The organism is Pseudomonas sp. FW305-25 (assembly GCF_017351415.1).
Classification (GTDB): Bacteria; Pseudomonadota; Gammaproteobacteria; order Pseudomonadales; family Pseudomonadaceae; genus Aquipseudomonas; species Aquipseudomonas chlororaphis.
The window spans coordinates 1-55,166 of sequence record NZ_JACNDE010000041.1 but is presented as its reverse complement, the minus strand read 5'-3'; the positions used below and the strand labels follow the sequence as shown (position 1 = coordinate 55,166).

At 62.8% G+C, this 55,166-nt stretch carries 51 protein-coding genes, 1 other RNA gene and 1 pseudogene; 31 read left to right on the top strand and 22 right to left on the bottom strand.

Translation table 11 applies throughout. From position 1 onward, the window contains the following. Positions 1-69 precede the first annotated feature (69 nt). The 6 genes from J4E58_RS27330 to J4E58_RS27305 all read left to right on the top strand — a co-directional run bounded on the left by J4E58_RS27330 (position 70) and on the right by J4E58_RS27305 (position 6,166). A complete protein-coding gene (locus tag J4E58_RS27330) occupies positions 70-768 on the top strand; it encodes a FadR/GntR family transcriptional regulator (RefSeq protein WP_087092511.1) in 699 nt (232 codons plus the stop codon). A 126-nt stretch (positions 769-894) separates the two neighbouring features. Further along, complete coding sequence (trxA, locus tag J4E58_RS27325; protein WP_003206727.1) at positions 895-1,224, top strand: thioredoxin TrxA; 330 nt, start codon at positions 895-897, stop codon at positions 1,222-1,224. 247 nt (positions 1,225-1,471) lie between these two features. Beyond that, on the top strand, positions 1,472-2,731 hold the full coding sequence (gene rho / locus J4E58_RS27320; RefSeq protein ID WP_007926725.1) for a transcription termination factor Rho: 1,260 nt from the start codon (positions 1,472-1,474) through the stop codon (positions 2,729-2,731). A 140-nt stretch (positions 2,732-2,871) separates the two neighbouring features. Beyond that, positions 2,872-4,338 (top strand): 4-hydroxy-3-polyprenylbenzoate decarboxylase, encoded by a 1,467-nt coding sequence (gene ubiD, locus J4E58_RS27315; RefSeq protein WP_087092510.1) that lies wholly within the window; start codon positions 2,872-2,874, stop codon positions 4,336-4,338. Continuing rightward, complete coding sequence (locus J4E58_RS27310; RefSeq protein ID WP_053263059.1) at positions 4,338-5,306, top strand: CDP-6-deoxy-delta-3,4-glucoseen reductase; 969 nt, start codon at positions 4,338-4,340, stop codon at positions 5,304-5,306. The genes ubiD and J4E58_RS27310 overlap by 1 nt, the downstream gene beginning before the upstream one ends. A gap of 212 nt (positions 5,307-5,518) precedes the next feature. Then, entirely contained in the window at positions 5,519-6,166 is a 648-nt protein-coding gene (locus J4E58_RS27305) for a gamma-glutamylcyclotransferase (protein ID WP_007926730.1), read from the top strand. Here the strand turns inward: J4E58_RS27305 and glpT are convergent. Both glpT and J4E58_RS27295 read right to left on the bottom strand, forming a co-directional pair. Beyond that, a complete protein-coding gene (glpT, locus tag J4E58_RS27300; RefSeq protein ID WP_007926732.1) occupies positions 6,163-7,512 on the bottom strand; it encodes a glycerol-3-phosphate transporter in 1,350 nt (449 codons plus the stop codon). The genes J4E58_RS27305 and glpT overlap by 4 nt on opposite strands. 273 nt (positions 7,513-7,785) lie before the next feature. After that, positions 7,786-8,763 carry an NADPH:quinone oxidoreductase family protein gene (locus J4E58_RS27295; protein ID WP_087092509.1) on the bottom strand — a complete coding sequence of 326 codons (978 nt, stop codon included), beginning with the start codon at positions 8,761-8,763 and terminating at the stop codon, positions 7,786-7,788. Positions 8,764-8,921: 158 nt separating this feature from the next. On the opposite strand from J4E58_RS27295, the gene J4E58_RS27290 reads away from it, so the two are divergent. Then, positions 8,922-9,329 carry a flagellar basal body-associated protein FliL gene (locus J4E58_RS27290; RefSeq protein WP_007926735.1) on the top strand — a complete coding sequence of 136 codons (408 nt, stop codon included), beginning with the start codon at positions 8,922-8,924 and terminating at the stop codon, positions 9,327-9,329. 119 nt (positions 9,330-9,448) lie between these two features. Here J4E58_RS27290 and J4E58_RS27285 read toward each other — a convergent pair whose 3' ends face one another. The 4 genes from J4E58_RS27285 to J4E58_RS27270 form a co-directional block, all read right to left on the bottom strand. Continuing rightward, on the bottom strand, positions 9,449-10,564 hold the full coding sequence (locus J4E58_RS27285) for an ABC transporter permease (RefSeq protein ID WP_087092508.1): 1,116 nt from the start codon (positions 10,562-10,564) through the stop codon (positions 9,449-9,451). Then, on the bottom strand, positions 10,564-13,284 hold the full coding sequence (rbbA, locus tag J4E58_RS27280; protein ID WP_087092507.1) for a ribosome-associated ATPase/putative transporter RbbA: 2,721 nt from the start codon (positions 13,282-13,284) through the stop codon (positions 10,564-10,566). The genes J4E58_RS27285 and rbbA overlap by 1 nt, the downstream gene beginning before the upstream one ends. Next, positions 13,281-14,246 (bottom strand): HlyD family secretion protein, encoded by a 966-nt coding sequence (locus J4E58_RS27275; protein WP_053263056.1) that lies wholly within the window; start codon positions 14,244-14,246, stop codon positions 13,281-13,283. The genes rbbA and J4E58_RS27275 overlap by 4 nt, the downstream gene beginning before the upstream one ends. A gap of 136 nt (positions 14,247-14,382) precedes the next feature. Further along, positions 14,383-14,832, bottom strand: a complete 450-nt coding sequence (locus tag J4E58_RS27270) for an EVE domain-containing protein (RefSeq protein WP_087092506.1) — start codon at positions 14,830-14,832, stop codon at positions 14,383-14,385. Positions 14,833-15,027: 195 nt separating this feature from the next. Here J4E58_RS27270 and J4E58_RS27265 point away from each other — a divergent pair, with 195 nt between their 5' ends. Continuing rightward, complete coding sequence (locus tag J4E58_RS27265; protein WP_007926740.1) at positions 15,028-15,174, top strand: hypothetical protein; 147 nt, start codon at positions 15,028-15,030, stop codon at positions 15,172-15,174. A gap of 34 nt (positions 15,175-15,208) precedes the next feature. On the opposite strand, the gene J4E58_RS27260 is transcribed toward J4E58_RS27265, so the two are convergent. The 4 genes from J4E58_RS27260 to J4E58_RS27245 all read right to left on the bottom strand — a co-directional run bounded on the left by J4E58_RS27260 (position 15,209) and on the right by J4E58_RS27245 (position 16,682). Next, the gene (locus J4E58_RS27260; protein WP_087092505.1) at positions 15,209-15,814 is read right to left on the bottom strand and encodes a 5-formyltetrahydrofolate cyclo-ligase; all 606 of its coding nucleotides are present in this window, start codon (positions 15,812-15,814) and stop codon (positions 15,209-15,211) included. 135 nt (positions 15,815-15,949) lie between these two features. Continuing rightward, positions 15,950-16,128, bottom strand: a non-coding RNA gene (ssrS, locus tag J4E58_RS27255) — 6S RNA. 24 nt (positions 16,129-16,152) lie between these two features. Beyond that, the gene (locus J4E58_RS27250; protein WP_007926742.1) at positions 16,153-16,476 is read right to left on the bottom strand and encodes a cell division protein ZapA; all 324 of its coding nucleotides are present in this window, start codon (positions 16,474-16,476) and stop codon (positions 16,153-16,155) included. Then, positions 16,473-16,682: a TIGR02449 family protein gene (locus J4E58_RS27245; protein ID WP_007911197.1), complete on the bottom strand. Its 210-nt coding sequence runs from the start codon at positions 16,680-16,682 to the stop codon at positions 16,473-16,475. Before J4E58_RS27245 ends, J4E58_RS27250 begins: the two co-directional genes overlap by 4 nt. Positions 16,683-16,822: 140 nt before the next feature. On the opposite strand from J4E58_RS27245, the gene J4E58_RS27240 reads away from it, so the two are divergent. From J4E58_RS27240 to gcvH, 8 genes are all read left to right on the top strand, one after another. Beyond that, positions 16,823-17,380 (top strand): YecA family protein, encoded by a 558-nt coding sequence (locus J4E58_RS27240; protein ID WP_007926743.1) that lies wholly within the window; start codon positions 16,823-16,825, stop codon positions 17,378-17,380. Positions 17,381-17,407: 27 nt separating this feature from the next. Continuing rightward, a complete protein-coding gene (gene pepP, locus J4E58_RS27235) occupies positions 17,408-18,742 on the top strand; it encodes a Xaa-Pro aminopeptidase (RefSeq protein WP_087092504.1) in 1,335 nt (444 codons plus the stop codon). Then, the gene (gene ubiH, locus J4E58_RS27230) at positions 18,739-19,926 is read left to right on the top strand and encodes a 2-octaprenyl-6-methoxyphenyl hydroxylase (protein WP_007926748.1); all 1,188 of its coding nucleotides are present in this window, start codon (positions 18,739-18,741) and stop codon (positions 19,924-19,926) included. The genes pepP and ubiH overlap by 4 nt, the downstream gene beginning before the upstream one ends. Before the next feature lie 121 nt (positions 19,927-20,047). After that, positions 20,048-21,265, top strand: coding sequence for a 2-octaprenyl-3-methyl-6-methoxy-1,4-benzoquinol hydroxylase (locus J4E58_RS27225; RefSeq protein ID WP_172963058.1), 1,218 nt, complete (start codon positions 20,048-20,050; stop codon positions 21,263-21,265). Positions 21,266-21,465: 200 nt separating this feature from the next. Next, entirely contained in the window at positions 21,466-22,467 is a 1,002-nt protein-coding gene (locus J4E58_RS27220) for an extracellular solute-binding protein (RefSeq protein ID WP_053263050.1), read from the top strand. A gap of 94 nt (positions 22,468-22,561) precedes the next feature. Then, complete coding sequence (locus J4E58_RS27215) at positions 22,562-24,178, top strand: iron ABC transporter permease (protein WP_007926754.1); 1,617 nt, start codon at positions 22,562-22,564, stop codon at positions 24,176-24,178. Between the two features lie 156 nt (positions 24,179-24,334). After that, a complete protein-coding gene (gene gcvT / locus J4E58_RS27210; protein ID WP_087092502.1) occupies positions 24,335-25,417 on the top strand; it encodes a glycine cleavage system aminomethyltransferase GcvT in 1,083 nt (360 codons plus the stop codon). A 51-nt stretch (positions 25,418-25,468) separates the two neighbouring features. Then, positions 25,469-25,852, top strand: coding sequence for a glycine cleavage system protein GcvH (gene gcvH, locus J4E58_RS27205; protein ID WP_009046109.1), 384 nt, complete (start codon positions 25,469-25,471; stop codon positions 25,850-25,852). Positions 25,853-25,950: 98 nt separating this feature from the next. Here the strand turns inward: gcvH and J4E58_RS27200 are convergent, their stop codons facing one another. The 3 genes from J4E58_RS27200 to J4E58_RS27190 form a co-directional block, all read right to left on the bottom strand. After that, positions 25,951-26,658 (bottom strand): hypothetical protein, encoded by a 708-nt coding sequence (locus J4E58_RS27200; RefSeq protein WP_007928247.1) that lies wholly within the window; start codon positions 26,656-26,658, stop codon positions 25,951-25,953. A 210-nt stretch (positions 26,659-26,868) separates the two neighbouring features. Further along, positions 26,869-27,552, bottom strand: a complete 684-nt coding sequence (locus tag J4E58_RS27195; protein WP_007928255.1) for a hypothetical protein — start codon at positions 27,550-27,552, stop codon at positions 26,869-26,871. Positions 27,553-27,936: 384 nt separating this feature from the next. Continuing rightward, the gene (locus J4E58_RS27190; RefSeq protein ID WP_087092501.1) at positions 27,937-29,079 is read right to left on the bottom strand and encodes a DegT/DnrJ/EryC1/StrS aminotransferase family protein; all 1,143 of its coding nucleotides are present in this window, start codon (positions 29,077-29,079) and stop codon (positions 27,937-27,939) included. Positions 29,080-29,253: 174 nt separating this feature from the next. Between J4E58_RS27190 and gcvP the strand changes: the two genes are divergently transcribed. Then, positions 29,254-32,127: an aminomethyl-transferring glycine dehydrogenase gene (gene gcvP, locus J4E58_RS27185; RefSeq protein WP_087092500.1), complete on the top strand. Its 2,874-nt coding sequence runs from the start codon at positions 29,254-29,256 to the stop codon at positions 32,125-32,127. Between the two features lie 77 nt (positions 32,128-32,204). Here gcvP and J4E58_RS27180 read toward each other — a convergent pair whose 3' ends face one another. Continuing rightward, complete coding sequence (locus tag J4E58_RS27180) at positions 32,205-32,519, bottom strand: DUF2388 domain-containing protein (RefSeq protein ID WP_007928261.1); 315 nt, start codon at positions 32,517-32,519, stop codon at positions 32,205-32,207. Between the two features lie 157 nt (positions 32,520-32,676). Continuing rightward, positions 32,677-33,048, bottom strand: coding sequence for a hypothetical protein (locus J4E58_RS32065; RefSeq protein ID WP_256584099.1), 372 nt, complete (start codon positions 33,046-33,048; stop codon positions 32,677-32,679). Between the two features lie 54 nt (positions 33,049-33,102). On the opposite strand from J4E58_RS32065, the gene J4E58_RS32060 reads away from it, so the two are divergent. Continuing rightward, entirely contained in the window at positions 33,103-33,687 is a 585-nt protein-coding gene (locus J4E58_RS32060; protein WP_256584100.1) for a hypothetical protein, read from the top strand. Positions 33,688-33,743: 56 nt separating this feature from the next. Here J4E58_RS32060 and J4E58_RS32365 read toward each other — a convergent pair whose 3' ends face one another. The 4 genes and pseudogenes from J4E58_RS32365 to J4E58_RS27160 all read right to left on the bottom strand — a co-directional run bounded on the left by J4E58_RS32365 (position 33,744) and on the right by J4E58_RS27160 (position 37,649). Beyond that, positions 33,744-34,457, bottom strand: a complete 714-nt coding sequence (locus J4E58_RS32365) for a methyl-accepting chemotaxis protein (RefSeq protein ID WP_370686844.1) — start codon at positions 34,455-34,457, stop codon at positions 33,744-33,746. Between the two features lie 141 nt (positions 34,458-34,598). After that, a pseudogene (locus tag J4E58_RS32360) lies at positions 34,599-34,925 on the bottom strand (HAMP domain-containing protein); the annotation flags it as partial. 498 nt (positions 34,926-35,423) lie between these two features. Further along, a complete protein-coding gene (locus tag J4E58_RS27165) occupies positions 35,424-37,202 on the bottom strand; it encodes a GspE/PulE family protein (protein ID WP_087092497.1) in 1,779 nt (592 codons plus the stop codon). 126 nt (positions 37,203-37,328) lie between these two features. Then, positions 37,329-37,649 carry a hypothetical protein gene (locus J4E58_RS27160; protein WP_009046101.1) on the bottom strand — a complete coding sequence of 107 codons (321 nt, stop codon included), beginning with the start codon at positions 37,647-37,649 and terminating at the stop codon, positions 37,329-37,331. 124 nt (positions 37,650-37,773) lie between these two features. Between J4E58_RS27160 and J4E58_RS27155 the strand changes: the two genes are divergently transcribed. Beyond that, positions 37,774-38,244 (top strand): Lrp/AsnC family transcriptional regulator, encoded by a 471-nt coding sequence (locus J4E58_RS27155; protein ID WP_007928270.1) that lies wholly within the window; start codon positions 37,774-37,776, stop codon positions 38,242-38,244. A gap of 85 nt (positions 38,245-38,329) precedes the next feature. Here J4E58_RS27155 and J4E58_RS27150 read toward each other — a convergent pair whose 3' ends face one another. Next, on the bottom strand, positions 38,330-39,697 hold the full coding sequence (locus J4E58_RS27150) for an inorganic triphosphatase (RefSeq protein ID WP_087092496.1): 1,368 nt from the start codon (positions 39,695-39,697) through the stop codon (positions 38,330-38,332). Positions 39,698-39,856: 159 nt separating this feature from the next. Between J4E58_RS27150 and argE the strand changes: the two genes are divergently transcribed. The 10 genes from argE to J4E58_RS27100 all read left to right on the top strand — a co-directional run bounded on the left by argE (position 39,857) and on the right by J4E58_RS27100 (position 50,307). Then, on the top strand, positions 39,857-41,005 hold the full coding sequence (gene argE, locus J4E58_RS27145) for an acetylornithine deacetylase (protein ID WP_037035237.1): 1,149 nt from the start codon (positions 39,857-39,859) through the stop codon (positions 41,003-41,005). 145 nt (positions 41,006-41,150) lie between these two features. Continuing rightward, positions 41,151-42,449, top strand: a complete 1,299-nt coding sequence (gene argA, locus J4E58_RS27140) for an amino-acid N-acetyltransferase (protein WP_087092495.1) — start codon at positions 41,151-41,153, stop codon at positions 42,447-42,449. A 507-nt stretch (positions 42,450-42,956) separates the two neighbouring features. After that, entirely contained in the window at positions 42,957-44,330 is a 1,374-nt protein-coding gene (locus J4E58_RS27135; RefSeq protein ID WP_087092494.1) for an OprD family porin, read from the top strand. A gap of 272 nt (positions 44,331-44,602) precedes the next feature. Then, positions 44,603-45,241, top strand: a complete 639-nt coding sequence (locus tag J4E58_RS27130; protein ID WP_007928285.1) for a peroxiredoxin — start codon at positions 44,603-44,605, stop codon at positions 45,239-45,241. A 316-nt stretch (positions 45,242-45,557) separates the two neighbouring features. Continuing rightward, the gene (gene ssuE, locus J4E58_RS27125; RefSeq protein WP_007928287.1) at positions 45,558-46,151 is read left to right on the top strand and encodes an NADPH-dependent FMN reductase; all 594 of its coding nucleotides are present in this window, start codon (positions 45,558-45,560) and stop codon (positions 46,149-46,151) included. Between the two features lie 89 nt (positions 46,152-46,240). Next, entirely contained in the window at positions 46,241-47,209 is a 969-nt protein-coding gene (locus tag J4E58_RS27120) for a sulfonate ABC transporter substrate-binding protein (protein WP_087092493.1), read from the top strand. Positions 47,210-47,234: 25 nt separating this feature from the next. Next, entirely contained in the window at positions 47,235-48,383 is a 1,149-nt protein-coding gene (gene ssuD / locus J4E58_RS27115) for an FMNH2-dependent alkanesulfonate monooxygenase (protein ID WP_087092492.1), read from the top strand. A 9-nt stretch (positions 48,384-48,392) separates the two neighbouring features. After that, complete coding sequence (ssuC, locus tag J4E58_RS27110; RefSeq protein WP_053263039.1) at positions 48,393-49,181, top strand: aliphatic sulfonate ABC transporter permease SsuC; 789 nt, start codon at positions 48,393-48,395, stop codon at positions 49,179-49,181. Next, positions 49,178-49,984: an aliphatic sulfonates ABC transporter ATP-binding protein gene (ssuB, locus tag J4E58_RS27105; RefSeq protein ID WP_007928301.1), complete on the top strand. Its 807-nt coding sequence runs from the start codon at positions 49,178-49,180 to the stop codon at positions 49,982-49,984. Before ssuC ends, ssuB begins: the two co-directional genes overlap by 4 nt. Before the next feature lie 107 nt (positions 49,985-50,091). Further along, positions 50,092-50,307, top strand: coding sequence for a molybdopterin-binding protein (locus J4E58_RS27100; protein WP_007928303.1), 216 nt, complete (start codon positions 50,092-50,094; stop codon positions 50,305-50,307). A gap of 204 nt (positions 50,308-50,511) precedes the next feature. Here J4E58_RS27100 and J4E58_RS27095 read toward each other — a convergent pair whose 3' ends face one another. Both J4E58_RS27095 and J4E58_RS27090 read right to left on the bottom strand, forming a co-directional pair. Beyond that, positions 50,512-51,147, bottom strand: coding sequence for a TetR/AcrR family transcriptional regulator (locus J4E58_RS27095; RefSeq protein WP_087092491.1), 636 nt, complete (start codon positions 51,145-51,147; stop codon positions 50,512-50,514). A gap of 211 nt (positions 51,148-51,358) precedes the next feature. Continuing rightward, positions 51,359-52,735, bottom strand: a complete 1,377-nt coding sequence (locus tag J4E58_RS27090) for a glutamine synthetase family protein (protein WP_087092490.1) — start codon at positions 52,733-52,735, stop codon at positions 51,359-51,361. Between the two features lie 268 nt (positions 52,736-53,003). Between J4E58_RS27090 and J4E58_RS27085 the strand changes: the two genes are divergently transcribed. Together J4E58_RS27085 and J4E58_RS27080 are read left to right on the top strand one after the other, a co-directional pair. After that, positions 53,004-53,801, top strand: a complete 798-nt coding sequence (locus tag J4E58_RS27085) for a gamma-glutamyl-gamma-aminobutyrate hydrolase family protein (RefSeq protein ID WP_062824302.1) — start codon at positions 53,004-53,006, stop codon at positions 53,799-53,801. Between the two features lie 30 nt (positions 53,802-53,831). Further along, the coding region (locus J4E58_RS27080; RefSeq protein ID WP_207255342.1) for a glutamine synthetase family protein at positions 53,832-55,166 on the top strand (1,335 nt) is incomplete at its 3' end.

Here is a 55,166-nt window from a genome sequence, read left to right as displayed (position 1 = left end):
GCACGACTTGCCGGGCTCGGCGAATAGCTTTACAACTAGCCTTTTCCTGGACCGGCCAGCCTGCATTCTATGAACTCGATCTCCCGCGCCGTACCCGAGGTGGCGCTGCAAGCCATCCGCCAATTGATCAACGAGCGCGGCTTCGGCCCGGGCGATGCGCTGCCGTCGCAGCGCGATCTGGCCGTGCAACTGGGGGTCAGCCGGGCTTCATTGCGCGAGGCGCTGTCGTCCTTGAGCGCCTTGGGGGTGATCAGCGTGCAGCCTGGCAAAGGCGTTTTCGTGCAAGCCACGGAATCGCCGGTCAATGGCGCGGGGCTGAGCTGGCCGTTCGCAGCCCAGGCGTCGCCGACGGATATCTTCCAATTGCGCTACGCCCTGGAAGGCTTCGCCGCGGGGCTGGCGGCCGTGACGCTGACTGCCGATGAGTTGGATGCGTTGCAGGATAATGTCGAGGCCATGCGCAACGAGCTGCGGGCCGCGGATTTCGAGGCGGCGGCGCGGCTGGATTTCGAGTTTCACCAGAAGATCCTGCAAGCCAGCGGCAATCAGGCAATGGTGAGCATTCTCAGCACCAGCGCCGAGATCTTCCTGGAGAGCCAGAAACTACCGTTCATCCGGCCCGAGCGGGCCATGGAAACCTGGCAGGAGCACCGCAAGATCCTCCGCGGGCTGGCCCGGCATGCCTCTGGGGCGGCGCAGAAGGCCATGCAGGAGCATGTGCGCGGCGCGGCCCTGCGCACCGGAATCGCCTTCGTCACCCCCGCATAGTTTCCAGTTGAGCTATACCCAAATTCATCGGGCACCATAGCGAGAGTCAATCAACTCCGGCTTCCTGAACGCGGGAAGGGCGGCTATGATGGGCCACGTTTTTTTGCTTACAACCTGGAGACTTCCATGAGCAGCGATCTTATCAAACACGTTAGCGACGCTAGCTTCGAGGCTGACGTACTCAAGGCCGAAGGCGCTGTACTGGTCGACTACTGGGCTGAGTGGTGCGGCCCATGCAAAATGATCGCTCCGGTCCTGGACGAAATCGCTGAAACCTACAAAGGCAAGCTGACCGTTGCCAAGCTGAACATCGACGAAAACCAGGAAACCCCGGCCAAGCATGGCGTGCGTGGTATCCCGACGCTGATGCTGTTCAAGAACGGCAACGTCGAAGCCACCAAGGTCGGCGCACTGTCCAAGTCGCAACTGGCTGCTTTCCTCGACGCCAACATCTAAGCGTCGTTGTAAATCGCATCAAAAAAGCCCCGTAAATAGCGGGGCTTTTTCATTATTCAGGGCTAGACGCTCAGAAACTCAGGTGTTACATTCGGCCCCGCACTGGTTTCTCCTCTGCCCCCTGCAAGCCGTCGCCGACGCTCTCCTTTTCGAATAAGTACGCGATCCTGTCGCCTTCTCCGCGGCGCGGCATCATTAAGCCAAAAGCTTAATTTCCCCCCTCCATAAATGATTACGTCATTCCTATATGAATCTGACTGAACTCAAGCAAAAGCCGATTACCGAACTGCTCGAATTGGCCGAACAGATGGGCATAGAAAATATGGCCCGTTCGCGCAAGCAGGACGTGATTTTCTCCCTGCTGAAAAAGCACGCTAAAAGCGGCGAGGAAATCTCCGGTGATGGCGTGCTGGAGATCCTCCAGGACGGCTTCGGCTTTCTTCGCTCCTCCGACGCCTCCTATCTGGCCGGCCCAGACGATATCTACGTCTCCCCGAGTCAGATCCGTCGTTTCAACTTGCGCACCGGTGACACCATCGTTGGCAAGATCCGCCCTCCAAAGGAAGGCGAGCGTTACTTCGCACTGCTGAAGGTCGACACGATCAACTACGATCGTCCCGAGAACGCGAAGAACAAGATCCTGTTCGAAAACCTGACGCCGCTGTTCCCGACCGTGCGCATGAAAATGGAAGCCGGCAACGGTTCCACCGAAGACCTGACCGGTCGTGTCATCGACCTGTGCGCCCCGATCGGTAAAGGCCAGCGCGGTCTGATCGTTGCTCCGCCGAAAGCGGGCAAGACCATCATGCTGCAGAACATTGCGTCGAACATCACCCGTAACAACCCTGAAGTTCATCTGATCGTGCTGCTGATCGACGAACGTCCGGAAGAAGTGACCGAGATGCAGCGCACCGTGCGCGGCGAAGTGGTCGCCTCCACCTTCGACGAACCGCCAACCCGCCACGTGCAGGTTGCCGAGATGGTGATCGAGAAGGCCAAGCGCCTGGTCGAACACAAGAAGGACGTGGTGATCCTGCTCGACTCCATCACCCGTCTGGCCCGTGCCTACAACACCGTGATCCCGAGCTCCGGCAAGGTGCTGACCGGTGGTGTCGATGCCCACGCCCTGGAAAAACCGAAGCGTTTCTTCGGTGCCGCGCGGAACATCGAAGAAGGCGGCTCGCTGACCATCATCGCCACCGCGCTGGTCGAGACCGGCTCGAAGATGGACGAAGTGATCTACGAAGAGTTCAAGGGTACCGGCAACATGGAGCTGCCCCTGGACCGCAAGATCGCCGAGAAGCGCGTATTCCCGGCCATCAACATCAACCGTTCCGGCACCCGCCGCGAAGAGTTGCTGACCGCCGACGACGAGCTGCAGCGCATGTGGATCCTGCGCAAGCTGCTGCATCCGATGGATGAAGTCGCCGCCATCGAGTTCCTGGTCGACAAGCTGAAACAGACCAAGACCAACGATGAGTTCTTCCTGTCGATGAAACGCAAGTAAGTCGAGCGGGACCGCAAAAGCCGGGGAAACCCGGCTTTTTGCTATCTGATTATTGATGAACGGCAGTTCACTGTTCTGAACAGTCGGGTTCGGCGCTAAACTGCCAGCCCCGAACGCCACGGCCAAAACGAGGCTCACGCATGCAGTATCGCGACTTGCGCGACTTTATCAGCGGTCTGGAACAGCGCGGCGAACTCAAGCGCATCCAGGTTCCGGTGTCCCCAGTGCTGGAAATGACCGAGGTCTGCGATCGCACCTTGCGTGCCAAAGGTCCGGCCCTGTTGTTTGAAAACCCCACCGGCTACGACATTCCGGTGCTGGGCAACCTGTTCGGCACCCCGGAGCGCGTGGCGCTGGGCATGGGTGCCGAGGCGGTCAGCGAACTGCGGGAAATCGGCAAGCTGCTGGCGTTCCTCAAGGAGCCCGAGCCGCCCAAGGGGCTCAAGGATGCCTGGTCCAAGCTGCCGATCTTTCGCAAGATCATTTCCATGGCGCCAAAAGTCGTCAAGGATGCCATCTGCCAGGAAGTGGTCATCGAAGGCGATGACGTCGACCTGGCGATGCTGCCGGTGCAGACCTGCTGGCCGGGCGATGTCGGTCCGCTGATCACCTGGGGCCTGACCGTCACCAAGGGGCCGAACAAGGACCGGCAGAACCTCGGTATCTATCGCCAGCAGGTGATCGGCCGCAACAAGGTGATCATGCGCTGGTTGAGCCACCGTGGCGGCGCGCTGGATTACCGCGAATGGTGCGAGAAGCACCCGGGCCAGCCGTTCCCGGTGTCCGTGGCCCTGGGCGCCGATCCTGCGACCATCCTCGGCGCCGTGACGCCGGTGCCGGACAGCCTCTCCGAATACGCCTTCGCCGGCCTGTTGCGGGGCAACCGCACCGAGCTGGTGAAATGCCGCGGCAACGACCTGCAAGTGCCAGCCACCGCGGAAATCATCCTGGAAGGGGTGATCCATCCGGGCGAGATGGCCGACGAAGGCCCGTATGGCGATCACACTGGCTACTACAACGAAGTCGACAGCTTCCCGGTGTTCACCGTCGAGCGCATCACCCACCGGATCAAGCCGATCTACCACAGTACCTACACCGGCCGTCCGCCGGATGAGCCGGCGATTCTCGGCGTGGCGCTGAACGAAGTATTCGTGCCTATCCTGCAAAAACAGTTCTCGGAAATCACCGACTTCTACCTGCCGCCCGAAGGCTGCTCGTACCGCATGGCGGTGGTGACCATGAAGAAGCAGTACCCCGGCCACGCCAAGCGGGTAATGCTCGGTGTCTGGTCGTTTTTGCGACAGTTCATGTACACCAAGTTCGTTATCGTCACTGACGACGATATCAACGCGCGCGACTGGAACGACGTGATCTGGGCCATTACCACGCGCATGGACCCCAAGCGCGATACGGTGATGATCGATAACACGCCGATCGACTACCTGGACTTCGCCTCGCCGGTCTCCGGCCTGGGCTCGAAGATGGGGCTCGATGCCACGCATAAATGGCCCGGTGAAACCACCCGCGAGTGGGGCCGGGTGATCGTCAAGGATGAGGCAGTAACCCGCCGGATCGATGCCATCTGGAATCAGTTAGGAATAGATTGATGCGTGTAACCTTGCAGCCCTCCGGAGCGGTGCTTGAGACGCTGCCCGGCGAGCGGATTCTCGATGCGGCGCGGCGCCTGGGCTATGAATGCCCGCAAAGCTGCCGCAATGGCAACTGTCATGTGTGCTGCGCCCTGCTGGTGGAGGGCCGTGTCCTGCAGGCCGGCGATGTGCGCGATCATGGCGAGTTCTACACTTGCATTGCAGAGCCGCTGGAAGACTGCATCGTGCTGTGGGATGGCGTCCTTGCGCTGGGAGAACTGCCGGTGCGCAGTCTGTCGTGTCAGGTCACCGAGTGTCTGGAAGTCGGCGGCGATGTCTGGCGGGTCTGCCTGCGGGCGCCCGCAGGCAAGCCACCGCGTTATCACGCTGGCCAGTACCTGATGCTCGAGCGGGAGAATGGCGAGAAGTCGGCATTCTCCCTGGCCTCGGCGCCGCATGCCGGGCGTGAGCTGGAGCTGCACGTACTGGTGCGCGAAAGCAGTGCACAAAGCCTGATCGAACAGTTGCAGCGCAATGGCAACGTGCGCGTCGAGCTGCCGTTTGGCGATACCCACCTGGCCGAGCTGCCGGACGGGCCGCTGGTGCTGATCGCCGCCGGTACCGGCATGGCGCAAATGCACAGCCTGATCGAGCATTGCCGGGCCAAGGGCTTCAAATACCCGGTGCACCTGTACTGGGGCGTGCGCCGGCCGGACGACTTCTACCAGATCGAGCACTGGGACGAATGGAAGAAGTTGCCCAACCTGTTCCTGCATAAGGTGGTCAGCGACCTCTGTGGCTGGGAAGGGCGCTGCGGCATGCTGCACGAGGCGGTGAGCGAGGACATTGCCGACCTGTCGGCGGTGCATGTCTACGCCAGCGGCTCGCCAGCGATGATCTACGCGACCCTCGACGCGCTGGTCGAAGCGGGCATGGATGCGCACCAGATGCGCGCCGATGTATTTGCCTACGCTCCTCGGTCCTGAGTTCTCGGGGCTGTCCCTCGTTATAACTTCCTATATAGCCCATCGGTATTTATTTAATTAGATAAATGCCGGTAGGTTATATGTCACGCATTATTGAAAGTTAAAACTCTTCGATGGCACTTAACTTGCCTTGAAACATATGTGTCTTGGAGTTACAGCCGTGCGTTCTATTAAGTAATTCTTTATACGCGGGGAGCCGAACGCTATTCGCCATGACAGCCATAGAATCCAGTTTTTTGAATCTGGCTTACCCTCCGCGGCTCGACCTGGGGCCGCAGCTCACCCACGAACAGCTTCTCAGCTCGATGCAGTCCACCATGGCGCGCCACAAGGGTGGGCCGGTCTGGCTGTTTGCCTACGGTTCGCTGATCTGGCGTCCTGAATGTTCGGCGGTCGAGCGCATGCGCGGGCGGGTGCATGGCTACCATCGCGGTCTGTACCTGTGGTCCCATGAACACCGTGGCACGCCGGAGAAGCCGGGGCTGGTCTTTGGCCTGGATCGTGGCGGTTCCTGCAGCGGCTTCGCCTACCGCTTGCCGCAAGAGCAGCTGGAAACCTCGCTGTATGCGCTGTGGCAGCGCGAGATGCCATACCCGTCCTATCGCCCGCACTGGCTCAACTGCCGCCTCGAAGACGGTAGCCGGGTTCAGGCCTTGGGGTTCGTTCTGGAGCGACACCTGCCCAGCTATGCCGGCAACCTGCCGGACCATGTGCTGAGCCAGGTATTCGAAAACGCCTGTGGGCGCTACGGCACCACTCGCGACTATGTCGAGCAGACCGTGCACGCCCTGCGTAGCCACGCCATGCCAGACCGTAATCTGGAGGCGCGGCTCAAGCGCTGTAAGTCAGCCACCCACTAGGCAATGGCTTCGCGACTCTGGCTGGCGACCTGTTTGTGCCACAAGGTCGGGGCCAGGAAGGCCATCGACAGCAGGCAGGCGCCTACCAGCAGGACAAAGCCGCCGTCCCAGCCGAAGTGGTCCACGGTGTAGCCCATTGCTGCGCTGGCCGCGACCGAACCACCCAAATAGCCGAACAGACCGGTGAAGCCCGCGGCGGTACCGGCGGCTTTCTTCGGCGCCAGTTCCAGGGCCTGCAGGCCGATCAGCATCACCGGGCCATAGATCAGGAAGCCGATGGAGAACAGCGCGATCATGTCGATGGTCGGGTTGCCGGCCGGGTTCAGCCAGTACACCAGGGTCGCCACGGTCACCAGGGCCATGAACACCATGCCGGTCAGGCCACGGTTGCCACGGAAGATCTTGTCCGACATCCAGCCGCACAGCAGCGTGCCCGGGATCCCCGCCCACTCGTAGAAGAAGTACGCCCACGAGGTTTTATCCACGGTGAAGTGCTTGGCTTCCTTGAGGTAGGTCGGCGCCCAGTCCAGTACGCCGTAGCGCAGCAGGTAGACGAAGACGTTGGCCATGGCGATGTACCAGAGCATTTTGTTGCGCAGCACGTATTTGACGAAGATTTCCTTGGCGCTGAATTCTTCTTCGTGGCTGGCGTCGTAGCCTTCGGGGTAGTCGTTCTTGTACTTCTCGATCGGCGGCAGGCCGACCGATTGCGGGGTGTCGCGCATGGTGACGAAGGCGAACAGCGCCACCATCAGGGCCACGGCGGCCGGGACGTAGAACGCCGCGTGCCAGTCGTTGAACCAGCCCATGCCGAGCAGGAACAGCGGGCCGATCAGGCCGCCGCCGACGTTGTGCGCCACGTTCCATACCGAAACCACGCCGCCGCGTTCCTTCTGCGACCACCAGTGCACCATGGTCCGTCCGCTTGGCGGCCAGCCCATGCCCTGGGCCCAGCCGTTGATGAACAGCAGGATGAACATCATGGTCACGCTGGACGTGGCCCAGGGTGCGAAACCGAAAATGAACATCACCCCGGCTGACACCAGCAGGCCGAAGGGCAGGAAGTAGCGCGGGTTGGAGCGGTCGGACACCAGGCCCATGAGGAACTTGGACAGGCCGTAGGCGATGGCGATCGCCGACATGGCCAGGCCCAGCTGACCGCGGGTGTAACCCTCTTCGATCAGGTACGGCATGGCCAGGGAGAAGTTCTTGCGCAGCAGGTAGTAGCCGGCGTAGCCGATGAAGATCCCGGCGAAGATCTGCCAGCGCAGGCGGCGGTAGGTACTGTCTATTTTTTCGTCAGGCAGGGGCGCCTGATGTGCGGCAGGTCGAAAGAAAGCAAACATTCAAGAGCTCCAAATTTCTTGTTTTGACTGCGGATGCGAATGTTACAGTTTCGTTACCGAAAATAGCACTGCATCTTATCTGGGAGCACGCAACGCAGGAGCATTTGCATGTTCTTTTACGAACATGTCGCTTAAAGATAAGTGGAGGACGTATCTGATGCTTCTGTGTAGGAGCGAGCTTGCTCGCGATGGCGATCCGACAGTCAGCAATGAAGTCGACTGTCACACCGCTATCGCGAGCAAGCTCGCTCCTACATAAAGAAAAGGGGAGGTTCAGCGAACCTGGACCACCACCTTGCCCACCGCCTTGCGCTGGCCAAGATCATTGATGGCGCTGGCGGCGTTGCTCAGCGGGTAGACCTGCGAGACCAGCGGTTTCAACTGGCCTTCGGCGAACCAGCCGAACAGCTGCTGGAAGTTCGCCGCGTTGTCCTGGGGCTGGCGCTGGGCGAACGAACCCCAGAACACGCCGATCACCGCGGCGCCCTTGAGCAGCGCCAGGTTGACCGGCAGCTCGGGAATGCGCCCGCTGGCGAAACCCACCACCAGCAGCCGGCCGTTCCAGGCGATGGCGCGGATGGCCTGGTCGAACAGGTCGCCGCCGACCGGGTCGTAGATCACATCGGCGCCCTGGCCGTCGGTCAGGCGCTTGATCTCGTCCTTCAGGCTGGTTTCGCTGTAGTTGATCAATTCGTCGGCGCCGGCGGCCTTGGCCACCGCGAGTTTCTCGGCGCTGCTGGCGGCGGCGATGACCCGGGCGCCCATGGCCTTGCCGATTTCCACCGCCGCCAGGCCGACACCGCCGGAAGCGCCGAGCACCAGCAGGGTTTCACCCGGCTGCAGGTTGCCGCGTTGCTTGAGGGCATGCATCGAGGTGCCGTAGGTCATGCTGAAGGCGGCGGCGGTGTTGAAGTCCATCGACGCTGGAATCGGCAGCACGTTGTAGCCCGGTACCGCTACTTCCTCGGCAAAGCTGCCCCAGCCGGTCAGCGCCATGACCCGGTCGCCGACCTTGAGGTGGCCGACCTTCTCGCCGACGGCGCCGACCACCCCCGCGGCCTCGCCACCGGGCGAGAACGGGAAGGGCGGCTTGAACTGGTATTTGCCCTCGATGATCAGCGTGTCCGGGAAGTTCACCCCGGCCGCGTGCACCTGCAGCAGGATCTCGTTCTTCTTCGGCACAGGACTCGCGACGTCTTCCAGCACCAGCGTTTCGGCGGGGCCGAAGGCTTTGCACAGCACGGCTTTCATCAGGGCTATTCCTTTGGGAGTGATGGCCGATAAGTGTAGGTGGGTGAATAACGCGGTCAACGAGCATGCCCCGGCCTGATAGCCAGCCATAAGCTTTGTGCTTGGGCACGGGCGCAGGGGCCTTTATGCTAGACCGTCTACCGGATAAGGAGCGAACTGTGAAAGCGTGGATCATGTTGATGCTGGCCCTGTCTCTGCCGATGGCAGCCATGGCCGAGGAAGCCAAAGAGGGCGAAGCACCGAAAGTCAGTTACATCAGCCTGAACCCGCCGTTCGTGGGCAACTACGGTCTGGATGGTGGCCCGAAGCTCAAGGTGTACAAGGCCGACGTCGCCCTGCGGGTGACCGGCGATGCCGCCGCCCAGGCGGTGAAGGCCAACGAGCCGTTGATCCGCAACCAGCTGGTGGCGCTGTTCGCCCAGCAGACCACGGAAACTATGAACAACGTCGAAGCCAAGGAAAAACTGCGTCAGGAAGCCCTGAAGCAGACCCAGCAGGTGATGAACGACGAAACCGGCAAGCCGGTGGTGGAAGACCTGCTGTTCAACAACCTGATCATCCAGTAATGCTGGATCTGTAGGAGCGAGCTTGCTCGCGATAGCGATATTGCAAGCTCCGCCGCACTTCAGCCTGGCGGCTGATCGCGAGCAAGCTCGCTCCTACAAGTTGGCACCCTGAGGCAACCTCAGGACGCCAGGCTCTTGCGGAACCGCGCCAAGGCGATGCCGAAGAACAGCAGGCCGATCACTGTCAGGGCCAGCAAGTCTGGCCAGACCACTTCAATGCCGGCGTCGCGAAACAGAATCGCGGCGCTGAGGCTGACGAAGTGGGTCGACGGCGAGCCCTGCATCACCCACTGCAGCCACTGGGGCATGCTGTCCAGCGGGGTACTGCCGCCCGATAGCAGCAACATCGGGATGATCACCGGAATCGCCAGCAAGCCGAATTGCGGGGTCGAACGCGCCAGCGTGGCGAGAAAGATCCCCAGCGCGGTGCTGGCGAACAGGTAAAGCCCGGTCACCGCGAGGAACAGCGCCAGCGAGCCGGCCAGCGGCACGCCCAGCACGCCCTTGACGATCACCTCCAGCGACATCCAGGTGCAGAGCACCACCACCAGCATGTTGCTCCAGATCTTCGCCAGCATGATTTCCAGGGCGGTCAGCGGCAGCACCAGCAGATGGTCGAGGGTGCCGTGCTCGCGTTCGCGCAGCAGCGCCGTGCCGGTCAGGACAATGGCCAGGATGGTGATGTTGTTGACGATCTGGATCACCGCGAGAAACCAGCCGCCCTGCAGATTGGTGTTGAACAGCGCGCGACTGGTCAACAGTGCCGGCATCCGGCTCGCCGGGTCGGCCTGGCTGTAGTTGAGCAGTTCGCGCTGGAAAATCCGCCCGATATAACCGGCGCCCATGAAGGCCTGGCTCATGGCCGTGGCGTCGACATTCACTTGCACGCTGGGTTGGCGCCCGGCCAGCAGATCGCTCTGGAAGTTGGCCGGCACGTTGATGACGAAGGTGAACTGGCCGCTGTCCAGGACCTGGTCCAACTGGTTGTAGGGCAACTGCACCGGGCTCTGGAATTCCGGCGGTTGCAGGGCCTCGGCCAGCTGGCGCGAGAGCTGGCTGTGGTCTTCGTCCACCAGCGCCACGCTGGCATTGTGCACGCCGATCACCGAACCGGCCGCCGGCATGTAGATGGCCACGGTGAAGGCGTACAGCAGAAACAGCAGCAACACGCTGTCGTGTCGCAGGCTGGTGAGCTCCTTGAGGCCCAGGCGCAGGATGTGGCTGAACCGGTGCATCAGGCCTCCTGTTTTTTCAGCATCGCCAGGCTCAACCCGGTGAACCCGAGGAAGAACCCGAACAGCGCCAGGCACTGCGGCCATAGCTGGCGCAGGTCCAGGGCCTTGGTGAAGGTGCCGACGGCAATGTCGAGGAAGTAACCGGCGGGGAACAGTTGCCCCATCAGCGCCGCGGCGCCGTCCAGCGACGAGCGCGGCACGATCAGCCCGGAGAACTGGATGGTCGGCAGGCTGGTGATGATCATGGTGCCGAGGATCGCCGCGATCTGGGTACGGGTGAACGCGGAAATCAGCAGGCCCAGGCTGGTGGTGGCGAGCACATACAGCAGGCCGCCGAAGGCCAGGGTCAGGCCGCTGCCCTTGAAGGGCACGCCGAACAGCCAACGGTTCATGGCCACCAGCAGCGCCAGGTTGATCAGGCTCAGGCCCAGGTAGGGCGCCTGTTTACCCAGGAGAAACTCCAGGCGCTTGAGTGGCGTGGCGTAGAAGTTGGTGATTGAGCCCAGCTCCTTCTCGCGCACGATGCCCAGCGCCGTGAGCATCGCCGGGATGAACGCCAGGATCAGCGCCATCACGCCAGGGCCGATGGCATTCACGCTGACCACGTCCTGGTTGTAGCGAAAGCGGGTTTCCAGGCGGGCCGCGGGGGCTCGCCCCAGGGCCGGGCTGCTGTGTTCGGCGAGCAATTCGATATTGGCCTGATGCACCGCCTCGACATAGTTGCGGCTGGTCTCGGCGCGAAACGGCATGCCGCCGTCGAGCCAGGCGGCCACCGCAGGCTGGCGCCCGGCGTACAGGTCGCGACCGAAACCGGGGGGAATCTCCAGGGCCAGCTTGATCTCCGAGCGTTGCAGGCGCCGATGCAGTTCGGCGGCGTCGCGGATCGGCTGCTGCTCCTTGAAGTAGCGGGAGCTGCGGAAGGCTTCCAGGTAAGCGCGGCTTTGCGGGGTCTGGTCCTGGTCGTAGACGGCGAAGGCGAGGTTTTCCACGTCCAGGGAAATGCCGTAGCCAAAGATCACCATCATGAACAGCGCCCCGAGCAGGGCGAACCCCAGGCGCACCCGGTCGCGCAACAGCTCCTTGCCTTCGCGGGTGGCCACGGCGATCAGGCGCGACAGGCGCAAGCGCCGACTGTCGCTGTGAATGGCGCTGCTGACTTCGGGCTGGGCGGTCGCCGGGGGAGCAGGTTCCGGCGCGCCCTGGGCGTCTTCCAGGCAGCGGACAAAAGCGGCTTCCAGGGTTTCGCCGGCGAACTGTTGCTGCAGGGCGGTCGGTGTATCGCAGGCCAATACCTTGCCGGCGTGCATCAGCGAGATGCGGTCGCAGCGCTGGGCTTCGTTCATGAAGTGGGTGGACAGGAAGATCGTTACCCCCTGTTCCCGCGACAGCTCGATCAACAGCCGCCAGAAGTCGTCGCGGGCCGCCGGGTCCACGCCCGAGGTCGGCTCGTCGAGAATCAACACTTCCGGGCGGTGCAGCACCGCCACCGCCAGGGACAGGCGTTGGCGCAAGCCCAGGGGCAGGGCGCCGGAGGGTTGATCGGCGATCTCCTGGAGAGTGAAGCGGCGGATCAGCTCTTCGATCCGCGGGCCGCTCTCGGCCTTGGGCAGGTCGAACAGCCGGGCGTGCAGCACCAGGTTCTGGCGCACGCTGAGTTCGCCGTACAGCGAAAAGCTCTGGGACATGAAACCCACGCGCTTGCGGGTGGCCAGGTCCCTGGCGTCCACCGGATTGCCCAGTAGCCTGGCGCTGCCTTCGGTGGCCGGCATCAGCCCGGTCAGGACCTTCATGGTGGTGGTCTTGCCGCAGCCGTTGGAGCCGAGAAAGCCGAAAATCTCGCCCCGGCCAATGGCGAAGCTGACCTTGTTCACGGCCGTGAAATCGCCGAAACGCAGGGTCAGCTCATGGGCTTCGATAGCAATTTGCTGGTTGTCCGTGGTTCTTGGCGGGATCACCAGCGGCTGGTTGCCGTGCCCGCTGTCGCCTTGAAAGTGGGTGAAGGCATCGTCGAGCTTGCCGCTGGGCGTGGCGATGGCCAGTTCCCGGCTCAAGCCCTGGGCAATCAGCCGGCCGCGGTCGAGCATCAGGCAGTGCTCGAACTGCTCGGCTTCCTCCATATAGGCGGTGGCCACCAGCAGCGTCAGTTGCGGGCGCTGGCGGCGAACCTCGTCCACCAGTTCCCAGAAGCGCCGGCGGGACAGCGGATCGACGCCCGTGGTGGGTTCGTCGAGGATCAGCAGGTCTGGCTCATGGATCAATGCGCAGCACAGCCCGAGCTTCTGCTTCATCCCGCCGGACAGCTTGCCCGCGGGCCGTTCGGCGAAACGCAGCAGGTCGGTGGCCAGCAACAGGTTGTGCATGCGCTGTTCGCATTCGCTTTTCGACAGGCCGAACAGGGTGGCGAAGAAGCGAATGTTTTCCTCGATCGACAGCTCGGGATACAGGTTGCCGCCCAGGCCCTGGGGCATGAAGGCAATCCGCGCGTACAGGCTGTTGCGATGGCGGCGTTGTTCGATGGAGCCGCCGAGCACCTGCAGTTGGCCCTGCTGCAGCTTCTTCACCCCGGCGATCAAGCCCAGCAGGCTCGACTTGCCGGCGCCATCCGGGCCGATCAATCCGCAGCGGGTACCGCCGGGCAGGCTGAAGGCGAGGTCGACCAGGGCCTGCTGCGAGCCATAGCGATGATTGATGCCCGTGGCCTGCAGCGCCAGTTCGTTCATTGCAGGTTGGCCGGCCAGGCCACGGTCGCGGTGCGCACGTAACCGGCGCCGGGCATGCCCGGCTTGGCCTGCGGTACGGCGCTGGGTTGGGTCAGCCGCAGCTTGACGCGGAACACCAGTTTTTGGCGCTCATCGCGGGTTTCCACTTCCTTGGGGGTGAACTGGGACTTGGCCGCGACGAAGCTGATCTTCGCCGGCAGCGGCTGATCGGGCAGGGCGTCGAGCAGGATCCGCGCCTCGCTGCCGACAGCCAGGCGCCCGGTCACCGAGGCGGACAGGTAGAGGTTCATGTACTGGTCGCTCGGGTCGATCAGCAGCAACACCCGGCCGCCGGCGCCCAGCACCTCGCCCGGTTCGGCCAGGCGCAGCTGGATGATGCCGTCGATGGGCGCGCGCAGGCTGCTGTCGTCGATCTCGCTGGTCAGCTGGGCGACCATGGCCTTGGCCGAGCCAATGGCGGCGCGCACCGCGGCGACCTGGGCCTGGGCTGCCTGGACGGCGGCGTTGCCGGTGTTCAGGCGCGCCTGCTGCTGGTCGATGATCTGCTGGCTGGCGTAACCACGGTTGAACAGTTCCCGGGAACGCTTGAGTTCCTGGTTGGCCAGCAGCAGTTCGCTCTGACGCAGCTGCACATTGGCTTCGGCCGCCGCGAGGTTTTCCCGGGTGCGCACCACGTCGGCCTCGGCCTGGGCGCGCTGGGCCTCCAGGGTGCGGGTGTCCATGCGGGCCAGCAGCTGGTCCTTGGACACTCTGTCGCCTTCGTCGACGAGCACTTCGGCCAGGCGTCCGGGCGTCTTGCTGGCGATCTGCACCTCTGTGGCTTCAAGCCGGCCGTTGCCCATGCTCAGGCCCTCGGGCAGGCGGTCCAGGGTGGACTTCCAGTAACCAAAGCCGCCCGCGATCAGCAGCAATGCCAGCAAGGCGAAGGCAAAAAGGCGGGAGGAACGGTGATTCGTCGGCATTGGGGGGGCATCCCTGCGGCAGTAGCGTCCTAGTCTGGCGGTTCAAGCCGTTGGGCGACTTGATGTCCGTCAAATGAACGGGCAAGCCTAGTACGTTGTGCGCGGGATGCCTGCCTGAGTATCGCTTGCGGCCTGTTCAGCGCAGCGCGAGCACCGCCGCCCACTGTTCGGCGGTCACTGGCATCACGGACAGCCGGCTGCCTTTCTGCACCAGGGGCAGTTCGGCGAGGGCGGTTTGCTGCTTCAGATAATCCAGGCGCAGAACCTTGGGGAAGGTTTCGACATGGGCGACGTCGACGGCGCTCCAGGCATTTTTCTCGGCACTGGCCTTGGGATCGAAATGCGGGTTTTCCGGTTCCAGGGCGGTCGGGTCGGGGTAGGCGGCCTCGATGATTTGGCCGATCCCGGCGATGCCCGGTTCGGGACAGCTGGAGTGATAAAAGAAGAATTGGTCACCCACCGCCATGCTGCGCAGGAAGTTTCGCGCCTGGTAGTTGCGTACGCCGTCCCAGCGCGCCTGTTTCTTGAGCGCCAGGCCCTCGATCGAGAGTTCTTCCGGTTCGGATTTCATCAGCCAATAGGCCATTTTCTGTGCTCTCCAGAGGGGCGTGGGCAAGTTGTCGGGCAATTTTATGACAAACCGACAGTCGGTTGACGCCAGCATTTGCGTGTCGGTTCACGTTATCGCAGAATGCCGGGATTTTAAGCTTGACGCTGCTGCACGGCCTGTTATGGAAACCGTCGCTGTCATCGTGTGGGATTTGCCTGAGGGGGGCAATCGATGCAACGCAAACCGGATTTACTATGGATTTTGGTTATTTTGTTCGGTTTGGGCGTAGTGACAACCGGTTATGCGCAGAGCCTGTGGGCCAACAAGACCGACGCACCGGTCGAGCTCGCGCAACAGCAGCAGCCTTACAAGCGTTGATTCCTTCCAAGGCGCCGCTCTCTCCTGGTGGCGCCTATTTCGCGAAATACCATTTCTTGTCAGTCACGGTTCCTTGCAGCGGTACATCCCAGCTCGCCTGATCCAGTTTCGCGACTTTCTGACATTCGTGGGCCAGCCCCAGTAGCGTCGGCTTGCGCCAGCTTTTGCGCCGCGCCAGATAGGCCAGGCTGCGATCATAGAAACCACCGCCCATTCCCAGGCGTCCGCCCGCCTCATCGAAGCCGACCAGCGGCAACAGCACCAGATCCAGGGCCCAGACCTTGCGTTGCCGGGCCAGACTCACCTGTGGCTCGGGAATGCGGAAGCGGTTGGGGCGCAGCTTTTCGCCGGGGCGAACGCGCTGAAACACCATCTTGGTCCGTGGCCAGGCGCTGAGCACCGGCAGATAAGTCGCCTTGCCCCGGCGTTGCGCGGCCAGCAGCAGCGGGCGCGGGTCGATTTCACCGTCCATGGGCAGGTAAAGGGAGATGTGTTTGGCTCGGCGGAACAGCGGATGCTGCGCCAGTTGTCGATACAGCCCACGAGAGGCCTGGCGTTGTTCGCTGGCGGTGAGGGCGCGGCGGGCTTTGCGCAGTATGCGTCGAAGTTGCGGGCGGGAAAGCGGCGCCGGTTCGGTCATGGTCGCTCGGGTCCGGGTCGGGTACGGCAGGACAGCGTACCAAATAACCCCTGATCGAAAAAAACGGAGCCGAAAAAGCGGAGCCCCAAAAAAACAATGCCAGCTATTTGCATAGCTGGCATTGGCATGGAATTCAGGCTCCCCGGATGAACCGCTGTCGACTTAGCCCTTGAACCCGAAAGTTCAAGGCGGAAGATGCAGTAGGCGTTAAGGCTTTCCGTCTAGCGGACATGCACACCGGCCCAACGTGCAACTTCCAGGGTAGTGCGAATCGGCTCAGGGACATCGCCAACTGGCAAGCACCCCAGGGAGTGGTGGGGATTATACCGCAACCACCCTCAGGAATCAGCCTTGGTTGTATCGGTGTCGGTGGCGAGCACCAGATCCACGCGCTCGAGCAGGTCGCGCACCTGTTCGCGGGTCGAACCGCTGGCTTGCACGTCAGGGCGGTCCTGCTTGTGCAGCAGATCGTGGGTGATATTGAGGGCGGCCATCACCGCGATACGATCGGCGCCAATGACTTTGCCGCTGCTGCGGATCTCGCGCATCTTGCCATCCAGGTACCGGGCGGCGCTCACCAGATTGCTACGCTCTTCCTGGGGGCAGATGATCGAGTACTCTTTGTCGAGGATCTGCACGGTAACGCTATTGCTTGAACTCATGAGTCTTGCTCCAGGGCCTTGAGGCGCGAAATCATCGATTCGACCTTACGCCGGGCGATTTCGTTTTTTTCAATGAGGTGCGCGCGTTCCTCGCGCCAAGTCTTTTCCTGAGCTAATAAGAGTGCGTTTTGACTCTTTAGTTGCTCGACCCGGCCAATTAGCAGTTCGAGTCTAGCCATCAGCGCTTGCAGATCGGTGTCTTCCATTGGATCCCACTGGATTTGTCTGATGAGTGGCAACTGCCTGGGCAAACGAGTTGACGGCCTCGATGGTCTTGGCGCGTCTGCCGATGCTAGGATACAAGGCCTCCATTCTAGACATTGCGCCGCTTGGCGCCTAGCTGCCCATGCCCATTCAGAATTCCCCGTACAACGCCTTCGCCACCCTGCTCAGCAGCAGCGGTCACCCTGTCTCGCCCGCCGAATTGCATGGCCTGTTGCTGGGTCGCAGTTGCGCCGGCGCCGGCTTCGAAGTCGACGGCTGGCTGATCGACGCCGCCGAGCTGCTCGAAGGCGAGCCGCAGGACAATGTTCGCAACGCCTTGATCGGCCTGCAGGAAATGGTCAAGGGCGAGCTGACCAGCGATGACATGACTGTCGTCCTGCTGCTGCCCACCGACGACGCCCCGCTGGCCGAGCGCGCCGCGGCCCTGGGGCAGTGGTGCCAGGGTTTCCTCACCGGCTTTGGCCTGAACTCCCGCGACAGCAGTGCCCTGAGCACCGAGGCCACGGAAGTGCTGCAGGACCTGGCGGCGATCGCCCAGGTACAGGACGCGCTGGAAGAGTCCGACGACGGCGAAAGCGACTACATGGAAGTGATGGAATACCTGCGGGTCGCCCCGCTGCTGCTGTTCACCGAGACCAACAAGACGGTTGAACCGGCCGCCAAGCCTTCTCTGCACTGATCGCTCGATAGGGAAATCCGTCTGCCCATGATCCATATCCCGAAATCGGAATACACCCGCCGCCGCAAGGCGCTCATGGCGCAGATGGAACCCAACAGCATCGCGATCCTGCCGGCTGCCGCGGTGGCGATCCGCAACCGCGACGTCGAGCATGTCTACCGCCAGGACAGCGATTTCCAGTACCTAAGCGGTTTCCCGGAACCCCAGGCGGTGATCGTGCTGATGCCCGGTCGCGAGCATGGCGAGTACATCCTGTTCTGCCGTGAGCGTAATGCCGAGCGCGAACTCTGGGATGGCCTGCGGGCTGGCCAGGAGGGCGCGATCCGCGATTACGGCGCCGACGATGCCTTCCCCATTACCGACATCGACGACATCCTGCCGGGCCTTATCGAAGGCCGCGACCGGGTGTATTCGGCCATGGGCAGCAACCCCGAGTTCGATCGCCACCTGATGGAATGGATCAACGTGATCCGCTCCAAGGCGCACCTGGGCGCCCAGCCGCCGAACGAATTCGTTGCCCTGGATCATCTGCTGCACGACATGCGCCTGTATAAATCGGCGGCGGAAGTGAAGGTGATGCGCGAGGCCGCGCGGATTTCCGCCCAGGCCCATATCCGGGCCATGCAGGCCAGCCGTGCCGGCCTGTACGAGTTCAGCCTGGAAGCCGAGCTGGACTACGAGTTCCGCCGGGGCGGGGCGAAGATGCCGGCCTACGGTTCGATCGTCGCCGCCGGGCGCAACAGCTGCATCCTGCATTACCAGCAGAACGACGCGTTGCTCAAGGACGGCGACCTGGTGCTGATCGACGCCGGTTGCGAGATCGATTGTTATGCCAGCGATATCACCCGCACCTGGCCGGTGAACGGCAAGTTCTCCGCCGAGCAGAAGGCGATCTACGAGCTGGTGCTGGCCTCCCAGGAAGCCGCCTTTGCCGAGATCGCGCCGAACAAGCACTGGAACCAGGCCCATGAAGCGACCGTCAGGGTGATCACCACCGGGCTGGTCAAGCTGGGTCTGCTCGAAGGCGAGGTGGACGAGTTGATCGCCAGCGAAGCCTACAAGGCGTTTTACATGCACCGCGCCGGCCACTGGCTGGGCATGGATGTGCATGACGTCGGCGAGTACAAGGTCGGCGGCGAATGGCGGGTGCTGGAAGTCGGCATGGCCCTGACGGTCGAGCCGGGCATCTACATCGCGCCGGACAATCAGAACGTGGCGAAGAAATGGCGCGGCATTGGCGTGCGCATCGAGGATGACGTGGTGGTAACCAAGCAAGGCTGTGAAATTCTCACCGGTGGCGTGCCCAAGACCGTGGCCGAGATCGAGGCCCTGATGGCCGCCGCCCGGAGCTGCGCAGCATGAACCGGGTCAATCTGGCGATCATCGGTGGTGGCCTGGTCGGTGCCAGCCTGGCCCTGGCCTTGCAGGCCGGCGCCAAGGAGCGCGGCTGGAAGATCGTGCTGATCGAGCCGTTCGCTCCGGGCGATACCTATCAGCCCAGCTACGATGCGCGCTCTTCGGCGCTGTCGTTCGGCGCGCGGCAGATCTATCAACGGCTGGGTGTGTGGCAGGAAATCTCCCGCCGCGCCGAGCCGATCAAACAGATCCATGTCTCCGACCGTGGGCGGTTTTCCACCGCGCGGCTGTCGGCCATGGAGGAGGGCGTTCCCGCCCTGGGTTATGTGGTGGAAAACGCCTGGCTCGGCCAATGCCTGTGGCAGGGGCTGGACAAGGACGTGGTGAGCTGGCGCTGCCCGGCCGAAGTCACGCGCATGGAGCCGCTGGAAGATGGCTACCGCCTGACTCTCAACGATGAAACCAGCCTGGATTGCGAGCTGGCGGTGCTGGCCGACGGCGGTCGCTCGGGGCTGCGCGAGCAACTGGGGATCGGGGTGAAAAAGCGCCCCTACAACCAGAGCGCGCTGATTGCCAATATCACCCCGAGCGAAGCCCATAACGGCATGGCCTTCGAGCGCTTCACCGACGACGGCCCGATGGCCCTGCTGCCGCTGCCGGATAACCGCTGCGCACTGGTCTGGACCCGCCTGGGCATGGACGCGCAGCGCCTGGCCGCGCTGGACGAACGCAGCTTCCTCAGCGAACTGCAGGGGGTATTCGGTTATCGCCTGGGCACCCTGAAACAGGTCGGCGCGCGGCATCTTTACCCGCTGGCGCTGGTGGAGGCCGAGGAGCAGGTGCGCCCTCACCTGGTGGTGCTGGGCAACGCCGCCCATAGCCTGCACCCGATTGCCGGGCAGGGTTTCAACCTGTCGTTGCGCGACGCCCAGGCGCTGGCCGATGCCTTGCTGGTCAGCCCGACGCCGCCGGGCGATTTCAGTATCTTGCAGGCCTACCGTGAGCGGCAGCGTCTGGACCAGGACCTGACCGTGGGCTTCTCCGACCAGGTCACCCGGCTGTTCGGCAGCAAGCTGCCGCTGGTGTCCCTGGGGCGCAATATCGGGCTGCTGGGCCTGGATCTGCTGCCACCGGCCAAACGCTGGTTCGCGCGGCAAGCCATGGGCCTGGGTACCCGTCCCGATGCGTGAGTGGTTGAGCCCGCGACCGGGCATGGAAATCCAGCACAGTGTCGGCAGCCAGGTAGCGCGGTTCGACAAAACCCTTTACGTGCGGCTCAAGCCGCAAGCGAGACAGGCTTAAAGCATGGAAATGCGTGCAGATCTGCTGATTGTCGGGGCCGGAATGGTCGGGAGCGCCCTGGCGCTGGCGTTGCAGGACAGCGGCCTGGAAGTGCTGCTGCTCGATGGCAGCCCGCTGAAGGTCAAGCCCTTCGACGACGAAGCACCGTTCGAGCCGCGGGTAAGCGCATTGTCGGCGGCCAGCCAGCGGATTCTCGAGCGCCTGGGTGTCTGGGAAGGGGTGACCCGGCGGCGCAGCAGCCCGTATGCCGAGATGCAGGTCTGGGATGGCAGCGGCACCGGGCAGATTCACTTCTCGGCCGCCAGCGTGCATGCCGAGGCGCTGGGCCACATCGTGGAAAACCGCGTGGTCCAGGACGCGCTGCTGGAGCGCCTGCACAACTGCGACATCGGTCTGTTGGCCAACGCCCGCCTGGAGCAGATGCGCCGTTCCGGCGACGACTGGCTGCTGACCCTGGCCGATGGCCGCAGCCTGCGCGCACCGCTGGTAATCGCCGCCGACGGCGCCAATTCGGCGGTGCGGCGCCTGACCGGCTGCGCTACCCGCGAATGGGATTACCTGCATCACGCCATCGTTACCAGCGTGCGTTGCGCCGAGTCGCACCAGAGGACCGCCTGGCAGCGTTTCACCGACAACGGCCCGCTGGCGTTCCTGCCGCTGGAGCGCGACGGTCAGCACGATTGGTGTTCGATCGTCTGGTCGACCACGCCCAGCGAGGCCGAACGCCTGATGGCGCTGGACGACAGCGACTTCTGCCGTGAGCTGGAACGCGCCTTCGAAGGTCGTCTGGGCGCGGTGTTGAGCGCCGATCCGCGACTCTGCGTGCCTTTGCGTCAGCGTCATGCCAAGCGTTACGTGGCAGAGGGCCTGGCCCTGATCGGCGACGCGGCCCATACCATCCATCCGCTGGCCGGGCAGGGGGTCAACCTGGGCTTCCTCGATGCCGCGGTGCTGGCCGAGGTGTTGCTGCAGGCGGCCAGCCGTGGCGAACGCCTGGCCGACACCAAGGTGCTCAGCCGTTACGAGCGGCGGCGCATGCCGCACAACCTGGCGTTGATGGCGGCGATGGAAGGCTTCGAACGGCTGTTCCAGGCCGATCCGCTGCCGCTGCGCTGGTTGCGTAATACCGGGCTGAAAATGGTCGACCAGATGCCCGAGGCCAAGGCGCTGTTCGTGCGCCAGGCGTTGGGCCTCAGCGGGGATCTGCCGGAACTGGCCAAGGCCTGACCGTTATCGCGAGTAGTCGAACCGCTCAACCGGCGGCTCTCGCAGGGGCCGCGCGGACATGTGTGGGCGCGCGTCTGCTCTGAACCGACGTTGGCGATGCATCAGCAACATCTCGTAACGCCTCGCCCTCCGGTTCAGTTTGAGAAGCTAAATAGTAGTCCTTATCATTTACTCCCCTTTGATTTCGAGAGACCGCTCCCATGTTGGCACCGAAGCGTCTACTGACCGCCCTGGCCCTCACCCTCATTGGCGGCACTGTCCAGGCAGCCGACGAAGTGGTGGTCTACTCCTCGCGTATCGACGAACTGATCAAGCCGGTCTTCGATCTCTACACCCAGAAAACCGGGGTCCAGGTGAAGTTCATCACCGACAAGGAAGCGCCGCTGATGCAGCGGATCAAGGCCGAGGGCGAGAACGCCACCGCCGACCTGCTGCTCACCGTCGATGCCGGCAACCTGTGGCAAGCCGAGCAGATGGGCATCCTGCAGCCGTTCACCTCCAAGGTGATCGACACCAACATCCCCCTGCAATACCGCGCCGCCTCGCACGCCTGGACCGGCCTGAGCCTGCGGGCACGGACCATCGCCTACTCCACCGCGCGGGTGAAACCGTCCGAACTGACCACCTACGAAGCCCTGGCTGACAAGCAGTGGGAAGGCCGCCTGTGCCTGCGCACGGCGAAGAAGGTCTACAACCAGTCGCTGACCGCGACCCTGATCGAAACCCACGGCGCGGCGAAAACCGAAGAAATCGTCAAGGGCTGGGTCAACAACCTGTCCACCGACGTGTTCTCCGACGACGTTGCGGTGCTCGAGGCGATCAGCGCCGGCCAGTGCGACGTGGGCATCGTCAACACCTACTACTACGGTCGTCTGCACAAGCAGAAGCCGGATCTGCCGGTCAAACTGTTCTGGCCGAACCAGGGTGACCGCGGCGTGCACGTCAACCTGTCGGGCATCGGCCTGACCAAGCACGCACCGCACCCGGAAGCCGCCAAGGCCCTGGTGGAATGGATGACCACCGAGGAAGCGCAGAAGATCTTCGCCGACGTGAACCAGGAATTCCCGGCCAACCCGAGCGTGCCGCCGTCCGCTGAAGTGGCCGCCTGGGGCAAGTTCGTGGCCGACACCCTGCCGGTGGAAGTCGCCGGCAAGCGCCAGGCCGAGGCCATTCGCCTGATGGACCGTGCTGGCTGGAACTGATCCGCTGGTTATACTGCGCCCCGCCTTTGCGGGGCGTTTTGTTTAACCGGTTCGTAATTGCCTTTTATTGATCCATCTCGTTCGAGAGTCTTTCGTGGCCCATCCCGCCCAACGTCGCTGGTACCCGCTGGTTTTTGCCGTCGCCGCCCTGGTGCTGCTGCCGCTGAGCGTGCTGCTGCTGTCGTGGCAGGTGATCGACCAGCAGATCTGGTCGCACCTGTGGGAGACCCAGATGCCGCGCCTGCTGGGCAACACCCTGACCCTGGTGCTGGGCGTCGGTGTCGGCGTGACGCTGCTGGGGGTGAGCCTGGCCTGGCTGACCAGCCTCTGCGAGTTTCCCGGAAGGCGCTGGCTGGACTGGGCGCTAATGCTGCCCTTTGCGATTCCGGCCTATGTGCTGGCCTTTGTCTTCGTCGGCCTGCTGGACTTTTCCGGCCCGGTGCAGACCCTGCTGCGCGAATGGTTCGGCACGGGCCTGCGCCTGCCGCGGGTGCGCTCCACCGGCGGGGTGATCCTGGTCCTGGTGCTGGTGTTCTATCCCTATGTGTACCTGCTGGCGCGCACCGCGTTCCTGGCCCAGGGCAAAGGCCTGATGGAAGCCGCGCGCGTGCTTGGGCAGACGCCCTGGCAGGCGTTCTGGCGCGTGGCCCTGCCCATGGCGCGGCCGGCCATCGGTGCCGGTGTGGCCCTGGCGCTGATGGAAACCCTGGCCGATTTCGGCGCGGTGGCGGTGTTCAACTTCGACACCTTCACCACCGCCATCTACAAGACCTGGTATGGCTTCTTCAGCCTGTCCAGCGCCGCGCAGCTGGCCAGCCTGTTGCTGCTGGCGGTGATGCTGGTGCTGTACGGCGAGCGTCGCGCCCGTGGCGCCAGTCGCTCCGGCAACGAGCGGCCGCGGGGCAAGGCGCTGTACCACCTGCATGGCATCAAGGCCTTGGCGGCCACCAGTTGGTGCGCGTTGGTGTTTGCCTGCGCCTTTGTCATCCCAGTGCTGCAACTGGTGGTGTGGTTCTGGCAGCGTGGCCGTTTCGACCTCGACGAGCGTTATGCCGGGCTGATCCTGCACACCCTGTACCTGGGTGCCATGGCGGCCCTGATCACGGTCAGCGTGGCCCTGCTGCTGGCGTTCGCCCGACGGCTGGCGCCGACCCGGGCGATCCGCTCCGGCGTCAGCCTGGCCAACCTGGGGTATGCCTTGCCGGGCTCGGTGCTGGCGGTGTCGATCATGCTGGCCTTCAGTTATCTGGACCGCGAGCTGGTGATCCCGCTGTCGGGCTGGCTGGGTGGGGCGGGCAAGCCGTTGCTGCTGGGCAGCCTGGCGGCGTTGCTGCTGGCCTATCTGGTGCGGTTTATCGCAGTGGCCTACGGGCCGCTGGAAAGCAGCCTGGCGCGGATCCGCCCGTCGTTGCCGGAAGCGGCGCGCAGCCTGGGGGTCAGCGGACCGCGACTGTTTTTCAAAGTGTATCTGCCGCTGTTGCTGCCCGGCACCCTGAGCGCGGCGCTGCTGGTGTTCGTCGATGTGCTCAAGGAAATGCCCGCCACCTTGCTGATGCGCCCGTTCGGCTGGGACACGCTGGCGGTGCGGATCTTCGAGATGACCAGCGAGGGCGAGTGGGCGCGTGCCGCGTTGCCGGCCCTGACCCTGGTCCTGGTGGGATTGCTGCCGGTGATCGGACTGATCCGACGCTCCGCTCATCGAATCGGTTAGGTGCCAGTGTCACACCTTGCGGCTACAATGCGCGGCATTCGGTGTGGTCGATCTTTCTGATCGGGTCTTTTGAATTATCTGAGAGCCTTCTATTTCACGGCTTCCAGCTCATACAGCGACCGCCCGCACCTTCGCCACGCCCGGAAGGAGAAACCCATGGGACAGCGCACGCCTCTGTATGACCTTCATCTCGCCCTGGGCGCGAAGATGGTCGATTTTGGCGGTTGGGATATGCCTCTGCATTACGGCTCGCAGGTCGAGGAGCACCATCAGGTGCGACGCGATTGCGGGGTTTTCGATGTATCCCACATGACCGTGATCGATGTCGACGGCCCCCAGGCCAAGGCCTGGCTCCAGCACCTGCTGGCCAACGATGTCGAACGCCTGCAAAGCCCCGGCAGGGCCTTGTACAGCGCCATGCTCAACGAGCACGGCGGTATCGTCGACGACATGATCGTCTACCGCACCGAAGCCGGTTACCGGCTGGTGGTCAATGCCGCCACCCGTGACCAGGACATGGCCTGGATGCAGGCGCAGCTGGGCGCTTTCCAGGTGCAACTGCACGAACGCTCCGAGCTGGCGATGCTGGCGATCCAGGGGCCCCACGCCCGCCACAAGATCGCCGAGCTGGTGACCCAGTCGCGCGGCACGCTGATCCAGCAACTCAAGCCCTTCGAAGGCCAGGCCGATGGCGACTGGTTCATCGCGCGCACCGGGTACACCGGTGAGGATGGCCTGGAAATCGTCCTGCCGGCCAACCAGGCCCCGGCGTTCTTCAACGATCTGGTGGGCGCGGGGATCTCGCCGATCGGCCTCGGCGCCCGCGATACCTTGCGCCTGGAGGCCGGCATGAACCTGTACGGCCAGGATATTCACCAGGAGGTTTCACCGCTGGTGGCCAACATGGCCTGGAGCATCGCCTGGGAGCCGGCGTCGCGCAAGTTCATCGGGCGCACCGCGCTGGAGGCCGAGCGCGCGGGTGGGGTGAAGCACAAACTGGTCGGCCTGGTGCTGGAAGAACGCGGCGTGCTGCGTGCCCATCAGGTGGTTCGCATCGCCGATGTTGGCGAAGGAGAGATCACCAGTGGTAGTTTCTCTCCTACGCTTAGCAAATCGATCGCCCTGGCGCGGGTGCCCATGGCTACCGCCGACCGTGCAGAAGTGGAAATCCGTGGCAAGTGGTACCCGGTCCGGGTGGTAAAACCGACCTTCGTGCGTCATGGCAAAACCTTGATCTAACTTATTTCCGGCGGGATCTACCGCTGACATTTCTTCTTGAGGACACAGAACATGAGCGATATCCCTGCTGACCTGCGTTTTGCCGAAAGTCACGAATGGGCCCGTCTGGAAGCCGATGGCACCGTGACCGTGGGCATCAGCGACCACGCTCAGGAAGCCCTGGGCGACGTGGTGTTCGTCGAGCTGACCGAAGTCGGCAATGTCTTCGGCGCTGGCGACCAGGCCGGTGTGGTGGAATCGGTGAAGGCCGCTTCTGACATCTACGCGCCAGTGGCCGGCGAAGTGATCGCGGTCAACGAAGACCTGAGCGGCAGCCCGGAACTGCTCAACAGCGACCCGTACGGCGCCTGGATCTTCAAGCTCAAGCCGGCCAACGCTGCTGATCTTGAGAAGCTGCTCGACGCAGCCGGTTATAAGGCCGCTATCGGCGAATAACCGCTGCCGCAAGCCAAGCTGTTACAAGAGCGCCGTGTTCCCTTATCGGATATGCGGCGTTTTTCGTTTAAGACAATGCGACAACTCAAGTCACTGGCCTAGCGACGGAGCGATCTGGCCAGCAGCACGGCTTTGCTTACCCTGACATGAAGTTCGGCTATTTCTTCTGTTGTCAGGCTCCGTGCCGGTTCGCCGCTGACCCAGGCGCCCTGGTTGTTGTAGGTGACGGTTTTGGTTTCTCCGTCGTTCACGCTGATGGTGTAAGGATTGGACAGAGTGCTGGGGATTAACGAGCCCGCTGTCTGGCCTGGGCCGAACCATAATTGAAACTCGTTCTTGGGTGTCATGGTAGCGACACCTATATTCATGCCGCCTGAACAGTTCACCCAGAGATTGAGTCCGGTAGAGTCCAATAATATTTCGCTGGGGTTGGCCGAAAGTTCGTTGTTTATTGAAACATCTCCTGGCGTGCCACCGTTCTTTGCAGGGCTGAATACACCGTACTTAGTCAGGGTGGTTATCTGGCCGGTGTTGATGGGCAGGTTCTTTCCGCCTGAAGTAAAGTTGACATCTCCCTCTTGCACGGGCGTGTTTGTAAAGTTGACCATGTAAGAGTCATTGGTGATATTGAAGACGTTCTTATATTGATAGGATGGCTGGTTGGGTGCGGCGAAGGGGGGCTTTGCAAACCAGATGACGGTGAAAGTACTGTTTACTTTCTTCGCCAGATAGAGGCTGTAGTTGTTTACCTTTTGGGCAACAAGTTGATCTTCTTCGATATAGACGATGATGGTCTGTTTGCTCATGGCTAATCTCACGTTCATCCCGTGGATGATTTCGGTGCAGAGTCTCGAGTCCTGCTGGCCGGGTTCGACGCCATCAACAAAAAAACCCTGTAGATCGGCGATATACAGGGTTTTCTTGTTTGAGCGGCGTTTGCGAGCGAAAGACTGCCAAGGGTATCGCGTGGTGCTCTGCGTCCTTCGCGCAACCGATGCTCGAGCCCGTCCCGCGGACTATGCCGCGATCCCGGCCCTGGCGTGAAGTGCCTTGATTTCAGCAGCGCTCAGGCGTTTGGCCGGTTCGCCGGTCACCCAGGTTCCACTGTCGGTGTAGGTAATGGTGATGCTGCCGCCATCCTGCAGGGTCACCACATAGGGGTTGGACAGGTTGGTGGCGATCAACGAACCGGTTTCCTGAATGTTGCCGAACCAGACTTGGTATTGGCTTTTTGGTGTCAGCGTCGCAGTACCGATGTTCATGCCGCTCTGGCGATTCACCCAGATGTTATTGCCGTTGGAGTCCAGCAGGATTTGATGTGGATTGCCTTGCAGCAGGTTGTTGATCAGCACGTCCGAGGGTACGCCGCCATTCTTGGCCGGGGTGAACACACCATTGGCATCGAGGGTGGTGATCTGGCCGGTACTGATCGGCAGGTTCTTGCCGCCGGAGGTGAAGGTGACATCGCCACTGCTGACCGGGTCATTGGTGTAGTTGACCATGAACGACGGGGTGGTGACATCGAAAGTGTTTCTATATTGGTAACTAGGGTTGTTGACGGTGGCAATAGGTCCTTTTGATTGCCAGATGACAGTGAAGTCATTGTTTACTTTCTTGGCCAGATAAAGGCTGTAGTTGTTGTTTTTTTGTGCAATCAACTGCTGTTCTTCGATGTATAGAATTATTTGTTGGCTGCTCATTTCTTGAACTCCATTTCGAATAGATTGAAACATGGATTTTGTAACGGTCTTTGCAACTACGTAGTGGCCTTTTGTCTCAACTGCGCAGTCATCAGTAAACATAGCATGCAAAAAATTGAACTATAGAACTATTGGCTATTGTCTTTGGTGCTGTCTGTATTGCGGAAATTCAATGTTTTGAATCGTGCTGGCTTATCATGTGTTTATGTGCGCAGTTAGACAAAGTTCTGTCGGGAGTCTGGTTTTTGGCACAAGGAAGTTGGCCGGTGGCGCTGATATATAGCGATTGGCAACTATCTTTATCGCTGAAATAAAAACGCCCAATGCAGGGCATTGAGCGTCTTGAATAGTGCAAGGGCTGGCCGTTCAGGGGCCGGTATCCGTTTATGCCTCTTGCAAGACCGCCTTCACCGTCGCTACCGAGCGTTCGACATCGCTCTTGCTCATGGCCGTGAACATCGGCAACGAGACGATCAGGCGTCCCACCCGTTCCGCCACCGGGAACATCCCCTCCTTGAAACCGCGCTCGCGGTACAGGCTCAGCAAGTGAATCGGCGGGTAGTGATAGCCGATGCCGATCCCGCGCTCCTGCATCTGCTCCATAAAGGTCGCCCGCGCCGGTTTGCCGTCATGCCGCTCCGGCAGTACCAGCTGGAACAGGTGCCAGTTGCTGTTGTTGAAGTCCGCCGGGGGCAGCTGGGCGCCGTAGCGGGCTTCGAAGTCGCTGCCCAGGCATTCGAAGTAATGCCGGGCCAGTTCGCGGCGGTGAGCGGTGAGGGTTTCGAGGTGGGCGAACTGGCCCAGGCCGATGGCGGCCGCGACGTCGGTCATGTTGAATTTGCCGCCCAGCACGTCCACGTCCAGGCCGTCGAAGCCGTGGCGGGTCACGCCCTGCAGTCGATACTTCTCCGCCAGGCGAGCCTCTTCGGCGGTGTTCAGCAGCAGGGCGCCGCCTTCGCTGCAGGTGACGTTCTTGTTGGCCTGGAAACTGAAAGAGACCAGGTCGCCGCCAGCGCCGATGCGCTCGCCATTCCAGCTTGAGCCCAGTGCCTGGGCGGCGTCTTCCACGACCCGCAGGCCGTGCTTGCGCGCCAGGGCGTAGAGGCGTGCCATATCGACCGGCAGGCCGGCGAGAAACACCGGGATGATGGCCTTGGTCCGGGGCGTGATGGCGGCTTCCACCTGGGCCAGGTCGATGTTGCGGGTGATCGGGTCGATGTCGGCGAACACCGGGGTGGCGCCGACTTCGAGAATCACGTTGGCCGTGGCCACCCAGGAGATCGGCGTGGTGATGACTTCATCGCCAGGGCCGATGCCGGCGATACGCAGGGCGATCTCCATGGTGCAGGTGCCGGAATTGAAGGTGCGCACCGGGCGCCCGCCGCAGTACTGCGAGAGTTGCGCCTCGAAGGCCTGGACCTTGGGCCCGCTGGTGATCCAGCCCGAACGCAGCACTTCGCCGACGCTGGCGATGGTGGCTTCATCGATGGTGGGTTTGGAGAACGGCAGGAAAGGCAGCTGGCTCATGACGATGGGATACCCGATAAACAGTGGTCGAGGCAGGGCGGCGGGCCGCGCCGGAGTCGAGCATCATGCTACCGGTTCGCCCGGGGTGCCACACCGTCGGCGTGCGGGATCGGCTGCTATGCTGCTTTGACCGTGTTCCATCGACGCCGAGCGCCGCCTGAGAGAGAGCCCGTCATGTCCCAGTTGCCGTCCTTGAGCCAGTTACGCGATCCCAATGCCTTTCTGCGGCGTCACCTCGGGCCCGACGCCGCCGAGCAGCAAGCGATGCTCGACAGCCTGGGCCTGGGCAGCCGGGTCGAGCTGATCGAACAGACCGTGCCGCCGGGCATCCGTTTCAACCGTCCGCTGGACCTGCCGCCAGCGCTGGACGAGCAGGCCGCCCTGGCCAAATTGCGCGGTTATGCCGAGCAGAACCAGGTCTGGACCAGCCTGATCGGCATGGGTTATCACGGCACCCTGACCCCCACGGTGATCCTGCGCAACGTGCTGGAAAATCCCGGTTGGTACACCGCCTACACGCCCTACCAACCGGAAATCGCCCAGGGCCGGCTCGAAGCCCTGCTCAATTTCCAGCAACTGACCATCGACCTCACCGGCCTGGAGCTGGCCAACGCCTCACTGCTGGACGAAGCCACGGCCGCCGCCGAAGCCATGGCCCTGGCCAAGCGCGTGGCCAAGTCAAAAAGCAATCTGTTCTTCGTCGACCAGAACTGCCATCCGCAGACCCTCTCGGTGGTGCAGACCCGTGCCGAAGGGTTCGGCTTCGAACTGGTGGTCGACAGCCTGGACAACCTCAAGCGGCACCAGGTGTTCGGCGCCTTGTTGCAATACCCGGACACCCACGGCGAGATTCGCGACCTGCGGCCGCTGATCGATCACCTGCACGCGCAGCAGGCGCTGGCCTGCGTGGCGGCCGATCTGTTGAGCCTGTTGCTGCTGACGCCGCCGGGCGAGCTGGGGGCCGACGTGGTGTTCGGTTCGTCCCAGCGCTTTGGCGTGCCCATGGGCTATGGCGGGCCCCACGCAGCGTTCTTCGCCAGCCGCGAGGAGTACAAGCGGGCGATTCCGGGAAGGATCATCGGCGTGTCCAAGGATGCCCGGGGCAACGTGGCGCTGCGCATGGCCCTGCAGACCCGCGAGCAGCATATCCGCCGCGAGAAGGCCAACTCGAACATCTGCACCGCCCAGGTGCTGCTGGCCAATATCGCCAGTTTCTACGCGGTCTATCACGGCCCGGAAGGCTTGCGGCGCATCGCCCAGCGCGTCCATCGCCTGACCTGCATCCTTGCCGCCGGCCTTGAGCGCAAGGGCATCGAGCGGCTGAACCGGCAGTTCTTCGACACCCTGACGCTGGAGGTCGGCGGTAGCCAGACGGCCATCATCGAGAGCGCCAAGGCCGCGCAGATCAATCTGCGGATCCTCGGACGCGGGCACCTGGGCCTGAGCCTGGATGAAACCTGCGACGAGAGCACCGTCGCCCGGCTGTTCGATGTGTTCCTCGGCGCCGACCACGGGCTGGACGTCGCGCAACTGGATGCTGAAACCCTGGTCCCGGGCATCCCCCAGGACCTGCTGCGCAGCACGTCTTACCTGAGCCATCCGGTGTTCAACAGCCATCACAGCGAAACCGAGATGCTGCGCTATCTCAAGCAGCTGGAGAACAAGGACCTGGCGCTGAACCAGTCGATGATCCCGCTGGGCTCCTGCACCATGAAGCTCAATGCCAGCAGCGAGATGATCCCCATCACCTGGCCCGGCTTCGCCAACCTGCATCCCTTTGTCCCGCCGGAACAGGCCCTCGGCTATTCGCTGATGATCGAGGAGCTGGAGCGCTGGTTATGCGCCATTACCGGCTTCGATGCGATCTGCATGCAGCCCAACTCTGGGGCCCAGGGCGAGTACGCCGGGTTGCTGGCGATCCGCAAATACCACGAGAGCCGCCAGCAGGGAGAGCGCAATATCTGCCTGATTCCCGCCTCGGCCCACGGCACCAATCCGGCCTCGGCGCAGATGGCCGGCATGCTGGTGGTGATCGTCGATTGCGACGCCGCCGGCAACGTCGATCTGCAAGACCTCAAGGACAAGGCGCAGATTGCGGGCGGACACCTGGCGTGTCTGATGGCCACTTATCCTTCGACCCACGGGGTGTACGAAGAGGGCATCAGTGAGATCTGCGAGGTGATCCACAGTCACGGCGGCCAGGTGTATATGGACGGCGCCAACCTCAATGCCCAGGTCGGGCTGACGCGGCCGGCCGATATCGGCGCCGACGTTTCCCACATGAACCTGCACAAGACCTTCTGCATTCCCCACGGCGGCGGTGGCCCGGGCATGGGGCCGATCGGCGTGCGGGCGCACCTGGCGCCGTTCGTGGCCAACCACCCGGTGGTGGCCATCGACGGGCCGCTGCCGCAGAACGGCGCGGTCAGCGCGGCGCCCTGGGGCAGCGCGAGCATCCTGCCGATCAGTTGGATGTACATCGCCCTGATGGGCCCGCAGCTGGCGGATGCCAGCGAGGTGGCGATCCTCTCGGCGAACTACCTGGCCGAACACCTGAGCGGGGCCTTTGCGGTGCTCTACAGCGGGCGCAACGGCCGGGTCGCCCACGAATGCATTCTCGACCTGCGGCCGCTCAAGGCGCAGACCGGCATCAGCGAGGAGGACGTGGCCAAGCGCCTGATGGACTACGGTTTCCACGCGCCGACCATGTCGTTCCCGGTACCGGGCACGCTGATGGTGGAACCCACCGAAAGCGAGTCCAAGGCTGAGCTGGACCGTTTTATCGAGGCCATGCTGAGCATTCGTGCCGAAATCGCCCAGGTCCAGGAAGGCAACTGGCCGGCCGAAGACAACCCGCTCAAGTGCTCGCCCCATACCCTGGCGGACATCGCCGGGGTCTGGGAGCGGCCCTACAGCATCGAGCAGGCAGTGATCCCCAGCCCCCACGCCAGGGCGCACAAGTACTGGCCGACGGTGAACCGGGTCGACAATGTCTACGGCGACCGCAACCTGTTCTGCGCCTGCGTACCGGTGGATGCCTATCGCTGAGCTCGAACGGCGGGCAAAAAAATGCCGCTCTCGTGAGCGGCATTTTTCGTTGCGTCAGCCTGGCTACAGGCTGGCGGTCACTGGGCGACGGCGTTTTTCGCCAGGATCGCGTTGGCCAGCTCCATGTCGGTGGCCTGCAGGCCCGGGTTGTCGGCACGGACTTTCTGCATCGCGGCTTCCAGGTACGGACCGCGGATGTTGCCTTCGCTGGCGACGAAGCTGCTGGCGTCGTCCTGGGCGGCGCCGATCAGCTTGTGATCCTTGGAAGTCAGGTAGGTGGACGCGGTGGTGGCGCCGGTGGAAAGGATGTTACGCCAGAAGCTGTCGGCCATTGCCGAACCTACAGGCAGGGAAAGCAGGGCCAGGGTGGCGACAGCTGTTTTGAGACGCATGGTGGGTGACTCCAACTAGGGGGGAAAACTGAGCCCTTTGATAGGCGTTGGGCCGATTGAGTTCCCTGCTGCTCCAACAAGCTTTCGCCTGTGTGGACGGGGGCTGAGCGGTACTTCGGCGTTGAGTCGGCGCACTGGAACGCAGCAGTCGCATTTGTCACCATGGGCGACTTTCTCGACTGCACGGATGCTTGCCTTGATTTTTGGCGCGATGATGTATGGAACCCTGCTGAACCTGGTGTTGCTGTCCTTTATCGGACTTCCCTTGCTGTTGATTGCCTTGCTCATTCCGGCCTGTCGACACCGGATGCGTCGGCAGCCCCTGCACTTCGGTGTGCTTGCAGGGGTATGCGCAATCATCGTGGTTTGCGTACTGTGGAAAATCCACCGGGACAATCAACTGAATGAGGCGCACCACCCGCAACTTGAGCAGGACGTACAGCTTGATGGCCTGCAATTGCCCGCAGGTGCCAAGCTGAATCTGGGAACGCTTGAACCTCTGGATGCGCAAGGCCAGCCGCAACCTCATGGACTGCGTAGCCTCTATTACGCCGAATTCGCTGCACCACACAGGATCAACGGTGTGGATGTTACAGAGTTGCAGATGTACGGCAGCGGCCCTTTCTCAAAGATGCTGCTGAGCCGTGACCAGGTCGTTGCGGGCTGGCCCTGCGCCGGCGGCACCTGGGTAACGCTGGACATTGCCGACGCGGACCGCTTGCAACCCAGTCGCTGGCGCTTCTCTGACTGCACCCTGGTGACCGGGGCCGATGTGGCCGGGGTGAAGTGGCCGGACTCCAGCGAGGTCAGGCAGTACGACGGCAGGTTCAGCATCGACACCATCGGTCTGGCTTCACCGGCGGTGGTTATCCAGGGGATAGCGCTGTCGAGCCTGAGCCTGGACCTCGACGAGCAGCGGCAACCCGGACGTTGGCGCGGGCAACTGGCGCAAGACCTGGCCCTGGGCGATTGGCACTACCCCCGCGGCATGAGGGTTCGCCAGGACACGCCGGGGACCCTGATGTTCAGCCCGAGCAAGTCGGACTGCGCGCAGAACCTGCGTACGGGGGAAACGCTCGACGCCGGGCGCTCGATACAGCAACGCCGTGATAACGGAGCGGTGCTGTGGATCAAGCCCAATGCCGGTTTGGGTGTCGCCGACTGGTAGCGGGCCGCTGCGGGCTGTCGTCGGCGGTATCTTTTCACGGGTGGCCCGGGCCCTTCTTACAACTGAAAACGCGTCACCGAGGTCTGCAGGGTGGCGACGGAGCGCTCCATGTGTTCGACCGTCGTCGCCAGTTCATGCATGGCCTGGCTGTTGCGTTGCGCAACCTGATTGATCATCTCCACTTGTTGCGCCACTTCGCTGCTGGCCTTGGACTGCTCGCCGATGGTGTGGGAAATCTCCTCGACCATTAGCGCCGAGCGTTGCGCGCCTTCGCGGATTTCGTTGATCGAGGTGCCGGCCTGCTGGGCCATGCTCACCCCGTCGTTCACCCGACTGACCCCGGTTTGCATACTGCGCACCGCCTGGCTGGTGGTTTCGCGGATGCGCTCGATCATGCCGGTGATTTCCCGGGTCGATTGCGCCGTGCGCCCGGCCAGGCTGCGCACTTCGTCGGCGACCACGGCGAACCCGCGCCCGGCCTCGCCGGCGCGGGCTGCCTCGATCGCGGCGTTCAGGGCCAGCAGGTTGGTCTGCTCGGCGATGCTGTTGATCACCTGGATGATCGAGTGGATTTCCTCCGAGGATTGGCCAAGGGCGGTGATGCTTTGCGACGACTGATTGACCGCCTCGGCAATGTGGGCCATGCCATCGACCACCCCAAGGATGACCTGGCCGCCGCTGCCGGCGAGGGATTCCGACTGTGCCGAGATGTCCTGAGCGTTACGCGCATGCTCGGCCACCTGGGCGATATTGCTGATCATCTGCTCCATGGCCGCGGCCATGCTGTTCGCGCCCTGGGCCTGCTCGCTGGCCCCGCTGGCAATGCCCTGGGAGGTCTGGTTCAGGGTGTGGGAGGTGCCTTGCAGGCCTTCGCTTTCGCGGCGAATGGTGGTGATCATGTCCCGCAGGTTGTTCTGCATCTCGCCCAGGGCTTTTTGCAACTGCCCGGCCTCGTCGTCGCTGTCGACGCTGATCGGCAGGCTGAGGTTGCCCTGGGCGATGGCCCGGGCCGTGGCAACCGATTTTTCCAGGGGACGCAGTACCGAGTGTAATAACCGGCGAGTCAGCAGGCAGAGCGCCAATACGGCCAGCAGGCTGCCGCCAACCAGCCACCAGCCGGCCTGGCGCACGGCTTTTTCGCTGGCTTCGCGAGCCTGTGCGGTACTGGTTTCGATCTTGCTGCTCAGGGCCTCGTTGCGGCTTTCCACCTCGCTGAAGCTCTTGGCGAACGCCGGCATTGCCGCGCGGGCGGCGACAGGGTCGCGCAGCGCCTGTTCGGCAATCTGTTGCGCGGCGCCAATGTAGTTTTCCAGCACCGGCTGCAGCTCGCCGATGGCTTGGCGAATGTCCGGCGCCAGGGGCAGCCCGGCATTTTCCGCGAGGGCCTTGCGGAACCATTCGCCATGTTCGCGCAGGTCGCTTCTGATCTGCTCGCCCTCGCTGGCAGTGCCGGGCTGGCTGGCGAAGGCGGCCAGCACATCGGCCCGCAGCGCGTCGTGCATCATGTCGGCTTCCAGGTGATTGCGCAGCGCGCTGGCATTGAGCTGGCTGTCCGCCAGCGCTTGCGCCAGTCGCACCTGGCCCCACCAGCCGATGCTGGAGACGAGTGCGATGGCCAGCACACTGACCGCTCCGGAGACGATCATTTTCTGACGGATGTTCATGCCCGTTCCCTGCTCGCTTGGACGTGTGCCTAAGCGTAGTCCAGAGGCACGGGAAGCCACTGGCGAGGGGCCTTATCGCTGCTCGCTTTGTGGCGTGACCCGCAATATTTCCTCGAGGGTGGTCAGCCCGGCCGCGACTTTCTGCGCCCCGGACAGGCGCAGGCTGCGCATGCCTTCCAAGAAGGCCTGGCGGCGTATGGCGAGCAGGTCGGCGTCGGCGCTGATCAGGGCTTTGAGGCTGTCGCTCAACTGCATGATTTCATACACCCCGGCGCGGCCCCGGTAGCCGGTATCGCGGCATTCCAGGCAGCCGGTGGCGCCGTGGGCATGGCTGGGCAGCGGTGCCTGCCAGGGCCGGGTCAGGCTTTGCCAATTGCCTTCGTCCAGGGTCAGCGGGGTCTTGCAGTGTGGGCACAGGGTGCGCACCAGGCGCTGGGCCATGACTCCCAGCAGCGTGGCCTTGATCAGGTAAGGCGCGACGCCCAGTTCCAGCAGGCGGCTGATGGCGCCGGGAGCGTCGTTGGTGTGCAGGGTCGACAGCACCAGGTGGCCGGTGAGCGCGGCCTGGATCGCCATCTCCGCGGTTTCCAGGTCGCGGATCTCGCCGATCATGATGATGTCCGGGTCCTGGCGCATCAGCGCGCGCACGCCGCTGGCGAAGGTCAGCTCGATGTTGTGCTGGACCTGCATCTGGTTGAATGCCGGCTCGACCATCTCGATCGGGTCCTCGATGGTGCAGAGGTTGACCTCCGGCGTCGCCAGTTTCTTCAGGGTGGTGTACAGGGTGGTGGTCTTGCCCGAACCGGTGGGGCCGGTGACCAGGATGATGCCGTTGGGCTGGCGGGTCATTTCCTGCCAGCGCCGCAGGTCGTCGCTGGAGAACCCCAACTGGTCGAAGTCCTTGAGCAGCACCTCGGGGTCGAAGATGCGCATGACCATTTTTTCGCCGAAGGCGGTGGGCAGGGTCGACAGGCGCAATTCCACTTCGCCGCCTTCCGGGGTCTTGGTCTTGACCCGGCCGTCCTGGGGTTTGCGTTTTTCCGCGACGTTCATCCGGCCCAGGCTTTTCAGGCGGCTGACCACGGCCATGGTGACCTGGGGCGGGAACTGATAGACGTTGTGCAGCACCCCGTCGATGCGAAAGCGCACGGTGCCTTGTTCGCGGCGCGGCTCAATGTGGATATCGCTGGCCCGTTGCTGGAACGCGTACTGGAACAGCCAGTCGACGATGTTGACGATGTGCGCGTCGTTGGCGTCGGGCTCCTGATCGCTGGAGCCGAGGTTGAGCAGTTGTTCGAAGTTGCCCGGGGCGTGGCTTTTCTGGTCGGCGCTGGCGCCGGTGACCGACTTGGCCAGGCGGAAGAACTCCACGGTCAGGCGCTGGATTTCCACCGGGTTGGCCACCACCCGCTTGATCGGCAGTTTCAACACGTGGGTCAGGTCGGCTTCCCAGGCGCTGACGTAAGGCTGGGCGCTGGCCACCGTGATCGCCTCGGCGTCGATCGACACCGCGAGGATCTTGTGGCGCTGGGCGAAGGCGTAGGACATCAGCGGCGTCACGGCGGCGACGTCGATTTTCAGCGGGTCGATGCGCAGGTACGGCTGGCCGGCCTGTTGCGCCAGCCACAGGGTCAGGCTTTCCAGGTCCAGGCGCCTGCCGGGCCGGCTGAGGTCGTCCAGGTGCTGGCTGGCGAGAAACTCCAGTGGATGCAGCTGGCTGTTGGCGGCATTACGACGGGTGGTCAGGGCGTGTTCGGCCGAGTCCTGGCTGATGAAACCCTGGGCGACCAGGTCGCGCAGCAGGTCGTTGAGATCCAGCCAGTGGTCCTGGGTAACGAGAGGAACGGACATGCGGGCTCCTTGTGAACAATCCGGCAGCAGGCGGGTTAGATGCGCCTCTGACCACGCAATGCCAAGAATAGTCCCGGGATGGCGACCGCCAGTCGCCCAAGCGTTGCAGGGTTTTGCCTGGCGCCCTCAGCCGGCGGCCTGCAACGGCTCGCGCTCGGCCAGTTGCAGCTGTACCGAACACACGCTGATCAGGTTGCGCAGTTTTTCCGCGATGACCTGCGCGCGGTGCCAGCTCAGGCCGTCGAGCAGCACTTCCATCAGCAGCGAGCCGTCCTGCTGTTGCACCTGGACCTGCTGCGGCAACAGGGACTGCAGGGCGAAATGATTGAGCACCCGGCACAGCACATCGGCTTCGGCGTCGGTGACCAGTTGGTAATGCACCCGGCAATGGGTGTTGGCGACATTCCACACATCGGCGCGGGAACTGACGGCTTCGAGAGAGGGCATGGGGTTCTCCAGATCAATGGAGAAATTTTTACATTCGGTTGCGGGTATTTCTTATCTAAGATGAACGTATTTTCCGGATTATCGAATTGGATAATTCGTCTTTAAAGATTATTGAGGGTTTTCTATGCATAGCGAGCTGGACGCTTACGACCGCCGCATCCTGGCGCTGCTGCAAGAGGACGCTTCGCTGTCCAGCGCGCAGATCGCCGAGCAGGTGGGGCTGTCCCAGTCACCTTGCTGGCGGCGGATCCAGCGGCTCAAGGAGGAGGGGGTGATCCGTGGCCAGGTGACCTTGCTCGACCGCAAGAAGATCGGCCTCAACACGCAGATCTTCGCCGAGGTCAAACTCAACGCTCACGGCCGTTCCAACTTCACCGAATTCACCGAGGCGATCCGCGGTTTTCCGGAAGTGCTGGAGTGTTATGTGCTGATGGGGGCGGTGGATTTCCTGTTGCGCATCGTCACGGCGGACATCGAGGCGTACGAGCGTTTCTTCTTCGAGAAACTGTCGATGGTGCCGGGGATCCAGGAAGTGAATTCGATCGTGGCGCTGTCGGAAATCAAGTCCACGACCAGCCTGCCGGTCCTGCGTTGATGCCGTTGGCGCTATCGCGAGCAAGCTCGCTCCTACAAAGGGTTACCGCGAACCTGTAGGAGCGAGCTTGCTCGCGATCAGGCCGTTACATGCGCAGCAGGGTTTTCCATGCGCGGTTCTGGAACACCGTGATCGCCTGTTGCTTGCGGGCATCCAGGGTTTCGTCGGTGATCGGCTCGTTGGCCAGCTGCGCCAGCTTGTTCAACTCGCCGTATAGGCGGTCCAGCTCCGGGATTTCCAGCACGCTGCGCGCGTGATGCAACCAGGACTGGATGCGTTCGATGCGCGGCAGTTGCTCGGCCAGGTCTTCCGGTTGCTGCTGGTAGCGTGGCAGTTGCAGGGCGCTGGCTTCGTCGGCCAGCAGGCGCGGCAACCAGCTGCCCAGTTGCGCCGCACCCTGGCGGTTGCCACGGGTATTGCGCTCGGCGGTCCAGCTGCGGGCCAGCAACCAGCGCGAGGTGTTCAGCGAGAACAGGCCCCAGCGCACGTCCTGCAGCTCTTCGATGAACTGCTCGGGCGCGGCCTTGCGCACGTCTTCGTCGTCCAGGCCGGCTTGTACCAGCGGGCGCCAGTCTTCCAGCAGGCCGTCCAGCGACGCGCGCAACTCGGCGGTCGCCTGGCGCGGCGCGGCCTGGCCCAGGCTGCTGACCAGGGCGCGCAGTTCCGCCAGGTTCTCGACCCAGTCCTGCAGCAGGCGCCAGTGACCGTTGAAGCGATATTGCTCGGCCAGGCGCTGGCTGCTGCCCAGCAGGTGCCAGGTCAGCGCCGCGAAGGCGTCGTCCAGCGGCGTTTGCGCGCTCAGCTCCGGAGCGGGCAGGCTCAGGGAGTAGCTGTTGGCGTCGAACAGGCGGTAGCCGCGCTCGGCCTTGCTGATGTCGCAGGGCATCAGCGGCAGGGTGGCGGCCAGCTCGGCGGCCAGCTCCAGCAGGGCGGCCGGTTCGCCTTCGCGCAGTTCCAGTTCCAGCTCGCAGATCTCTTCCTTCTGCTTGCCGGCGATCACGTGGCCCAGGTCCAGGGCGGCTTCGATCACCACCTTGGCCTTGCCGCGGCCCCAGGCGATTTCCGCGCGCTCGCGGACGAAATCGGTGGTGAAGATCGGCTTGAGGGTCTTCTTGTCCAGCTCGGCCAGTTGCTCGGGCCAGCATTCGCCGTCGAGTTTCTTCAGGTCGAGCTTGGCTTTGGCCAGGTGCCAGTCGTACTCGTTGCGTTCCGACAGGCCGGCGACGCTCTGGCCGCGGGTCTTGAGGGTCTGGATCACTTCTTCGCCGTCGCGGCGCAGGCGCAGGGCGACCTTGGCGTGGGCCAGGTCGCGCTCGGGCGTGTCGAAGTACTGGTTCATCAGTTCGCGGTGTTCCCAGCCACTTTTGTTGCGTTTTTTCAGGAGCGGGTGCTCACGCAGGGCGGCGAGGGTTTCGCGGCTGACGCGGAGTTTGATTTCGGTTTCTTTCTGCATGGCCGGAAAATCCAGGATCGGGAGCGCAGCCGGGGGGAATGTGTGGCTGCCAAGGCCGTGCAGTGTACAGGACTCGCCGCGTCGAGGTGCCGTGGCGGTTTATTCCTGTCGCAGGATGGCTCTATGATGGACTTCATCTTGGAACCCGGGAGCCAGCGCATGCCATTGCCGTCCATGAAAGAGCAGTTCGCTGCGCTGATTGCCACACCTTCGGTCAGCTGTACCCAGCCGGCGCTGGATCAGTCCAATCGTGCGGTCATAGACCTGTTGGCGAGCTGGCTTGGCGACCTGGGTTTTGCCTGCGACATCCAGCAGGTCAGCCCCGGCAAGTTCAATCTGCTCGCCAGTTTCGGCAGTGGCCCCGGCGGCCTGGTGCTGGCCGGACACAGCGACACCGTGCCCTACGACGGCGCGCTGTGGCAGACCGACCCGCTGAAGCTCACCGAGGTCGACGGACGCTGGGTCGGTCTGGGCAGCTGCGACATGAAAGGCTTTTTCGCCCTGGTCATCGAGGCGGTTCGGCCGCTGCTGGACCAGCCTTTCAAGCAGCCATTGCTGATCCTCGCCACCTGTGACGAGGAAAGCTCCATGGCCGGCGCCCGGGCCCTGGCCGAAGCCGGCCGGCCACTGGGGCGCGCCGCGGTGATCGGCGAGCCGACCGGGCTGCGGCCGATCCGCATGCACAAAGGCGTGATGATGGAGCGCATCGATATTCTCGGGCGCAGCGGCCATTCCTCCGACCCGAGCCTGGGCCATAGCGCCCTGGAAGCCATGCACGATGCCATCGGCGAACTGCGTGGCCTGCGCCTGGCGTGGCAGCGCGAATTTCGTAACCCGCAGTTCAGCGTGCCGCAGCCGACCCTGAACCTTGGGTGTATCCACGGTGGCGACAACCCGAACCGGATCTGCGGTCAGTGCTCGCTGGAGTTCGACCTGCGGCCGTTGCCGGGCATGGACCCGCAGGCGCTGCGCGCGGCCATCCGACAGAAGCTGGTGCCCGTGGCCGAGCGGCATCAGGTGAAGATCGACTATGCGCCGCTGTTCCCCGAAGCGCCGGCCTTCGAGCAGGCCGAAGACTGCGAACTGGTGCGGGTGGCCGAACGCCTGACCGGCCATCGCGCCGAAGCAGTGGCGTTCGGCACCGAAGCGCCTTATCTTCAGCGCCTTGGCTGCGAGACAGTGGTGCTGGGCCCGGGCGACATCGCCTGTGCTCACCAGCCGGGGGAATACCTCGAAATGTCACGCTTGCAGCCTACCGTGCATCTACTACGTGAACTGATTAACCATTACTGCCTGACGCCGGCCTGATTTCTACTAAATCACCGACGGCCAAGCCCGTACCTCAAGGAGAGCGAGCGTGTCGCCAAGCCTGTTCCGACGATAACCACCAGCCCGCTGTGCGTTTTCCCGTTTCGTCCTTTTATAGGCTGCTTCTTATTTACAGGCTCAGGTTATGCCCGATTACGTCAATTGGCTTCGTCACGCTTCTCCTTATATCAACGCCCACCGCGACTGCACCTTCGTGGTCATGCTGCCCGGCGACGGCGTAGAACATCCTAACTTCGGCAACATCGTCCATGACCTGGTGCTGCTGCACAGCATGGGTGTGCGCCTGGTGCTGGTGCATGGCTCGCGTCCACAGATCGAAACCCGCCTGGCCGCGCGTGGCCTGACCCCGCATTACCACCACGGCATGCGCATCACCGATGCGGCGACCCTGGAGTGCGTGATCGACGCCGTCGGCCAGTTGCGCATCGCCATCGAAGCGCGGCTGTCCATGGACATGGCGTCCTCGCCGATGCAGGGTTCGCGGCTGCGGGTCGCCAGCGGCAACCTGGTGACCGCCCGGCCGATCGGCGTGCTCGAAGGCGTCGACTATCACCACACCGGCGAAGTGCGCCGGGTCGATCGCAAGGGTATCAACCGCCTGCTGGACGAGCGCTCGATCGTACTGCTGTCGCCCTTGGGCTACTCGCCGACCGGGGAAATCTTCAACCTCGCCTGCGAAGACGTCGCCACCCGCGCGGCCATCGACCTGGCTGCCGACAAACTGCTGCTGTTCGGCGCCGAGCGTGGCCTGTTGGATGAAAGCGGTAACCTGGTGCGCGAACTGCGTCCGCAGCAGGTGCCGGCGCATTTGCAGCGTCTGGGCGGCAACTATCAGGCGGAACTGCTGGATGCCGCGGCCGAGGCTTGCCGGGGCGGGGTGGGGCGCAGTCATATCGTCAGCTACGCCGAAGACGGCGCGCTGCTGACCGAGCTGTTCACCCGTGACGGTGGCGGTACGCTGGTGGCCCAGGAGCAGTTCGAACTGGTCCGCGAGGCGGCCATCGAGGACGTCGGCGGTCTGCTGGATCTGATCAGCCCGCTGGAAGAGCAGGGGATTCTGGTGCGGCGTTCCCGCGAGGTGCTGGAGCGTGAGATCGAGCAGTTCAGCGTGGTCGAGCGCGAGGGGATGATCATCGCCTGTGCCGCGCTCTACCAGATCGCCGACTCCGACGCCGGGGAGCTGGCCTGCCTGGCGGTGAACCCGGAATACCGCCACGGCGGTCGCGGCGACGAACTGTTGGAAAGGATCGAAACCCGGGCCCGGGCCCAGGGCCTGAAAACCCTGTTTGTCCTCACCACCCGTACCGCCCACTGGTTCCGCGAACGTGGTTTCGTACCTAGCAGTGTCGAGCGCCTGCCTTCCGCGCGGGCCTCGCTGTACAACTACCAGCGCAACTCGAAGATCTTCGAAAAAGCCCTCTGAGCATCATTCCCTTCGGCAACCCGCTCTTGACAGGAGCGGGTTTTTGCTGCGCCCGCTGCAAGCGATTTGTGTTTCAGAAAAATAAATTCGCGTGACACAAAAACTGTAACAAATTGACGCGACCATCGGCGCGAAGCCATTATTGCGTCGCCTTTTTGATACTGGTTGACGTATCTGGCTTATGTTTTAACTGATCGATCTAAAGATCAGCGGGGAAATACCATTCAGGAATCAGACGGTACGCCGATACCTTGTGCCACGGCTCGAGTAGGCATACCTGGCGATATTCCCGAACGGTATGAAAAAGAATGAAATAATTCTTTTTGGGATTATGAAAAACTCATTACCCTGCAAGGAGCAAATCATCGCGATTAGACCTTGGTCGTAGACACAGTTGGTTACGATTGACTTATGAGTCACGGTCTGGCGCTAATCGCCCACCGATGGACCCGGGGCATCAGACCCTGGGCCTGAGTACACAAGAATTAGAAACGAGAGGAGCGAAACATGAACAAGTCCACCTTGGCCCTGGCTGTGGCCGTTGGGGTTCTGGCGCAGCAGGCAGGCGCCGCCGGTTTCATCGAAGACAGCAAGGCCACTCTGGGTCTGCGTAACTTCTATATCAATACTGATAACCGTGATGCCGATACCAAGGCGTCCGGCGCACAGAACAAGCAGGAAGAGTGGGGCCAAGGCTTCCAGCTCAACTTCATTTCCGGTTACACCGAAGGCACCGTTGGTTTCGGTCTCGACGCCATCGGCCTGCTGGGTATCAAGCTGGACTCGGGCGGCGGCACCAACGGCGCCTCTGCTACTTCTTATGGCGGCACTGTCTTCCCGAGCGAGTCCAACGGCAAAGCAGTCGATAACTACTCCAGCCTGGGCCTGACCGCCAAAGCCAAGATCTCTCAGACTGAGCTGAAGCTCGGTACCCTGCAGCCAAAACTGCCAGTCATCGTGACCAACGATGGTCGTATGCTGCCGCAAACCTTCCAGGGCGGTCAGATCACCTCGAACGACATCAAGGACCTGACACTGGTTGGCGGTCAGATCGAGCATGCCAAGGGTCGTAACTCCAGCAACAACGAAGAACTGTCGATTGCCGGCGCCAACGCGCACACCGCTGCTGGTCGCGACAGCAACAAGTTCATCTACGGTGGTGGTGACTACAAGATCACTAAAGATCTGACCGCTCAGTACTACTACGGCAACCTGAAAGACTTCTACAAGCAGCACTTCGTTGGCCTGCTGCACAACTGGGCTATCGGCCCGGGCGTATTGAAGTCTGACCTGCGCTACTTCAACAGCCGTGACGACGGTGCCAACGGCCATGACTCGGCCTACTACACCACCGGTGACTACGGTACCGGCATCACCAAGGGCAAGGTTGATAACAACCTGATCAGCGGCCTGTTCCTGTACTCGGTTGCCGGCCATACCTTCGGTGGTGGCTACCAGGTCAGTAACGGTGACAGCGATTTCCCTTGGCTGAACCAGGGTGACGGTTCGTCGGCTTACCTGACTACCGACATGCAGATCGCCAAGTTCGCCCGTGCTGGCGAACGTACCTGGCAAGCTCGCTACTCCTACGATTTCGCCAAGGTAGGCGTGCCCGGCTTGACCGCTGGTGTGATCTATCTGCGTGGCGACAACATCGATACGACTGGCCGAGAGGGTTCCGTTACCCCTCAGCGTTCCGTTTCGGTTACCAACGCCAGCGAGTGGGAGCGCGACCTGACCGTGGCCTACGTGATTCCGGAAGGTCCACTGAAAAACCTCGGCCTGACTTGGAAAAACGCCATGTGGCGTAACGACATTCCGGGCCAGCGCTCGCAGGACGAAAACCGCCTGATCGTCAGCTACTCGATCCCGCTGTTGTAATCCGACGTTAAAACCTCGCCCGGCGCAATGCCGGGCGAGGTGTTGTTATCCAGGTCGGACCCACCCCCGCAGGTCCTCCCCGAAACCCCTCTTTACAGCTACTCAAGGCCTTCTCGAACCTTGTCGAGGATGGTGTGCCCTGGGCGTGCGCGAATCCAGTGAAGAGATTTTTAATATTCCTTTACAGTCTAAATAAATCGATATTTATTCTTTTTAAATATTCCCAGGCGCAGGCACAGTAGGGCTCATAACGCACTCACAGGAGCAGCACCATGAGCCTCAGACTTGGCGACATCGCCCCCGACTTCGAACAGGATTCCAGTGCCGGCAAGATTCGCTTCCACGAGTGGCTCGGCGACAGTTGGGGCGTGCTGTTTTCCCATCCGGCGGATTTCACCCCGGTGTGCACCACCGAACTGGGATTCACCGCCAAGCTCAAGGAGCAGTTCGCCCAGCGCGGCGTGAAAGCCATTGCCCTGTCGGTGGACCCGGTGGACTCGCACCACAAGTGGATCGAGGACATCAACGAAACCCAGAACACCCTCGTCAACTTCCCGATCCTGGCCGACGCCGACCGCAAGGTCTCGGACCTGTACGACCTGATCCACCCGAATGCCAACGACACCCTGACCGTGCGTTCGCTGTTCGTCATCGACCCGAACAAGAAGGTGCGCCTGACCATCACCTACCCGGCCAGTACCGGGCGCAACTTCCACGAGATCCTGCGGGTGATCGACTCGCTGCAGCTTACCGACAACTACAAGGTGGCCACCCCGGCCAATTGGCAGGACGGTGATGAAGTGGTGATCGTGCCGTCGCTCAAGGACGAAGAGGAAATCAAGAAACGCTTCCCCAAAGGTTATCGCGCGGTCAAACCCTACCTGCGCCTGACTCCGCAACCGAATCGATAAGCCGTTTTCGATTACGCGGCGGCGTGTTGCTGTAGGAGCCAGCTTGCCGGCGATGGGGTCAACACGGCGTGTCAGGTACGCCGCTTCGCGAGCAAGCTCGCTCCTACAAAGATTGATGTATCCACAAAGCAGGGGTTTTTGGGCCGTTTCGACGGCCTATTTTTTTGCCTGGAGAATGGCTTTTCTTATATTCATTTAAAGAATAAACAAATGAAAAAATAAGATTTATGGATATATAAATAGGCTGTTAAGGTCTGCTCAGCTCAGCGAGATCGCAAACCGCGAATCGCCCATTACCGCTAAAGGAAACTTCTGCATGCTGGTCGTCTCACTCGGTGGCAGTCCCAGCCAACGCTCCCGCTCCGGGGTGCTGCTGGAACACGCCAAACGCTGGTTGCAGCAACAAGGTGTGGAAGTGGTCGACTATCAGGTCCGGGATTTCCCGGCCGAGGACCTGCTCCATGCGCGCTTCGACAGCCCGATGGTGATCGACCTGCTGCAACAGATTGAACAGGCCGACGGCCTGCTGATCGCCACCCCGGTCTACAAGGCATCGTTTTCCGGCGCGCTGAAAACCGTGCTCGACCTGCTGCCGGAACGCGCCCTGAACCACAAGGTGGTGCTGCCGATGGCCACGGGCGGCAGCATCGCCCACATGCTGGCGGTGGACTACGCGCTCAAGCCGGTGCTGTCGGCCCTGAAGGCCCAGGAGATGCTCCAGGGCATCTTCGCCGAGGACAGCCAGATCGCCTACGGCGAAGGCAGCGCCCAGGCGCAGTTGGCGCCGGCCCTGGAACAGCGCCTGCGCGAAGCCCTGGAACAGTTCCACAGCGCCATGGCGCGACGTCCCAAACCGCTGGACCCGAATCTGTTGAATGATCGTTTGTTGAGTGCTCGCTGGAGCATTTGAGCCCCACCCGAATCTGAAGTACTGGCCTTACTTAGCCGCCAACGGCCTAGCAGGTGCAGCCAAAACCCAACAGCAAAAAGGAGAGCGCCATGCGCCCTGTGATTTTGCGTCGTGGTCTGGTCGCTCTGTTTGCTGCGGCTGTGTCCTTCGGCGCCATCGTTCAAGCCCAAGCGGCCGAAACCCTGCGTATCGGCTATCAGAAATACGGCACCCTGGTGCTGCTCAAGGCCAAGGGCTCGCTGGAGAAGCGCCTGGCGGAGCAGGGCGTGCAGGTGCAATGGACTGAGTTCCCCGGTGGCCCGCAGCTGCTGGAAGGGCTGAACGTCGGCTCCATCGACTTCGGCGTCACCGGCGAGACCCCGCCCGTATTCGCCCAGGCCGCCGGTGCCGACCTGTTGTACGTGGCCTACGAGCCACCGGCGCCGACCAGCGAAGCGATCCTGGTCCCCAAGGATTCGCCGATCAAGTCGGTGGCGGAGCTCAAGGGCAAGAAGGTGGTCCTCAACAAGGGCTCCAACGTGCACTACCTGCTGGTCCGCGCCCTCGAAGACGCCGGCCTCAAGTACAGTGACATCCAGACCGTATTCCTGCCGCCCGCCGATGCCCGCGCCGCCTTCGAGCGTGGCAGCGTCGATGCCTGGGTGATCTGGGACCCCTATCAGGCGGCGGCCGAGCAGCAGCTGCAAGCCCGCACCCTGCGTGACGGCAGCGGCATCGTCGACAACCACCAGTTCTACCTGGCGACCAAACCCTACGCGCAGCAGCACCCCGAGGTGATCAAGACCCTGGTGGAAGAAGTGCGCGCGGTGGGCGAGTGGTCCAAGGCCAACCCGGACGAGGTGACCCAGCAGGTGGCGCCACTGCTCGGCCTGCCGGCGGACATCACCCTGACCTCGGTGAAACGCCAGGGTTATGGCGCGCACTTCCTGACCCCGGACGTGGTGGCGGCCCAGCAGAAAATCGCCGACAGCTTCCACCAGCTCAAGCTGATTCCCAAGCCCCTGAGCATCAAAGACGTGATCTGGGCGCCTCCAGCCGCCGTTGCCAAAGCGCCGTAACTCGATCCCCTTAGGAGACAACTCCATGAGCCTCAATATTTTCTGGTTCCTGCCTACCCACGGCGACGGCCATTACCTTGGCACCGCCGAAGGCGCTCGCGCCGTCGACCACGGCTATCTGCAGCAGATCGCCCAGGCGGCCGACCGCCTCGGTTTCGGCGGCGTGCTGATCCCCACCGGACGTTCCTGCGAGGACTCCTGGCTGGTGGCGGCCTCGCTGATCCCGGTGACCCAGCGCCTGAAGTTCCTGGTCGCCCTGCGTCCGGGAATCATTTCTCCGACGGTGGCGGCGCGCCAGGCAGCAACCCTGGATCGCCTGTCTGGCGGCCGGGCGCTGTTCAATCTGGTGACCGGCGGCGATCCGGACGAACTGGCCGGCGACGGCCTGTTCCTCAGCCATGAAGAGCGCTACCAGGCTTCGGTGGAGTTCACCCGCATCTGGCGCCGGGTGCTGGAAGGCGAAACCGTCGATTACGACGGCCAGCACATCAGCGTGAAGGGCGCCAAGCTGCTCTATCCGCCGATCCAGCAACCGCGTCCACCGCTGTACTTCGGCGGCTCTTCGGAAGCCGCGCAGGACCTGGCCGCCGAGCAGGTGGACATGGTCCTGACCTGGGGCGAACCACCGGCCGCGGTGGCCGAGAAGATCGAGCAGGTCCGGGCCAAGGCCGCCAAGCAGGGGCGCAGCGTGCGCTTTGGCATTCGCCTGCATGTGATCGTGCGTGAAACCAACGCCGAGGCCTGGCAGGCGGCCGAGCGCCTGATCTCCCATCTGGACGACGACACCATCGCCCGCGCCCAGGCGTCCCTGGCGCGTTTCGACTCGGTCGGCCAGCAACGCATGGCGGCCCTGCACGGCGGGCGTCGCGACAAGCTGGAAGTCAGCCCCAACCTCTGGGCCGGCGTCGGCCTGGTACGGGGCGGCGCGGGCACCGCGCTGGTCGGCGATGGCCCGACCGTGGCGGCGCGGATGCAGGAATACGCGGACCTCGGTATCGACACCTTTATCTTCTCCGGGTATCCCCACCTGGAAGAGTCGTACCGGGTGGCCGAGCTGCTGTTCCCGCACCTGGATATCGAACGTCCCGAGCTGCCCAAGGGCGCCGGGTACGTCAGCCCGTTCGGCGAAATGGTCGCCAACGACATCATTCCCAAAGCTGCGTCCCAGAGCTGAGGCGCGGCCATGAATAGACAAACCTTGTTCCATCGCCTGGCACCCTGGGCCTTGCCGCTGCTGTTACTGGCGGTGTGGCAGTTGTCGGTCTCGGCCGGCTGGCTGTCGACGCGGATCCTGCCGGCACCCAGCGCGGTGATCGAAGCCGGGGTCGGCCTGGTGCGCAGCGGCGAAATCTGGACCCACCTGGCTATCAGCGGCTGGCGCGCGGCGATCGGTTTCCTGATCGGCGGTGGCATCGGCCTGGCCCTGGGCTTTATCACCGGCCTGTCGAAGTGGGGCGAGCGCCTGCTGGACAGCTCGGTGCAGATGATCCGCAACGTGCCGCACCTGGCGCTGATTCCCCTGGTGATCCTGTGGTTCGGCATCGATGAGTCGGCGAAGATTTTCCTGGTGGCCCTGGGCACCCTGTTCCCGATCTACCTGAACACTTATCACGGCATCCGCAACGTCGACCCGGCGCTGGTGGAAATGGCGCGCAGCTATGGCCTGTCCGGCTTCGCCCTGTTCCGCCAGGTGATCCTGCCGGGCGCCTTGCCTTCGATCCTGGTGGGCGTGCGTTTCGCCCTGGGCTTTATGTGGCTGACGCTGATCGTCGCGGAAACCATCTCCGCCAGCTCCGGCATCGGTTATCTGGCGATGAACGCCCGGGAGTTCCTGCAGACCGACGTGGTGGTGCTGGCCATCGTCCTGTATGCCGTGCTCGGCAAACTGGCGGACCTCGCCGCGCGCGGTCTGGAACGTGCCTGGCTGCGTTGGCATCCGGCCTATCAAGTGGCCAAGGGAGGTGCGCAATGACGGCTCAACAACCTCCACGCCTGCTGCGCGGTATTCCGCTGGCGGTGCGCAAGCTGCAAAAGACCTTCGGTTCGCGCCAGGTGCTGCGCGAGATCGACCTGCATATTCCGGCCGGGCAATTCGTTGCGGTGGTCGGCCGTAGCGGTTGCGGCAAGAGCACCTTGCTGCGCTTGCTGGCCGGCCTCGACAAACCCACCGGCGGCGAATTGCTGGCCGGTGCCGCGCCGCTGAGCCAGGCCATCGAGGACACCCGCCTGATGTTCCAGGAGGCGCGCCTGCTGCCCTGGAAGAAAGTCATCGACAACGTCGGCCTGGGCCTCAAGGGCGATTGGCGCCCCCAGGCCCTGGAAGCCCTGGAGGCGGTGGGCCTGGCCGATCGCGCCAATGAGTGGCCGGCCGCCTTGTCCGGTGGCCAGAAGCAGCGGGTGGCCCTGGCCCGGGCGCTGATTCACCAGCCACGCCTGTTGCTGCTGGACGAGCCTCTGGGCGCGCTGGATGCCCTGACCCGGATCGAGATGCAGCAACTGATCGAGCGCCTGTGGCAGCAGCATGGCTTCACTGTCCTGCTGGTGACCCACGACGTCAGCGAAGCGGTGGCGGTGGCCGACAGGGTGATCCTGATCGAAGAAGGCGAGGTCGGTCTCGACCTGCTGGTGGAGCTGCCGCGCCCACGGGTGCGCGGCTCCCATCGATTGGCGGCGCTGGAAGCCGAAGTACTCAACCGCGTGTTGTCGCTGCCCGGGTCGCCGCCCGAGCCGGAACCCGTTTCACCCTTGCCCACGCAATTGCGTTGGGCGCAATAAAAGCAGCGGCAAGCTTTTAGCTGCAAGCTGCAAGAAGGAGTCGAGTGCTTTTACTTGCAGCTTGCCGCTTGAAACGTGCCGCTTATTTCGACCCGAGGAGAAATCGTATGACTATCAAGGCCATCAACGTTCGCAACCAGTTCAAAGGCACCATCAAAGAAATCGTCGAAGGCGACGTGCTCTCGGAAATCGACGTGCAGACCGCCTCCGGCATCGTCACGTCGGTGATTACCACCCGTTCGGTGCGGGAGCTGGAGCTGGCGATCGGCAGCGAAGTGATCGCGTTCGTGAAATCCACCGAGGTATCGATCGCCAAGCTGTGACCGGTGCGCGACAACCGGCCCCGGACGGCGTGAGCCCTTCGGGGCTTTTTTGTGGGCGCTGACGGCTGTAGCCGCTGCCGAGCCTGCGATCGAGGTGGGCGGCATTCCGACGCAGCCTTCGCCAGCCGGTTTATCTGAAGGAATGCATGGCCAGGTTTCACGGCCGCGTTGCGGCCGGACGCAGCCTCGCGAGCTCGGCAGCGGCTACAGGGGCGTGCGCTTGGGCAGGTAAGGCGGCAGGTACAGCCCCAGGTAGGCATCGAACACCCGCATGCCTTCCTCGGCCATGCGCTCAGTGATTTGCCCATGCTGCTGGACCGAGCGCGCGTAGACGCGGTCGCCCAGCTCCATGGCCAGGGCGAACACATCGACGTCCGCGGGCAGCGCTGGCAGCTGGAAGTGCTGGTCGAACAGCTTGTGCATCAGGTCGCCCAGTTCGATGTCGTGCTGGCGGTCGGCCTGGGTGACCTCGGTGAGGCCATGCTGGGCCAGGATCAACTGGCGGGCCGCGGCGTCGGCGCTGTAGATGGCGAGCATGCGCTGTTCGACCAGGCGCGACAGGTCGTGCCAGCTGCCGAGGGCTGCGTGGTCGATGGGCTCTTGCAGGCAGGCGCGGAACGCGGCGTGGATGTCGGCGGTCAGGGCTTCGAGCAGGGCGGGAACGCTGGCGAAGAAGTGGTAGACCGAGGAGGGTGGAATCTCCGCGCGCTCGGCCACGCTGTAGATCGACAGGCTGGCCACGCCCTCGGCGGCAAGCAGGGTGCGGGCGGCATCGAGTATCGAGTCGATCCGGGCCTGGCTGCGTGCGCGGGGTTTGCGGGGGGTGGCTACGCGTGTCATGGGAGTCTCCTGCGGGGCAGCGGGCATTGTACGAGGCGTGTCGGGTGTTGTCTGCCAGGACGCCTTCGCGGGCAAGCCTCGCTCCTGCAAGATGGAAATGGCATACGCTCCGATCCTGTAGGAGCGAGGCTTGCCCGCGATCCGCCGCAAGGCGGCCATAAAAAAACGCCACGGGCCTTTGCGGCCGGTGGCGTTTTTTTGCTGCAGCCGCTTACACGGTGTGCAGGTACCAGTTGTACTCGAGGTCGGAGATTGAGTGCTCGAACTCCTCCAGCTCGCTTTCCTTGCAGGCCACGAAGATATCGATGTATTTCGGATCGATGTACTTGGCCATGACTTCGCTGTCGTCCAGCTCGCGCAATGCATCGCGCAGGTTGTTCGGCAGGCTCTGCTCGTTCTGCTCGTAGGAGTTGCCTTCGGTTGGCGCGCCCGGTTCGATCTTGTTGACCAGACCGTGGTGCACGCCCGCCAGCACCGAAGCCATCAGCAGGTACGGGTTGGCATCGGCACCGGCGACACGGTGTTCGATGCGCACGGCGTCGGAAGAACCGGTCGGTACGCGGATGGCCACGGTACGGTTGTCCAGGCCCCAGCTCGGCGAGTTCGGCACATAGAATTGCGCGCCGAAACGGCGGTAGGAGTTGACGTTCGGGCAGAGGAAAGCCATCTGCGCCGGTAGGGTCTCGAGCACACCGCCGATCGCGTGACGCAGTGCGGCGTTCTGCTCGGGATCCTCGCTGGCAAAAATATTCTTGCCGTCCTTGTCCAGGACCGAAATATGGACGTGCAGACCATTACCCGCCTGGCCCGGGTAAGGCTTGGCCATGAAGGTGGTGTCCATCTCATGGTCGTAGGCGATGTTCTTGATCAGACGCTTGAGCAGTACCGCATAGTCGCAAGCCTTGATCGGGTCGGCGACGTGGTGCAGGTTCACTTCGAACTGCGCCGGAGCACTTTCCTTGACGATGGCGTCGGCCGGGATGCCTTGTTCTTTCGCGCCTTCGAGAATGTCCTGCAGGCAGTCGACGTACTCGTCGAGGTCGTCGATCAGGTAGACCTGGGTCGAATGCGGGCGCTTGCCCGAGATTGGCGAGCGTGGCGGCTGTGGCCGGCCATTCACGTTCTCCTGGTCGATCAGGTAGAACTCCAGCTCGAAAGCCGCGCAGATGGTCAGGCCCAGCTCGTCGAACTTGGCAACGACTTGACGCAGCACTTCGCGTGGGTCGGCGAAGAAAGGGTCGCCTTCGAGTTCGTGCATGGTCATCAGCAGTTGTGCGGTGGGGCGCTTCTGCCAGGGTTCATTGCACAGGGTGTCGGGGATTGGATAGCAGATTCGATCGGCGTCGCCGATGTCCAGGCCCAGGCCGGTGCTTTCCACCGTCGAGCCATTGATATCCAGAGCAAATAAAGAGGCCGGCAGGTTGATGCCTTTCTCGTAAACCTTGTGGAGGCTGGTGCGTTCGATGCGCTTGCCGCGCACCACACCATTCATATCCGCAATCAGAAGGTCAACGTACAGAACCTCAGGATGTTCCTTAAGGAACGCGTTCGCTTCGTTAAGCTGAACGGCACGCGGGGGTACCGACATGATGCAACACCTTTGTTGTTAAAAATATCAATCATTGATCTTTTCAGGTTTCAGTCAACCCGAACGGCATGCCGAAGTCAAGCGAGGCCTTTTTTGCCCTAAAAAAGCGCCTGCAGGGCATTTTTGGGGCGCTTTTATGGCTTCGGAGGGCTTGGCCGCCACGGCCTTGAGCGGGCCGTGTTGTATTTTTTACGGGGGTGTTGTGTAAAAAAATGAACAAGGCTAAGCTCGATTTAAACCCATAACAGCAATAATACCGGGGTGTTTCATGTCTCGCCTGCCGTTAATCGGCGTCACCGCCTGCTCCAGGCAGATCGGTCTGCATGCTTATCACATCAGTGGCGACAAGTACGTCCGCGCAGTGGCAGTAGCAGCCAAGGGCGTGCCCATGATCCTTCCGTCCCTGGCCGATATTCTGAGCCCGTCCGATATTCTGGACGGTCTGGATGGCATCCTCTTTACCGGTTCACCCTCCAATATCGAACCTTTTCACTATAGCGGTCCCGCCAGCGCGCCGGGAACCGCGCACGACCCTGCCCGTGATGCCAGCACTCTGCCGCTGATCCGCGCCGCGGTGGCGGCCGGGGTTCCGGTACTGGGGATCTGCCGCGGTTTTCAGGAAATGAACGTGGCCTTCGGCGGCAGCCTGCATCAGCGGGTCCACGAGGCCGGCCCGTTCATGGACCACCGCGAGGACGATAGCCAGCCGGTGGAAGTGCAATACGCTCCGGCCCATGCGCTGCATGTACAGCCGGGCGGGGTGCTGGCCGGCCTCGGCCTGCCGGCGCAGATTGAAGTCAATTCGATTCATGGCCAAGGCGTTGAACGTCTGGCGCCGGGCCTGAAGATAGAGGCCCTGGCACCCGACGGGTTGATTGAAGCCTTCTCTGTCGAGGGGGCGCCGATCGAGGGAGGCAAGGCTTTTGCTTTGGGGGTGCAATGGCACCCCGAATGGCAGGTAAGCTCTAACCCTCACTACCTCGCCATCTTCCAGGCATTTGGCGATGCCTGTCGCCAGCGGGTAATGCAACGCGACGCCAATGCGTCACAAAAACCTGGCTTATAAGAGCCAGGAAACTCACGCCTAGAGGCATTTATGAGTAACAACCTCGACCAGCTCACCGATTGGTTGAAAGACCACAAGATCACAGAAGTCGAATGCATGATTGGCGACCTGACCGGGATCACCCGGGGCAAGATCTCGCCGACCAACAAGTTCATCGCCGAAAAAGGCATGCGCCTGCCCGAGAGCGTGCTGTTGCAGACGGTGACCGGCGACTATGTCGAAGACGACATCTATTACGAACTGCTGGACCCGGCCGACATCGACATGGTCTGCCGCCCGGACCAGAACGCGGTATTCCTCGTGCCCTGGGCCATCGAGCCGACCGCCCAGGTGATCCACGACACCTACGACAAGCAGGGCAACCCGATCGAGCTGTCGCCGCGCAACGTGCTCAAGAAGGTCCTGAAACTCTACGCCGACCACGGCTGGCAGCCGATCGTGGCGCCGGAGATGGAGTTCTACCTGACCAAGCGCAGCGACGACCCGGACTACCCGTTGCAGCCACCGGTCGGTCGCTCCGGGCGCCCGGAAACCGGTCGCCAGTCGTTCTCCATTGAAGCCGCCAACGAATTCGACCCGCTGTTCGAGGACGTCTACGACTGGTGCGAACTGCAGGAGCTGGACCTCGACACGCTGATCCACGAAGACGGCACGGCGCAGATGGAGATCAACTTCCGTCACGGCGACGCCCTGTCCCTGGCCGACCAGATTCTGGTGTTCAAGCGCACCATGCGCGAAGCCGCGCTCAAGCACGAGGTGGCTGCCACCTTCATGGCCAAGCCGATGACCGGCGAGCCGGGCAGCGCCATGCACCTGCACCAGAGCATCATCGACATCGAGACCGGCAAGAACGTCTTCTCCAATGAAGACGGGACCATGAGCCAGCTGTTCCTCAACCACATCGGCGGCCTGCAGAAGTTCATCCCCGAGCTGCTGCCGCTGTTCGCGCCCAACGTCAACTCGTTCCGCCGCTTCCTGCCGGACACCTCGGCACCGGTGAACGTGGAGTGGGGCGAAGAGAACCGCACCGTGGGCCTGCGCGTGCCGGATGCCGGGCCGCAGAACCGCCGGGTGGAAAACCGCCTGCCGGGCGCCGACGCCAACCCTTACCTGGCCATCGCCGCCAGCCTGCTGTGCGGGTTCATCGGCATGGTCGAAGGCCACAACCCGAGCGCGCCGGTGGTCGGCCGCGGTTACGAGCGCCGCAACCTGCGCCTGCCGTTGACCATCGAGGACGCCCTGGAGCGCATGGAAAACAGCAAGACCATCGAGAAGTACCTGGGCAAGAAATTCATCACTGGCTACGTCGCGGTCAAGCGGGCCGAGCATGAAAACTTCAAGCGCGTCATCAGTTCGTGGGAGCGG

Bases quoted from the DNA above. Each gene is read 5' to 3' on its own strand.
- J4E58_RS27330 (WP_087092511.1), top strand. From the start codon at position 70: ATGAACTCGATCTCCCGCGCCGTACCCGAGGTGGCGCTGCAAGCCATC.
- trxA (WP_003206727.1), top strand. From the start codon at position 895: ATGAGCAGCGATCTTATCAAACACGTTAGCGACGCTAGCTTCGAGGCT.
- rho (WP_007926725.1), top strand. From the start codon at position 1,472: ATGAATCTGACTGAACTCAAGCAAAAGCCGATTACCGAACTGCTCGAA.
- ubiD (WP_087092510.1), top strand. From the start codon at position 2,872: ATGCAGTATCGCGACTTGCGCGACTTTATCAGCGGTCTGGAACAGCGC.
- J4E58_RS27310 (WP_053263059.1), top strand. From the start codon at position 4,338: ATGCGTGTAACCTTGCAGCCCTCCGGAGCGGTGCTTGAGACGCTGCCC.
- J4E58_RS27305 (WP_007926730.1), top strand. From the start codon at position 5,519: ATGACAGCCATAGAATCCAGTTTTTTGAATCTGGCTTACCCTCCGCGG.
- glpT (WP_007926732.1), bottom strand. From the start codon at position 7,512: ATGTTTGCTTTCTTTCGACCTGCCGCACATCAGGCGCCCCTGCCTGAC.
- J4E58_RS27295 (WP_087092509.1), bottom strand. From the start codon at position 8,763: ATGAAAGCCGTGCTGTGCAAAGCCTTCGGCCCCGCCGAAACGCTGGTG.
- J4E58_RS27285 (WP_087092508.1), bottom strand. From the start codon at position 10,564: ATGCACCGGTTCAGCCACATCCTGCGCCTGGGCCTCAAGGAGCTCACC.
- rbbA (WP_087092507.1), bottom strand. From the start codon at position 13,284: ATGAACGAACTGGCGCTGCAGGCCACGGGCATCAATCATCGCTATGGC.
- J4E58_RS27275 (WP_053263056.1), bottom strand. From the start codon at position 14,246: ATGCCGACGAATCACCGTTCCTCCCGCCTTTTTGCCTTCGCCTTGCTG.
- J4E58_RS27270 (WP_087092506.1), bottom strand. From the start codon at position 14,832: ATGGCCTATTGGCTGATGAAATCCGAACCGGAAGAACTCTCGATCGAG.
- J4E58_RS27265 (WP_007926740.1), top strand. From the start codon at position 15,028: ATGCAACGCAAACCGGATTTACTATGGATTTTGGTTATTTTGTTCGGT.
- J4E58_RS27260 (WP_087092505.1), bottom strand. From the start codon at position 15,814: ATGACCGAACCGGCGCCGCTTTCCCGCCCGCAACTTCGACGCATACTG.
- J4E58_RS27250 (WP_007926742.1), bottom strand. From the start codon at position 16,476: ATGAGTTCAAGCAATAGCGTTACCGTGCAGATCCTCGACAAAGAGTAC.
- J4E58_RS27245 (WP_007911197.1), bottom strand. From the start codon at position 16,682: ATGGAAGACACCGATCTGCAAGCGCTGATGGCTAGACTCGAACTGCTA.
- J4E58_RS27240 (WP_007926743.1), top strand. From the start codon at position 16,823: ATGCCCATTCAGAATTCCCCGTACAACGCCTTCGCCACCCTGCTCAGC.
- pepP (WP_087092504.1), top strand. From the start codon at position 17,408: ATGATCCATATCCCGAAATCGGAATACACCCGCCGCCGCAAGGCGCTC.
- ubiH (WP_007926748.1), top strand. From the start codon at position 18,739: ATGAACCGGGTCAATCTGGCGATCATCGGTGGTGGCCTGGTCGGTGCC.
- J4E58_RS27225 (WP_172963058.1), top strand. From the start codon at position 20,048: ATGCGTGCAGATCTGCTGATTGTCGGGGCCGGAATGGTCGGGAGCGCC.
- J4E58_RS27220 (WP_053263050.1), top strand. From the start codon at position 21,466: ATGTTGGCACCGAAGCGTCTACTGACCGCCCTGGCCCTCACCCTCATT.
- gcvT (WP_087092502.1), top strand. From the start codon at position 24,335: ATGGGACAGCGCACGCCTCTGTATGACCTTCATCTCGCCCTGGGCGCG.
- gcvH (WP_009046109.1), top strand. From the start codon at position 25,469: ATGAGCGATATCCCTGCTGACCTGCGTTTTGCCGAAAGTCACGAATGG.
- J4E58_RS27200 (WP_007928247.1), bottom strand. From the start codon at position 26,658: ATGAGCAAACAGACCATCATCGTCTATATCGAAGAAGATCAACTTGTT.
- J4E58_RS27195 (WP_007928255.1), bottom strand. From the start codon at position 27,552: ATGAGCAGCCAACAAATAATTCTATACATCGAAGAACAGCAGTTGATT.
- J4E58_RS27190 (WP_087092501.1), bottom strand. From the start codon at position 29,079: ATGAGCCAGCTGCCTTTCCTGCCGTTCTCCAAACCCACCATCGATGAA.
- gcvP (WP_087092500.1), top strand. From the start codon at position 29,254: ATGTCCCAGTTGCCGTCCTTGAGCCAGTTACGCGATCCCAATGCCTTT.
- J4E58_RS27180 (WP_007928261.1), bottom strand. From the start codon at position 32,519: ATGCGTCTCAAAACAGCTGTCGCCACCCTGGCCCTGCTTTCCCTGCCT.
- J4E58_RS32065 (WP_256584099.1), bottom strand. From the start codon at position 33,048: ATGAGGTTGCGGCTGGCCTTGCGCATCCAGAGGTTCAAGCGTTCCCAG.
- J4E58_RS32365 (WP_370686844.1), bottom strand. From the start codon at position 34,457: ATGGAGCAGATGATCAGCAATATCGCCCAGGTGGCCGAGCATGCGCGT.
- J4E58_RS27165 (WP_087092497.1), bottom strand. From the start codon at position 37,202: ATGTCCGTTCCTCTCGTTACCCAGGACCACTGGCTGGATCTCAACGAC.
- J4E58_RS27160 (WP_009046101.1), bottom strand. From the start codon at position 37,649: ATGCCCTCTCTCGAAGCCGTCAGTTCCCGCGCCGATGTGTGGAATGTC.
- J4E58_RS27155 (WP_007928270.1), top strand. From the start codon at position 37,774: ATGCATAGCGAGCTGGACGCTTACGACCGCCGCATCCTGGCGCTGCTG.
- J4E58_RS27150 (WP_087092496.1), bottom strand. From the start codon at position 39,697: ATGCAGAAAGAAACCGAAATCAAACTCCGCGTCAGCCGCGAAACCCTC.
- argE (WP_037035237.1), top strand. From the start codon at position 39,857: ATGCCATTGCCGTCCATGAAAGAGCAGTTCGCTGCGCTGATTGCCACA.
- argA (WP_087092495.1), top strand. From the start codon at position 41,151: ATGCCCGATTACGTCAATTGGCTTCGTCACGCTTCTCCTTATATCAAC.
- J4E58_RS27135 (WP_087092494.1), top strand. From the start codon at position 42,957: ATGAACAAGTCCACCTTGGCCCTGGCTGTGGCCGTTGGGGTTCTGGCG.
- J4E58_RS27130 (WP_007928285.1), top strand. From the start codon at position 44,603: ATGAGCCTCAGACTTGGCGACATCGCCCCCGACTTCGAACAGGATTCC.
- ssuE (WP_007928287.1), top strand. From the start codon at position 45,558: ATGCTGGTCGTCTCACTCGGTGGCAGTCCCAGCCAACGCTCCCGCTCC.
- J4E58_RS27120 (WP_087092493.1), top strand. From the start codon at position 46,241: ATGCGCCCTGTGATTTTGCGTCGTGGTCTGGTCGCTCTGTTTGCTGCG.
- ssuD (WP_087092492.1), top strand. From the start codon at position 47,235: ATGAGCCTCAATATTTTCTGGTTCCTGCCTACCCACGGCGACGGCCAT.
- ssuC (WP_053263039.1), top strand. From the start codon at position 48,393: ATGAATAGACAAACCTTGTTCCATCGCCTGGCACCCTGGGCCTTGCCG.
- ssuB (WP_007928301.1), top strand. From the start codon at position 49,178: ATGACGGCTCAACAACCTCCACGCCTGCTGCGCGGTATTCCGCTGGCG.
- J4E58_RS27100 (WP_007928303.1), top strand. From the start codon at position 50,092: ATGACTATCAAGGCCATCAACGTTCGCAACCAGTTCAAAGGCACCATC.
- J4E58_RS27095 (WP_087092491.1), bottom strand. From the start codon at position 51,147: ATGACACGCGTAGCCACCCCCCGCAAACCCCGCGCACGCAGCCAGGCC.
- J4E58_RS27090 (WP_087092490.1), bottom strand. From the start codon at position 52,735: ATGTCGGTACCCCCGCGTGCCGTTCAGCTTAACGAAGCGAACGCGTTC.
- J4E58_RS27085 (WP_062824302.1), top strand. From the start codon at position 53,004: ATGTCTCGCCTGCCGTTAATCGGCGTCACCGCCTGCTCCAGGCAGATC.